This is a genomic window from Simplicispira metamorpha, assembly GCF_004341365.1.
Classification (GTDB): domain Bacteria; phylum Pseudomonadota; class Gammaproteobacteria; order Burkholderiales; family Burkholderiaceae_C; genus Simplicispira; species Simplicispira metamorpha.
Map to the genome: position 1 here is coordinate 1 of NZ_SLXH01000001.1, position 55,576 is coordinate 55,576.

The window sequence follows — 55,576 nt, forward strand, 5'->3', positions numbered from 1 at the left end:
TGTGGAAGAACTGCGAGCGTTGGCTCAATACCAGTTTGCAATTCATCCATCTAGCATTCTTGGCGCTAATGCTCAAAAGACTTTGAACACGTTCTCAGGTTGGTCGGAAGGGGGCTTTGTCACCATGGCGTTTCTGGAGAAGCTGGAAAAAGAAGGCATCCCAGTCAGTGCCGCAGCCACTGCCAGCGCGCCACTGGATGTGTTTGCCATGCTCAATGGCTTTTTGAACTACCCACGCGCCATTGATGCCAACTGGATCAATTCCACCATCATTCTCTCGGCATTTGCCTTTGAAAATTATTACAACGTGCCGGGAATGGCCAAATCCGTCATCAACGACGAATATTACGAAATATCCAAAAAAGCCTACCTGCGCGAAAAAATCAATCCCGAGAATATCCCCACCGATTTGCGCAAGCTGGTGCGGCCCGAGTATTTTGACCATCGATTCTTTGCCGCATCACCATATGGCCGCTTGCTGAAAGACACCACAGCCTACAGCTGGATATACCAAAGCCCGGTTCGCAATTACTATGGCGAATCGGACGAGGCCATTCCTGTGGGCATCGGCAAAATGGCCATGACCTACCAGCAATCGATTGGCAATGGCAACCCGAATGTCATTGCCATTTCCACGGGCAAAACCTCCCACCGGGGCACCTATGCGATGGCCGCGCCAGAGTGGAAAAAGTGGTTTGATTCGCTGGTAAAAAAATAACGCCGCTCGCGCAGGCCGTTGTGCGCTGCGGGCAGGCCGATTGCGCCTCGGTGGCCGCTGCGGTTTCGCGCTGTCGATCCGGCCACCGCCATACGATCAAAACCACCCCAAACCCTTGTGCGATGAGCGCTGGCAGCTCTCATTTTTGAAGCACCCTGGGGCCAGCCCTCTACCGACTCAGCGCGGCTGAAAGGCAATCAGCGCCATACCCAGCAGGGCGACGGCCACACCGGCCACGTCCCAGGCAGAAGGGCGCACGCCGTCCACCGCCCACAGCCAGACGATGGCGGCGCCGATGTACACACCGCCATAGGCGGCATAGACCCGGCCCGAGGCAGTGTCGTGCAGGCTCAAGAGCCAGGCAAACAGCGCCAGGCTGGCCGCTGCGGGCAGCAGCAGCCACACCGGGCCGTGCTGGCGCAGCCACAGATACGGCAGGTAGCAGCCGACGATTTCGGCCAGCGCGGTGGCCAGGTAGAGCAAAAAGGTTTTCACGCCGCCGTGCCGACGACCGTGCTGGTGCTGGTGCTGCCGTTGGGCTGTGCCGCCGCCGGGGCCACACGCAGCGGGATGGTGACGGGGCCATCGTTGACCAGATGCACCTGCATATCGGCGGCAAACTCGCCCGTGGCTACCACCGGGTGGGCGGCGCGGGCCTGGGCGACCAGGTAGTCGTACAGGCGGCGGCCCTCATCGGGGGCGGCGGCCTGGGTGAAGCTGGGGCGGTTGCCGCTGCGGGTGTCGGCGGCCAGCGTGAACTGGCTCACCAGCAGCAGGCCACCAGCGCCGCCCTGGCCGTCCAGGTCTTGCACGCTGCGGTTCATCTTGCCCGCGCCGTCGCTGAAGATGCGCAGCTTGAGCAGTTTGGCCAGCAGTTTGTCGGCCTCTTTGTCGGTATCGCCGCGCTCGGCGCAAACCAGCACCAACAGGCCCGCGCCAATCTGCCCCACCACCTGCCCGGCCACTTCGACGTGCGCCTGGCGCACACGCTGCAACACACTGATCATTCGTCACTCCTTCCAAGGCGGGCGATTACACCAGACCGCACGACGCGGCCCACCACCCTGCATGGGCACGGCAAGCGATGGCATCGGCTGCGCAGCGCTGGCACTGGTAAGCACCCGCATGGTCAGAGAGGGGCTTTCTCTCTACAGTGGGGGTGCAGCGCCGTCATCGTTGCGCTGCCTACCCGCCAACGGAGAACCTTCCATGCCACACCCCATCCTCCCGACCTCGGCCCTGGCCCTTGCACTGATGGCCACTGCTGCCAGCGCCCAGTCCGTGCGCACCGAGCAAAACATCTCGCTCGATTTGGCCAACCAGATTGCCGCCCACACGGTGGCCGCCTGCGCGGCCAACGGTTATGCCGTCACGGCCACCGTCGTGGACCGCGCGGGCACCGTGCGCGCCGTGCAGCGCGCCGACCATGCAGGCCCGCACACGCTCGATGCCAGCCGCCTGAAGGCTTACACCTCGGCCTCGGCCAAGAACACCACGCTGGCCATGATGGAGGGCGCACAAAAGAACCCTGCCGCCGCCAACCTGGTGCATATCCCGGGCTACCTGCTGCTGGGCGGTGGCGTGCCGGTGAAGGTGGGCAATGAAGTGATCGGCGCCGTCGGTGTAGGGGGCGCGCCAGGCGGGCATCTGGATGAGCAGTGCGCCATGGCAGCCCTGGCCAAGGTACAAGAACAGCTCAAGTAAACCGCTGCGGGGCGCCGACGTGTTCACGCGGCGGCAGCCTCTGCTATTGCTATTGCTATTGCTATTGCTATTGATTCAATAGCTGCTCGCGCTTGATCTGCGGGCGCTGAAGGCACTTTAGATGCCTATTCCAGCGCTGCCAAGCCGTCAATCCGTGACCAGCCGTGCCTTAACGCTCTTGCCTTTGACGCGCCCGCTGTTGAGCCGCTGCACCACCTGCGGCGCAATGCTGCGCTCTACGGCCACGTAGGTGGAGAACTCGTTGACGTTGATCTTGCCCACCTGTTCGCGCGTGTAGCCCATGTCGCCGGTGAGGGCGCCCAGCACGTCGCCGGCGCGGATTTTTTCCTTGCGCCCGCCAATGATTTGCACCGTGGCCATGGGCGGCACCAGTGGGCCGCTGCCGGTGGGGGTGAGTTCGCTCAGGGGGCTCCATGCCGATTCACGCCCTTGCAGCACCTCGATTTTGCCGACGCTGCCCATCTCGTCCATGCTGGCCAGATTCAGCGCCAGCCCCTCGGCATCACCCCGGCCCGTGCGGCCAATGCGGTGGATATGCACTTCGGGGTCGGGCGTGACATCGACGTTGATGACAGCGGCCAGGTTGGCGATGTCGAGGCCGCGCGCGGCCACGTCCGTGGCCACCAGCACCGAGCAGCTGCGGTTGGCAAACTGCACCAGCACCTGGTCGCGCTCGCGCTGCTCCAGTTCGCCGTACAGGGCCAGCGCGCTGACGCCCTGGGCTTGCAGCACGGCCACCAGATCGCGGCATTGCTGCTTGGTGTTGCAAAAGGCCAGCGCGCTTTCAGGGCGAAAGTGGTTCAGCAGCAGGCCCACGGCGTGCAGGCGCTCGCTGTTCTTGACCTCGTACCAGCGCTGCTCAATCTTGCCCGCGCTGTGCTGCGCCTGCACGGTGATTTGCTGCGGGTTGCGCATGAACTGCTGGCTGAGCTTGGCAATGCCTTCGGGGTAGGTGGCCGAGAACAGCAGCGTCTGGCGCTCTTTGGGGCACTGGCGCGCCACGGTGGCGATGTCGTCAAAAAAGCCCATGTCGAGCATGCGGTCGGCCTCGTCCAGCACCAGGGTGTTGAGCTGGTCGAGGGCAAAGTTTTGCCGCTCCAGGTGGTCCATGATGCGGCCCGGCGTGCCCACCACAATGTGCGCGCCGTGCGACAGGCTTTGCGCCTGGCCGCGCAGCGGCACGCCGCCGCACAGGGTGACGACCTTGATGTTCTCTTCGGCGCGCGCCAGGCGGCGGATCTCCGCGCTGACCTGGTCGGCCAGCTCGCGCGTGGGGCACAGCACCAGCGCCTGCACGCCAAAGCAGCGCGGGTTCAGCCGTGCCAGCAGCGCCAGGCCAAAGGCCGCCGTTTTGCCGCTGCCAGTGCTGGCCTGGGCAATCAGGTCTTTGCCCAGCAAAGCGGGGGGCAGGCTGGCCGCCTGGATGGGGGTCATGCTGGTGTAGCCCAGCTGTTGCAAGTTCGAGAGTTGGGCGGGGCTCAGGGCCAGCGCGCTGAAATCAGTGCTGGCTTGGGGGGTTTGGGATGTCATGGCCGCGATTATCCGGCGCGGCCACCCAGCGACCACCGCGCTGCGGCTATTGCAAGGCCAGCACGCCCACAAAGGCCAGTGTGTGCGCCACGATGCCTGGCGCTGCGGCCAACGCATAACGCCAGCCGCCGCTGAGCAGGGCCACGGCGCATTTGCTGCACGCATGCACCAGCATGGCCACCATCAGGGTGAACTTGACAGCAGGCGCCTCGGCGCTGCCGGGCAGGCCCTGCACCAGCACGGCGGCAGTGGCGGCGTGGGCATCGACCAGCGAGGCCAGCAAAGTGCCCACCAGCATGCCCGCATCGCCCTGCCACAGCGTGAGCGCATGCACGCCCACCTGGATGCCGGTGAGCAGGCCAGCAATCAGCACGGCATCGCGCAGCTTGAACATGGGGGCATTGGGCAGTACGGGGGCGGGGGCGGCATCGTCACTATCGGCCACGCCGGGGCCGGTCGCGGTGGCGCCTGTGCCCTGGGGCGAGCGCCCCTGTGCCCGCTTGCGCCCACTCCACCAGCCCCACGCTGCCGCCGCAGCAGCACCGGCCATGGCGGGCAGCCACAGGGGCCGCAGCCACTGCGGCTGCACGGCGGCGGCCACCACCAGAATCTGCACCATGGTGGCGGTGCATGACAGCACGGCGGCGGCGGCATGCAGGCGCACCACGCCCTGGCCAGCGCGCACCTCCATGCCCAGGCTGGCGATGGTGGCCGTGCTGGAAACAAACCCCGAGGCCAGCGCCGACAGCGCCATGGCATTGCGCGCCTGCATCAGCCGCTTGCCCACATGCGCCAGCGACTGGATCACCAGCAGCACAATCACCAGGCGCACCAGCACCTGCGGGTTCAGTACCCCTTCCCACAAGGGACGGTTGGGGGCCAGCGGGTACACCAGCAGGGCCAGCGCGGCCAGTACCAGGCCGCTGCGCACCTCGCCCGGCTGCAGCCACTGGTTGACAAACTGGTGCAGCCCCTCGCGCACCAGCAACAGCCCCGTGGCCATCACCGCCAGGGCCGCAGCCAGCATCTGGTCGTGGACGCTGGTGATGCCGATCAGGTAGGCCAGCAGCAGGGCAATTTCTGTGGTCACGCCAGGGTCGCTGGAACGCTCGCGGGCATAGGCCACCACGGTCAGCACCACCACCAGCAAGGCCCCCACCACCACCAGCGCCGGATCGCCCAGCAACCCGGCCGTGGCGCCGCTGATGGACACCAGCGTGAACGAGCGCACCCCGGCCAGCGAGCGATCAGGCCCATCGCCCTTGCGGCGTTCGCGCTCTATGCCCATGAGCAAGCCGCACCCGGCCGCACTGGCCAGCACCGCCATGGCGGTCGAAAAATCGGTTATCTGCTGCATGGCGCGCTTGCCTTTCTTTGAATGTGAATCTGCCACCGATGGCATCGCGCATGGTGGCAGGGCAAAGCGCTGCTGCACATCCTGTCATACACCAACACCAGCACGTGTGGACAATAGCCCGATGCCCCACACACCGCCCTTCACCGCCCCCACCCGCCACACCGACCCGCAGGCCGCACTGGCCCAGGTGCAGCACATCTACCAGCAACAGATAGAGCACCTGCGCGCCGCCATGCAGCGCTTTGTTGCGGGCCACGACACGCCCGAGCCAGCGCGCGCGTTCTACCCGTTCGTGCGCCTGCACACCACCACCGTGGCGCGCGCCGACAGCAAGCTGGCCTATGGCTTTGTTGAAGGGCCGGGCCGCTTCGAGACCACGCTCACCCGCCCCGACCTGTTTGGCGACTACTACCTGGAGCAGTTTCGGCTGCTCCTGAAAAACCACGGCGTGGCGCTGGAGGTGGGCACCAGCACGCACCCCATCCCCATCCACTTCTCGTTTGCCGAGAACGACCACATCGAAGGCACGCTCAGCCCCGAGCGGCGCCTGCTGATGCGCGATGTGTTCGACCTGCCCGACCTGGCCGCCATGGACGACGGCATCGCCAACGGCACGCACCAGCAGCGCCCGGGCGAGGCGCAGCCGCTGTCGCTGTTCACGGCGCCGCGCGTGGACTACTCGCTGCACCGCCTGCGCCACTACACCGGCACGCTGCCCGAGTGGGTGCAGAACTTTGTGCTGTTCACCAACTACCAGTTCTACATCGACGAGTTTGTGCGCCTGGGCCACGCTGAAATGGCCAAACCCGATAGCGAATACATCGCCTTCATCGAGCCGGGCAACGTGGTCACCCGCCGCGTGGGCCTGCCGCCGCAAGACGGTGACGAGCGCGGCGCGCCCCCGCCGCGCCTGCCGCAAATGCCCGCCTACCACCTGGTGCGCGCCGACAGGAGCGGCATCACCATGGTCAACATTGGCGTCGGCCCGGCCAATGCCAAAACCATCACCGACCACATCGCCGTGCTGCGCCCGCACGCCTGGCTGATGCTGGGCCACTGCGCCGGTCTGCGCAACAGCCAGCAGCTGGGCGACTACGTGCTGGCCCACGCCTATGTGCGCGAGGACCATGTGCTCGACGAAGACCTGCCGCTGTGGGTGCCGATTCCCGCGCTGGCCGAGATCCAGGTGGCGCTGGAGCAGGCTGTGGCCGACGTCACGCAGATGGGCCGCGACGAGCTCAAGCGCATCATGCGCACCGGCACCGTGGCCAGCACCGACAACCGCAACTGGGAACTGCTGCCCGACAACACCCCCCAGCGCCGCTTCAGCCAGAGCCGCGCCGTGGCGCTGGACATGGAGAGCGCCACCATCTCCGCCAACGGCTTCCGCTTCCGCGTGCCCTACGGCACACTCTTGTGCGTGAGCGACAAACCGCTGCATGGCGAGATCAAACTGCCCGGCATGGCCAACCACTTCTACCGCGAGCGGGTCGATCAGCACCTGCGCATCGGCATGCGCGCCATCGACATCCTGCGCCAGGGCGGCGTGCAGCGCCTGCACAGCCGCAAACTGCGCAGCTTTGCCGAGGTGGCGTTCCAGTAAACGCCCGCCAGCGCCCATGAAAAAAGCCCGGCATGCCGGGCTTTGCTATTTTTTTAATAGCTGCTTGCGCCCACTGCGCAAGCGCCAGAGGCCGATTTAATGCTTTTAATCGGCCATCTCCAAGACGGGCGCCGGGGCGATGGCGTCATCCCCCTGGTGCAGCAGGTGGGCCGCTTCGCGGGCGGCCACGCGGCCTTCGTCGGTGGGCACCACCCAGATTTCGACGCTGCTGCCGGGCGCATGGACGACCTGCACGCTGTCTTGCGTAGCCAGGGCGTTGCGCTCGGTGTCGATCTTCACGCCCAGCCAGCCCAGGCGATCGCAGACCTGCGCGCGCAGCACGGCATCGTGCTCGCCAATGCCGCCGCTGAAGGCCAGCACGTCCAGCCCGCCCATACAGGCCACCATCGCGCCGGACTCGCGCACCACGCGGTAGGTGAACTGGTCGATGGCGCGCTGTGCGGCCACGCTGCCATCCGCGCGCAGGCGGCGCATGTCGGCAGAAATGCCCGACACGCCCAGCAGGCCGCTTTGCTTGTAGAGCAGCTTCTGGATACGGTCGTGGTCCCAGCCTTGCTCCATCAGGTACAGCAGCACACCGGCGTCCAGCGTACCGCTGCGCGTGCCCATCATCAGGCCGTCCAGCGCAGAAAAACCCATGCTGGTGGCGCAGCTGCGCCCGTCCTGCGCGGCGCACAGGCTGGCGCCGTTGCCCAGGTGGGCCATCAGCACCCGGCCCCGCCCACGCGGCGACTGCGCCAGCAGCGTGTCCATGATGTACTGGTACGACAGACCATGGAACCCGTAGCGGCGCACGCCCTGCTCGGTCAGCGATGCTGGCAGGGCAAAGGCGCTGGCCACGTCGGGCAAGCTGGCGTGAAAAGCGGTGTCAAAACACGCCACCTGGGGCAGCGCCGGAAACGCTTGGCGGAACGAGCGCACCCCCGCCAGGTTGTGCGGCTGGTGCAGGGGCGCCAGCGAGTTCAGGCGCTCCAGGCGCTCGAGCACCGCATCGGTGACCAGCACGCTCTCGCGGAAAGCCTGGCCGCCGTGTACCACGCGGTGGGCCACAGCGCGGATGGGTGGAGCGCCCTCCAGGTCGGCCAGCAGGCTGCGCAAGCTGGCCAGTGCGCGCTGAAACGGGCTATCGCCCTGGCCGGTGATGGCCTGGCGCTGGCGCTGGCCCGCAAAAGACCACACCATTTCGGGCGCACCTGCGGGCTCCAGGCCCTCAATGCAGCCCGTGAGCACGCTGGGCTGCACCTGGCCACCTTGCAAAGGGTGCAGGGAGAACTTGAGCGAGGACGAGCCCGCATTGACAGCAAGAATAGCCATGGCGATCAACCCTTTCGGTCAGTCTTTGAGCAGGGCAGCGGCCTTGACCGTGCGCTCGCGGCGGGCGTCGTAAGCGGCCAGCACGGCCAGCAGCGCCGAGGCGACGCGGGCAGTGGGGCCATCGGCACGGCTGGTCAGGGCAATTGGCACGCGCGCGCCCAGCACCAAGCCCGAGCCCGTGGCGCCGGCCAGGTATTCGAGCTGCTTGGCCAGCATGTTGCCGCTTTCCAGATCGGGCACGGCCAGGATGTCGGCATCACCGGCCACCACCGACTCAATGTGCTTGATCTCTGCGGCGTGGGCCGAGATGGCATTGTCAAAGGCCAGCGGGCCATCGAGCACGCCGCCGGTGATCTGGCCACGGTCAGCCATCTTGCACAGGGCAGCGGCGTCCAGCGTGGAGGGGATGTTGGGGCTGACCGTCTCGACCGCCGACAGGATGGCCACTTTGGGGGTGGCCACGCCCATGATGCGGGCAAAGTCGATGGCGTTCTGGATGATGTCCTTCTTCTCTTGCAGATTCGGGCTGATGTTCAGCGCCGCGTCGGTGATGAGCAGCGGCTTGGGGTACAGCGGCACGTCAAAGCGGAACACGTGCGACATGCGGCGGCCCGTGCGCAGCGAGTGCTCGGCCAGCACGGCCTTGACCATCTCGTCGGTGTGCAGGCTGCCCTTCATGATCACTTCGACCTCGCCGCGCGCAGCCATGCCAGCGCCCATTTGGGCCGCAGCGTGGCTGTGCTCCACATCAATGATCTCGACACCATCGAGGTCGATGTTGGCTTCCGTGGCCACCAGGCGGATGCGCTTGGCGGGGCCAATCAGCACGGGCACGATCAGGCCGTGGCGGGCCGAATCCATGGCGCCGCTGAGCGAACCCACATCGCACGGATGCACCACTGCGCAGCGCACGGCGGGCATGCCGTCGGCCAGGGCCAGCAGTTCTTTGAAGCGGGCTTCGGGATCGAACAACTGGATTTGTGGCGCATTGATCTTGGGCAGGCGCACTTTTTCCGTCGGGGGCATGACGCGGGCCGTGCCGTGCAGCACGACTGCACCTTTTTGGTTGATGACCTGGCAGTCCAGCTCGGCGCGTTTTTTCTCGTCGTCCTTGCTGACCACGGTGGCCGTAACGGTCAGCGTATCGCCAATGCGCACGGGTTTGACGAACTTGAGGTTTTGCTCCAGGTAAATGGTGCCGGGGCCGGGAAACTGCGTGCCCAGCAGCGCCGAAATCAGTGCGCCGCCCCACATGCCGTGGGCGATAACGCCGTGGAACAGCGTGTCGTTGGCGTATTCGGGGTTCAGGTGGGCGGGGTTGGTGTCGCCCGAGACGGCAGCGAAAGCCTGGATGTCGGCCTGCGTGAGGGTGCGCAGCAGGCGCGCGCTCTGGCCCACGCTGAGTTCGTCGTAGGTGACGTTTTCAAGCCATTCGGTGTGCGGTGTCGTATTCATATCGGTGTGGTCCTTTGCGGCAGGCGCAAGTTCACGAAAAAAGGAGGGGGAAGCAGGCCGTGCCTCAGGCCATGGCGTGGCAGCCAGCGTCCACGTAGATGGTCTGGCCGGTCATGCCCGAGGAAGCATCCGTACACAGGAAGGCGCACAGGTTGGCGATCTCGGTCAGCGTCACCAGGCGCTTGAGGGGCGACTTGGCCACGGCATTGGCCATCAGGTCATCAAAACTGGCGATGCCCGAAGAAGCGCGCGTCAGGATGGGGCCTGGGGAGACGGCATGGACGCGGATGCCTTGTTCGCCCAGTTCCATGGCCATGTAGCGCGTCAGCGATTCCAGCGCGGCCTTGACCGGGCCCATCAGGCCGTAGTGGGGCACGGCCTCGTCGGCGCCCAGGTAGGTCATGCTGAGCATGCTGCCGCCGTTGGGCATGTGGGGTGCGCACAGCTTGGCCAGGCGGGCAAACGAGTGGCACGACACGGCCATGGCGCGCGAGAAGCCGTCGCTGGAGCTGTCGATCACGTTGCCGTGCAGGTCGGCCAGCGGCGCCCAGGCAATGGAGTGGATGACAAAGTCCAGCTGCCCCATGCGTGCGATGGCGTGCTGCACTGCCGCTTCGAGTTCGCCTTCTTCCTCGACGTTGCAAGTGACCAGCTCCACCCCGATAGGCTGGGTCAGTGGCTCCACAAAGCGGCGTGCCTTGTCGTTCAGGCAGGACACCACCAGTTCAGCGCCGAGTTGGTGCATCAATTGGGTGCAGCCCCAAGCAATGCTGCTTTCATTGGCCACGCCAAGAATCAGGCCTTTTTTACCTGCCAGGCTGAAGGTGGATGTATTGAGCGTCATGGAATGGATATCTCCAGAAAAAGCCAGGCGCGGCGGTACCGCGTCTGCTGGCGCAGGGCACGCAAGGTGCCGGGAAAAAGCGGTGTGGGCAAAAGCAGCTCAGAACCCATCGAACAGGCGCCGCAGATCGGCACCGGCAGCGCCGGGCTTGAAGCCTTCGCGCTCAAGCTGGTCTTGGGCGTTGACCAGGATGTGGCGCGTGGCATCGACGCCCACGCGGTCTACAAAACGGCGGGTCACGCCGTAGCGCAGCACCAGCAGGCCGCGCAGCTCTTCGCGCAAGTGGGATTTGCGGCGCTCGGGACTGCCTGCGGGCAAGGCGCTGTTGGCGGCAGCACGGCGCTCGTGCGCTGGGGCGCCGCCACCGTCCATGTTCAGCACGCGGTCCAGTTCGCTTTCGTTCTGCAAATCCACGTCCAGGGCGCTGGCCAGGCGGGCAATGCGGGCACTGAGTTGCTCGATGGAGCCGCTCATGCGTTGCAGGTGCGCGGCCAGGGCCTCTTCGGTGCGTTCACTCTCAGTCGGCATAGCGCACCATCACATATTCGCCGGGGGCATCGCACAGCACATGGGCCGGATCGATGGCGGGAGGCGCCACGGGCTTGCCCGAGCGCTCTTTGAGCCAGGCGTCCATGGCCTCCCACCAGGAGCCCTGGCGGGTGGGTGCGCTGGCCAGCCACTCATCGGGCTCGACCCAGCCCTGGTTGTCTTCAATGCTGTTGATCTGGTAGCTGCGGCGCGGCCGGCCAGGCTCAGAGACGATGCCTGCGTTGTGGCCACCGGCGGCCAGCACAAAGGTGACGTGGGTGTCGGTTTGCAGATGGATTTTGTACACCGAGCGCCAGGGCGACACGTGGTCGCGCGTGGTGCCCACCACCAGCATGGGGGCGTGGATGTCCATCAGCGCAATGCCCTGACCGGCCACGCGGTACTTGCCCGTGGCCAGCGCGTTGTTCAGGAACAGCGAAGACAGGTACTCCGAGTGCATGCGCGCGGGCAGGCGGGTGAGGTCGGAGTTCCAGCTCATCAGGTCGAAGTCGGCTTCTTCCTGGCCCAGCAGGTAGCGGCGCGTGTTGCGCGTGAACACCAGCTCGCGCATGTTCAGGAACTGGAACGAACCGGCCATGGCGCTGCCCGAGAGGTAGCCCTTGAGGTCCATCTGCTGGCGCAGGGTTTTGAGCTGTTCATCGTCAATGAACACGCCCATTTCGCCGGGTTCGCTGAAATCGGTTTGCGCCGCCAGCAGCGTGACCGAGGCCAGCTCGGGCAGACGCTCCATGGAGCGGTCTTCCGCGCGGCGGCCCGCCGTCTGGTTTTGCGCCATGCGGGTGTGGCGGCCCATGGCAGCGGCCACGATCGACAAGAAGGTGCCGCCCAGGCAGTAACCCAGGGCATGGACGCGCGGCGCACCGGCGCGCTCTTTGACGGCGGCGAGTGCATCCATGACGCCCATTTGGAGGTAGTCCTGCATGCCCAGATCGCGGTCGGAGGCATCGGGGTTGCGCCACGAAATGATGAACACCGTGTAACCCTGGCCCACCAGGTACTTGACCATGGAGTTGGACTGCGACAAGTCCAGGATGTAGTACTTCATGATGCACGAGGGCACGATGAGCAGCGGCTCGGGGTACACCTTGTCGGTAGTGGGCGTGTACTGGATCAGCTCGATCAGGTGGTTGCGGTACACCACCTTGCCGGGGGTAATCGCCACGTCCTTGCCGACTTCAAAGGTCAGCGGCTCCAGCACGTCGGGCGTGCTGCGGGCGGTTTCGGCCTTGCGCAGGTCTTCAGAAAAATGTTGATAGCCTTGCAGCAGGCTCTGGCCCTGGGTTTCCTGGGCCTTGTTCAAGGCTTCGGGGTTGGTCAGCAACCAGTTGGACGGGGTAAAGGTGTCCATGATCTGGCGGTTGAAAAACTCCACCATATGGCTGTGGTGGCGCGACATGCCATCGACCTGCACCGCCTCGCGCCACCAGGCGCTGTTGGCCTTGTAGCCTTCCTTGAGCGCACTGAAGGGCCACTGGCGCCAGCTGGCGTCGATAAAGCGGTTGTCGTTGTCTGCAATGGGCTGGCCGTTTTCATCCATAGGGGGATTGACGGCGGTGGCCATGGCTTGCTGGGCCAACGCCAGCGCCCGCTGCCCCAGCACCATCTGGCGCCCCGGCGAGGCGGCCAGGTGCATGGCCCAGTCGGCTGCGGCCAGCGCCAGTGCAATCGGAGACAAACCCATCGTGCTGCGTGTCAGGAAGCCGTGGAACGTTTCATCCAGCGCCTGGGTGGCCTCGCGCTGACGCTCAAACGGCACGCTGGATTTCGTCGGTTTTTCCATAGCAGATCCTCTGGGCTTCAAATGATTACAAAAAGGCAAGTATGCCAAAGTCCATATCGGACTGACCTTCCGGTCAGTACACCAAAAGCCCGGGTGTTTGAGCCATCTCAAGCCATGTGCCTCTGGGCGCTGGCGCGGCTGGCGCCGTGCCGGGAAGCGGCCAGATACCTGCCCCATGCTATGAGAGAACCTGCGACAAACACATGACAATGAACGCCATGAGCAGTGCACCACCCCCCTCCCCCCCTTTGCTGCAAGTGCAGGGCCTGCGCAAGCACTACGGTGCCACGACGGTGGTCGATGGCGTGTCGTTTGACATCGCCCCGGGCGAATGCCTGGGCGTGATCGGCCCCAATGGCGCGGGCAAGACCACCACCATCCGCATGTGCCTGGGCCTGACCGTGCCCGATGGCGGCAGCGTGCAGTTTCACCCCGGTGGCGGCGCGCCCGCGTTGGACATGCCGCGCGATGCGCTGGCCATCAAGGCCCAGCTGGGCGTGGTCACGCAGTTCGACACCCTCGACCCCGACTTCACCTGCCTGGAAAACCTGCGCGTGTTTGGCCGTTACTTCGGCCTCCAAGGCGCGGTGATGGACGAGCGCGCACCGCGCCTGCTGGAATTTGCTGCCCTCACCAGCAAGGCCGACGCCAAGCCCGGCGAACTCTCGGGCGGCATGAAGCGGCGCCTGTCGCTGGCGCGCGCGCTGGTCAACGCGCCGCGCCTGCTGCTGCTGGACGAACCCACCACCGGACTGGACCCGCAGGCGCGCCACCTGATGTGGGAGCGCCTGCAACGGCTGCTGCAACAGGGCACGGCCATCTTGCTCACCACCCACTTCATGGACGAGGCCGAGCGCCTGTGCTCGCGCCTGCTGGTGCTCGACCACGGCCAAAAAATTGCCGAAGGCCGCCCGCGCGATCTGATTGCCCAGCACCTGGAGCGCGACGTGGTCGAGGTGTACGGCCAAGGCGCGCTGGCGCTGGCCCACGATGGCGCCCTGCGCGCCCTGGCCGCGCGCGTGGAAGTCAGCGGCGAGACGGTGTTCTTCTACACCCAGGATGCGCGAGCGCTACTGGACGCGCTGCTGCTGCACCCGCACCTGCGCACGCTGCACCGGCCCGCCAACCTCGAAGACCTGTTCCTCAAACTCACGGGCCGCCAGATCCGCGCAGAGGGTTGACGCCTGCGACAGTGGTGCCGGGCGACTGGGCGCTGGTCGATAAACTGACCGGCGCCTGCCACACCCGGCAGGGCACGCAACACAACAAAGCACAGACATGACGGCACCCACCGCACCGGTCAGCCCCCATCTTGCCGACTACACCAGCGTCCACGGTGACATCGTGGCGCTGCTCGAAGCCGCCCGGCGCGCGGCTGCACGCAGCGTCAACGCCCTGATGACCGCCAGCTATTGGGAGATTGGCCGGCGCATCGTCGAATTGGAGCAAGGCGGCAAAGAACGGGCCGAATACGGCAAGGCCTTGCTGTTGCAACTGGCACAAGACCTGTCTGCCCGTTTTGGCCCGGGGTTCAGCAGGCGCAATTTGCAGCAAATGCGTCTGTTCTACCTGGCTTGGCCTGCGGAACAGATTTGGCAGACGGTGTCTGCCAAATCCACACAGACCGGATTTTCCGAATCACTGGCCCGGCAATCCTTGGATCTGTCCGATCTGGCCCAAGCCTTCCCCTTGCCCTGGTCAGCCTATGTGCGCTTGCTCTCGGTCAAAAACGAGCACGCGCGCAGCTTTTATGAAACCGAAGCACTGCGCTGCGGCTGGAGCGTGCGGCAACTGGAACGGCAGATCAACAGCCAGTTCTACGAACGCATCGCCCTGTCGCGCAACAAGGCTGCCATGCTGGAAAAGGCCGAGGTGGCCGAGCCCGGCGACGCCATGACGCCCGAGCAAGCCATCAAAGACCCGTTCGTGTTGGAGTTTCTCAACCTGAAGGACGAATACTCCGAGTCTGACCTGGAAGATGCGCTGATACAGCACCTGGCCGACTTCCTGCTGGAGCTGGGCGATGACTTTGCTTTTCTGGGCCGCCAGCGCCGCTTGCGGCTCGATGACAGCTGGTTTCGCATTGACCTCTTGTTCTTTCACCGCAGCTTGAAATGCCTGCTGGTCATCGACCTCAAGGTCGGCCCGTTCAGCTACGCCGACGCAGGACAAATGCACATGTACCTGAACTACGCCCGCCAGCACTGGATGAAGCCGGGCGAAAACCCACCCGTGGGACTGATCCTGTGTTCCGGCGCCCACAGCAACGAAGCCCGCTACACCCTGGAGGGCTTGTCGAACAAGGTTTTGACTGCCGAATTCCGCACCGCACTGCCTGATGAGCGCCTGCTGGCCGAGGAGCTGGAAAAAACGCGGCGCGCACTGGAGGCGCGGCGCATCGGGCGGGGCCGCAATACACCGGGCAACGGCCCACCACCGCAGGACAACGCATGACCCCCCACCACACCGAATCCACCCCCCACCGCCCCGCCGCCCTGCCCCACCCCTGGCGCCTGCCCGAAGTCTCAGGGCGCTGGTGGCCGGTGTTTTTGCGCAACCTGCTGGTCTGGCGCAAGCTGGCCATTCCCAGCCTGGTGGGCAACATCGCCGAGCCGTTGATGTGGCTGGTGGCCTTTGGCTACGGCATGGGCGCGCTGGTGGGGCAGTTGCAAGTGGGCGGCCAGCCGGTGCCCTACATCCTGTTTCTGGCCAGCGGCAGCATCTGCATGAGCGCCATGAACGCAGCCAGCTTTGAGGCGCTGTACTCGGCCTTCTCGCGCATGCATGTGCAAAAAACCTGGGACGGCATCATGAACGCGCCCGTCAGCCTGGACAACATCGTGCTGGCCGAGATGCTCTGGGCCGCCTTCAAGGCGCTGTTCACCGTCACTGCCATTCTGGGCGTGATGCTGGCGCTGGGCATCAGCCATTCGCCCAAGCTGTTGGTGGCCTGGCCGGTGCTGCTGGGCGTGGGCGTGATGTTTTCCAGCATTGCGCTGATCTTCAACGCGCTGGCCAAGGGCTACGATTTCTTCACCTACTACTTCACGCTGGTGCTGACGCCGATGATGTTTTTGTCGGGCGTGTTCTTTCCGCGCGAGCAGCTGCCGCCGCTGGTGCGGCACATCTCTGACTGGTTGCCGCTGACCAACGCCGTGGAGCTGGTGCGCCCGCTGTTCATGGACCAGTGGCCCGCCAACCCGCTGCGCCACGCGCTGGTGCTGGTGGTGACGACGCTGGTGGCCTTCCAGCTGGCGCTGGTGCTGACGCGCAAGCGCTTTGCGGGCTGAGCGGCTGGCGGCTGGCGGCTGGCGGCTGGCGGTTCACCAGCACAGCGCGCCCCACTATTGCGCTCGACCCACTACTTTTTTGATAGCTGCTTGCGCTTACTGCATGGGCGCTAGAGGCCTATTTACCCATAAATCAGTGCACTGGGGCTGCGCGCAGCAAATCCACCGCTTTTTCGGCCACCATGATGGTGGGCGCATTGGTGTTGCCGCTGACGATGCGCGGCATGATGGACGCATCCACCACCCGCAGGCCCTGCACACCGTACACGCGCAGCCGGGCATCCACCACATCCAGCGGCCCCGGCCCCATGCGGCAACTGCCCACGGGGTGGTAGATGGTGTCAGCGTACTGGCGGATGAACTGCGCAATCTGCGCATCGGTCTGGGCCACAGCGGATGCGGGCAACTCGCGCGCGCCCCACTGCGCCAGCGCGCTCTGGGACAGGATGCGCCGCATACAGCGCACGCCGCGCACCAAGCGGGGCAGGTCGTCCGGGTGGCCAAAGAAGTTGGGGTCGACCAGCGGCAGGGCCAGCGGGTCGGCGCTGGCCAGGCTCACCTGGCCCCGGCTTTGCGGCTGCAACAGGCAGACGTGGCACGAGTAGCCATGGCCCCACACCGTCTTGCGCCCGTGGTCGAGCAGCTTGCCCACCACAAAGTGCAGTTGCAAATCGGGGGCGGCCTCGGAGGGCTGGCTTTTGATGAAGCCGCCCGCCTCGGCAAAGTTGCTGGTCAGTGCGCCGCTGCGGCTGCGCCGCCACTGCCACATGCCGCGCAGGATGTTCGCCATGCCGGGCAGCGACAGGCCAAACAGGTCGCGCAGCTGCGGCGCATCCATGACCTGCACCACATCGGGGTGGTCGTGCAGGTGCTGGCCCACGCCGGGCAGGTCGTGCACCAGGGCAATGCCGTGGCGCTGCAACACGGCGCCCGGCCCCACGCCCGAGAGCATCAGCAACTGCGGCGACAGCAGCGCGCCCGCGCTCAGCAGCACCTCGCGCGTGCAGCGCACCTGCTGCACGCAGCCGCCCTGGCGGTACTCCACGCCCACGGCACGGCACCCCTCGAACAGGATGCGCGTGGCCCGCGCGCCAGTGCGCACTTGCAGGTTGGGCCGCGACAGGTGCGGTGTCAGATACGCCTTGGCCGCACTGCAGCGTTCGCCGTTTTTGTGCGTCACCTGGTACAGACCCACGCCCTCTTGCGCCGCGCCGTTGAAGTCGGGGTTGTGCGCCCAGCCTGCCTGCACACCGGCCTGGACAAACGCGGTGCTGAAGGGGTTGGGCGTGGGCAAATCCATCACGTTCAGCGGGCCACCCGTGGCGTGCCAGGCGCTGGCGCCGCGCTCGTTGTGCTGGGCGCGCAAAAAATACGGCAGCACATCGCTCCAGGCCCAGCCGGGGTTGCCTTGCGCCGCCCAGTGGTCGTAATCCTGGGGCTGGCCACGGGCATAAATCATGGCGTTGACCGAGCTGGAGCCGCCCAGCACCTTGCCGCGCGGCTGGTAGCCGCTGCGCCCCAGCAGCGCGGGCTGGGGCGTGGTGCTCTGGCCCCAGCTATACAGCCCCAAGCGGGCCATCACCGCCAGCCCCGCCGGACAATGGATGAGCACACTGCGGTCTGCCGGGCCCGCCTCCAGCAGGCACACGCGCACCGCCGGGTCTTCCGAGAGGCGCCCGGCCAGCACACAGCCAGCCGAGCCGCCCCCGATCACGATGTAGTCGAACATGGCGCTTCCTGTCGCCTGCGCGGCAAAGGCGCAGCATCGGCAGCCACAGTAACCCAATCGCCACACCGCACACTTACTATGATGGGCGTCTCATTTCACTTTGAAGAGGGCTCTCTACATGACCATTACTACTGTCGGCATCATCGGCGCCGGAACCATGGGCAACGGCATTGCGCAGGCTTGCGCAGTCGCGGGCATCAACGCCATCATGGTGGACATCTCGGACGCGGCGGTGCAAAAAGGCCTGGCCACCGTCTCGGGCAGCCTGGACCGCCTGGTCAAGAAAGAAAAAATCACCGCCGCCGACAAGGACGCCATCCTCGGGCGCATCAAGACCTCTACCAGCTACGACGACCTCAAGGCCGCGCAGCTCGTGATCGAGGCCGCCACCGAGAACCACGCCCTCAAGATCAAAATCCTGCAACAGGTGGACGCCATCGTGGCCCCCGAGGTCATCATTGCCTCCAACACGTCCTCGATCTCCATCACCGCGCTGGGCGCCGCCACCAGCCGCGCTGACAAGTTCATCGGCATGCACTTTTTCAACCCCGTGCCGATGATGGCGCTGGTGGAAATCATCCGTGGCCTGCAAACCTCGGACGCTACGCACGACGCCGTCAAAGCCTTGGCCGTGGCGCTGGGCAAGAGCCCCATCACCGTCAAGAACAACCCCGGCTTTGTCGTGAACCGCATCCTGGTGCCAATGATCAACGAAGCCTTCTTCGTGCTGGCCGAAGGCCTGGCCACCCCCGAAGACATCGACGCCGGCATGAAGCTGGGCTGCAACCAGCCCATTGGCCCGCTGGCCCTGGCCGACATGATTGGCCTGGACGTGTGCCTGGCCGTGATGGACGTGTACCTGGCCGAGTTTGGCGACAGCAAGTACCGCCCCGCCCCGCTGCTCAAAGAAATGGTGGCCGCAGGCCGCCTGGGTCGCAAGAGCGGCCACGGCGTGTACCAGTACTGATCCCAGCGGCGGCGGCGCGGGCCGCTGCCCTGCGCGCTGCGGCCACCCGGCCCGCAGCGCCCCACCGCCGGAGCAGGCCACTGCCCCGGCTTTTTTATTTCTCAAAAATGATAGCTACTAGCGCACGATACACGGGCGTTTGGGGCCATTTTGGTCTTACAAATTAGTCCACCCCGGCAGCCCCGCGCCAGCACCACACCCTGGGCGCACCAGGGCTACCGCCACGGCAGCACACCGGCGCCGCAGGAAGGCGACAATGCCGCCATGACCCCCACCCCCGACCCCACCGGCCTGCACCCGTTCTCTACCCTGACGCCCGATGTGGTGCTCGACGCGCTGGCCAGCGTCGGCCTGTATGGCGATGGCCGCCTGATGGCGCTGTCGTCCTATGAAAACCGCGTCTACCAGGTCACGCTGGAAGACGGCGTGCGGGTGGTGGCCAAGTTCTATCGTCCCGGGCGCTGGAGCACGGCGCAAATCCTGGAAGAACACACCTTTGCCGCCGAGCTGATGGCTGCCGAGGTGCCCGCTGTGGGGCCGCTGGTGCTGCACAGCGCCACGCTGCACCAGCACGCGGACTTTGCCTTCAGCGTCAGCCCCTGGCGCGGCGGGCGCCTGCCCGAGCTGGATGATTTCGAGGTGCTGGAATGGATTGGCCGCTTTCTGGCGCGCATCCACACCGTGGGCGCGGCCCGGCCTTTTACCGAGCGCCCGGCCCTCAACGCCCAGCACTTTGGCCACGAACCACGCGACTGGCTGCTGGCGCACGACCTGATCCCGCTGGACATGCGCTCGCGCTGGCAAGACGCCTGCGATAAAGCTCTCGAATTGATAGCTTCTAGCGCAGGCCCCGCAAGCCCCGGAGACCGATTTGGCTTGCAAAATGCCACCCTGCTGCGCCTGCACGGCGACTGCCACCCCGGCAACATTTTGTGGACGCCGCTGGACGAATGGGGGCGCGGCGGCCCGCACTTTGTGGACTTGGACGACGCGCGCACCGGCCCCGCTGTGCAAGACCTGTGGATGCTGCTGTCGGGCGACCGGCGCCAGCGCACCCACCAGCTGGGCGCGCTGCTCGATGGCTACGAGCAGTTTCGCCCCTTCGACCGGCGCGAGCTGGCGCTGATCGAGCCACTGCGCACGCTGCGCCTGATCCACTACAGCGCCTGGCTGGCGCGGCGCTGGCAAGACCCGATTTTTCCGGTCAACTTTCCGTGGTTCGGCACCAGCGACTACTGGCGCAGCCAGGTGGACATGCTGCACGAGCAAATCGAGGCCCTGGGCGAAGAGCCCCTGTACGCCTGAAGCGCCGGCCCATGCCGACGCCTCACGGCGCCGCCAGCAAATCGGCCACGCGCGCGTGCAGGCCCTCGGGCGTGACCTCGGCGCCCGACAGGGCCGGGCCTACGTGCAAGCCCACCCGGTTGAACATGCCGCGCCGAAAAGGCCGCACCATGGCCTGCCCGCACTCAATGCGGCTGAAGAACGAGCCCCACAAATCGGTCAGCGCCATTGGCACCACCGGGGCCTGCACGCCCTCCATCTGGGCGCGCTCCAGGATTTTGACGATGCCGCCTTTGAAGGGCTGCAACTGCCCGTCGCGGGTGATGCCGCCCTCGGGGAAGATGGCCAGCAAATCGCCCTCACGCAGCACCTGCGCAGCGGCATCGAAAGCGGCCTGGTACGCCTGCGGGTCTTCTTTTTGCGGTGCCACCGGAATGGCCTTGGCCAGCCGGAACAGCCAGCCCAGCACCGGCACCTGAAAAATGCGGTGGTCCATCAAAAAGCGGATGGGCCGGGGGCTGGCCGCCATCAACAGCACTGCATCGACAAAGCTCACATGGTTGCAGGCCAGAATGGCCGCGCCGGTGGCCGGAATGTGCGCGTCACCACGCACCTGGAACCGGTAAATGAAGCGCGAGGCCACCCAGGCCACAAAGCGCAGCAAATACTCGGGCACCAGCATGAAGATGTAGAACGCCACCACCGCGTTGGCCAGGCCCGTGAGCAAAAACACCTGCGGCACCGTCAGGCCCGCACCCAGCAAGGCCCCGGCGATGAGCGAGCTGGCGATCATGAACAGCGCGTTCAGGATGTTGTTGGCCGCAATGATGCGGGCGCGGTGGGTGGGCTGGCTGCGCAGCTGGATCAGCGCGTACATGGGCACGCTGTACAGCCCGGCAAACAACGAGAGCAGCGCCAAGTCCGCCATCACGCGCCAGTGCGCAGGCTGTGCCAGAAAACCGCCCAGGCTGTAGTAGCCCGCCGCAGCACCCGCCATCAGGCCCGTGGGCGGCGGCAGCCCCCGCGCGGCAAAGTACAGGTCGATGGAGAACACGCTCATGCCGATGGCGCCCAGCGGCACCAGGCCGATCTCGACATGGCGGCGCGAGAGCACCTCGCACAAGAGCGAGCCTGTGCCAATGCCCACCGAAAACACCACCAGCAACAGCGACGCCACCTGCTCGTTGCCGTGCAGCACCTCTTTGGCAAAGCTGGGGAACTGGCTCAAAAACACCGCGCCAAAAAACCACATCCAGCTGATGCCCAGCAGCGAGCGAAACACCACCGGGTTGCCGTGCGCCAGGCGCAGGTTGCGCCACGTCTCGGTAAACGGGTTCCAGTTGACGCGCAGGCCGGGGTCGGTGGCCGGTGCGCCGGGGATGTACTGCGCCAACACCCGCCCCACCAGCGCCAGCGCCAGGCAGGCCAGCGCCACCGCACCGTGGCCCACGCCGGGCAGCGCCACCAGCAGGCCACCGGCCACGTTGCCCAGCAAGATGGCCACAAACGTGCCCATCTCCACCATGCCGTTGCCGCCCGTCAGCTCGCGCTCGCTCAGCACCTGGGGCAGGTAGGCAAACTTGACCGGGCCAAACAGCGTGGAATGCACGCCCATCAAGAACGTACACAGCAGCAGCACCGGCACCTGGCCCAGCCAAAAACCCAGCGCCGCCACCAGCATGATGGCGATCTCCAGGTTTTTGACGAAGCGGATCATGCGCGTCTTGTCGAACTTGTCGGTCAGCTGCCCCGCCGTGGCCGACAACAGCAGAAACGGCAGGATGAACAGCGCCCCAATCACCAGCCCCGCCATGGCCGGGGGCAGCCACGACACGCTGAGCTGGTAGGTCACCATCACCGTGAAGGCGAACTTGAACAGGTTGTCGTTAGCCGCGCCAGAAAACTGCGTCCAGAAAAACGGCGCAAAGCGGCGCTGGCGCAGCAGGGCAAACTGGTTGGGGTGATCGTCGGATGCGGAAACGCAATGCGGCTCGCTCATGGGCAACCTTGGAGAGGGAAGGGGTGGCGCGCATTGTGCGCACAAACCAAGACGCTGGCGGTGGGCCGCGCCGGGAGCAGCGCAAAAATACGCTCCCGGTAGCGTGCGCTGGTACTTTGCGCGCCTGCCAGATACTTGCACCCCATGAGCACCACCGCCGACCTCGTCACCGCCCTGAAAAAAGAACTCAAAAGCGCGCAAATGACCTATGCCCAGCTGGCGCAGGCGCTGGGCATGGCCGAGTCCAGCGTCAAGCGCATGCTGGCCAAGGGCGATATGCCGCTGTCGCGCGTGGATGCCATCTGCCGCGTGCTCAAAATCGACTTTGCCGACCTGGCCCGGCAGGTGGCCGACCACCAGCCCCTGCTCAAGGAGCTGACGCAGGCGCAAGAGGCTGCCGTGGTGGCCGACAAAAAACTGCTGCTGATGGCCATTTGCGTGCTCAGCCAATGGACGCTGGAGCAAATCACCGCCAGCTACCGCCTCACCGAGGCCGAGGGCATCCAGTACCTGGCGCAGCTCGACCGCATCGGCATCATTGAGCTGCGCCCGCTCAACCGCTACCGCCTGAAGCTGGCCAAAACCTTCCGCTGGCGCGCGCACGGCCCGGTGATGCACTACTTTCGCGAACACGCGCTGCTGGACTACTTTGCCGGCAGCTTTGACGGCCCGGGCGAAGGCGTATTGCTGGTGCATGGCGCCATCAGCCGCAGCCTGGCCAGCAGCTTCATGGAGCGCATGCAGCGCGTGGCGCAAGACTTTGCCCAGCAGCACCTGGCCGACCAAAAGCTGCCCGACCGCGAGCGCGAGGGCTACACGCTGCTGCTGGCCGCGCGCCGCTGGGAGTTTGCCGCCTTTGCCCGCATGCGCCGCTGACCCGGCCCCGCTGGCGCCCCGGTGGCAGCGCCCGCTGGCGCCGTCCCCGACACCACGCCCGAGGCCGACACCTGCGCCCGAAAGCTGCGCGGCGACAGGCCCGCATCGCGCGTGAAAGCGCGCGTGAAATAGGCCGGATCGGCATAGCCCAGGGTGTAGGCGATGGTGGCCACGCCCAGGTGCGTGTAGGCCAGATTGCGCCGCGCCTCGCGCATCAGGCGCGCCTCGATCAGGCGCAGCGCCGATACCCCGGTGGCCGCCCGCGCCACGCGACTCAGGTGTGTGGGCGATACCGACAGCGCCCGTGCGTAATCGGCCACCTGCCAGTGCTCCAGAAAATGCGCCTCGATCAGCGCCTCCAGCCGCTGCACCAGGGTGGACTCGGGCACGGGCGCATCGCCCGGGTGCTGCGCCTCCAGGGCCCGCGCCACCCAGCCCAGCAGCGTGGCACTGAGGCCGCGCAGCACCAGCGCCCGCGCCTTGGAGCGGCCACAAAACTCCTGCCACACCTGGCCCATCACCTCGCGGGTCTGCGCCGGGGCCGGGGCCACGGCGGGGCGCGCCAGGTCGCGGCGCACATCGCCCACGCGCACAAAGATTTCGTCCATCAGCTCATCGGCCAGGGTGGTCACCCAGCCCTGCGTGTCCTGCGTGAAGCGAAAGGCGTGGACATGGCCCGGCGGCACGTTGATGAGCGCGCCCGGAAACAGCGCGTGCTGTTCGCCATCGAGGTGCGCCACACCGCCGCCCGAGACCAGTAACAGCACCTGGTGCAGCCGGGTGTGGCGGTGCGGCGCCAGCTCCCAGTCGTGCAGCACCGAGCGCTCGGCAATCGTCTCGCAGTGCAGCACATCGGGCAGGTGCTGCGACTCGCCAAACAGGCTGTACGACTGGATGGTTTCCATGTTCGAAAAGTGCATGTTCTGGAGGATTCCGGCCATTCAATGGCGCCACTTTGCCACGTATCGTTCAGCCCCACAGCTTGACCGCTGTCATGAACCACCAGAAACAGGAGACATTCCATGAAAACCCAAGTCTGCATCATCGGCGGCGGCCCCTCGGGCCTGATGCTGTCGCAACTGCTGCACCTCAAAGGCATTGATACCGTGGTGCTGGAGCGCCAAAGTCGCGAATATGTGCTGGGCCGCATCCGCGCTGGCGTGCTGGAGCACGGCTTTGCCGAGCTGATGCGCGAGGCCCAGTGCGGCGAGCGCATGGACAAGGAAGGCGAGATCCACGACGGCTTCCTGATCGCCCATGGCGGCCAGGTGAGCCGGGTCGATTTGCACAAGTACAGCGGTGGCAGCTCGGTGGTCGTCTATGGCCAGACCGAGTTGACGCGCGACCTGTACGCAGCGCGCGATCGCATGAATGGCGTGGTCATCCACAACGCCGAAGACGTGCAGCCGCACGACCTCAAAAGCGCCACACCCTACGTCACCTACCGCAGCGGCGATGAGGTGGTGCGCATCGACTGCGACTTCGTCATCGGTGCCGACGGCTTCCATGGTGTGAGCCGCAAGTCCATTCCGCGTGATGTGCTCAAAGAGTACGAGAAGGTGTACCCGTTTGGCTGGCTGGGCGTGCTCTCGCGCACCAAGCCGGTATCGCCCGAGCTGATTTACGCCAAGCACGAGCGTGGCTTTGCGCTGTGCTCGCTGCGCTCGCAGGTGCTGTCGCGCTATTACATCCAGGTGCCGCTGACCGACAGCGTGGAAGACTGGTCGGACGACGCCTTCTGGGCCGAACTCAAGCGCCGCCTGCCCGCCGACGTGGCCGCGCAGCTGGTGACAGGCGCGTCGATTGAAAAGTCCATCGCCCCGCTGCGCTCGTTTGTGGCCGAGCCCATGCGCTACGGCAACCTGTTCCTGGCCGGGGACGCCGCCCACATCGTGCCGCCCACCGGCGCGCGCGGCCTCAACAGCGCCGCCTCGGACATTTATTACCTGTACCACGCCATGCTGGCGCACTACCAAAACGGCGACAGCACGGGGCTGGACCAGTATTCCGAAAAAGCACTGGCGCGGGTGTGGAAGGCGCAGCGTTTTTCGTGGTGGATGACGACCATGCTGCACACCTTCCCCGACTCGATCGCCTACGACCAGAAGCTGCAAGAGACAGACCTGGCCTACCTGTTCTCGTCCGAGGCCGCGCAGCGCTCTCTGGCAGAGAACTACGTCGGGCTGCCGTTCTGAGGGACTTTCACCGCCGGGCTTGGCGGAGGCAGAAATGCTCCTGAATCAATAGCCTCTTGCGCCCACTGGATGGGCGCTAGAGGCCAATTGGGCTTGAATCTCTATTGGGGGTTGTCTGGCTTTTGCTGGGGGGCTCTTGGGGTTGGGATCTTGGCTCTTGGCGTTTTGGTCTTTGCTGAGGGCGGGGGCCGGGTCTCGCCCCGGCGGGCGCCTCACTTTCTTTTGCTTCGCCAAAAGAAAGTAAGCAAAGAAAAGGCGACCCTGCTGTGCGTGACCCCGCTGCTGCGCAGCGGGGCAACCTGCGATGCTCACGCCGTGCGGGGGCCGCGCAAACTCGCCTTCGGCTCAAACAGCGCGCGGCCCTGATCCGCCCGGCGCTGCGCTTCTCGGCACGCCCAGAAGGGGCGGTGGGGGCCAGAACAGCCGAACATCCACTCGGGCCATCGCTGCGCTCGGCCCAACATCCGCGCGGCAAACGGCAAATGCCACACAGCGCGTAGCGCCTGTGCCATCCAGGCCGAGCGAAGCAATGGCCCGTATGGATGTTTGGGGGCGCTTCACCCCCCTGTGACTGCGCCTGGGCCGGGGTGCTTGCGGGGTGGCGGGTGTGCCGCAGGACACACCCGCAGCGTGGACTGACTCGCCGTGGTTGTTTGAACGCAGCGCCGCAGGCGCGCAGTGAGTTCCACGGCGCACCCCGCAAGTGCACCGGCGCAGGTGTGCCCCAGCGCTGCGCGCTGGGGTCGCAGGCGTGGGGTCGCTTTTCTTTTGGGTACTTTTCTTTGGCGAAGCAAAGAAAAGTACCTCGCCCGCCGGGGCGAGTCCCGGCTCCCGCCTTCAGCAAAGAGCCAGCCTCAGCCAAGCTCCCGCCCTTGGCAAAAGCAATGCGTCAGAATCTGCCCCCAATATCAAAATTGATAGCGGCCAGCGAACACCAGACGGGCGCCAAAGCCTAATTGGGCTTGAACTCCAGCACCTGTCCAATGCGCTGGCGCAGGATGGCCACACGCATTTCGAACTCAGGCAGCACCCACTGGGCAAACGCCTGGGCGGGGGCACTCCAGCGCTCACCGTGGCTGTGCGCGCTGATCTGGCCCCAGGCCCATTCGAGCAGCAGCAGGGCCACGGCGCGCAGGTAGTCGTCGGCCACCCAGTAGGGCAGTTCGGGGTCGGACTGCGCGGCAATCGCCAGGGTGTGCGTGATCTCCACCAGCGCATGGCGGCGTGCGCTGGCCGCAGCGCTGGGGGCGGCACCGGGCAGCGTGCCCAGCAGCGTGCTCAGGCCCTGGCCGCCGTCGGCCAGCACCTTGCGCACCAGCAGGTCGATGGCCTGAATCTCGTTGGTGCCCTCGTAAATCATGGACACGCGGGCGTCACGCACGATTTGTTCTACGCCCCACTCGCGCACGTAGCCATGGCCGCCAAACACCTGCAAGCAGGCGCTGGCGCCCTGAAACCCCTGGTCGGTGAGCGCGGCCTTGAGCACGGGCGTGACCAGCGCACACCAGCGCTGGGCGCTGGCGCGCTCGCTGGCATCGGGGTGGTGCCGGGCCACGTCCAGTTGCAAGGCGGTGTGGTAGGCCAGCACGCGGCCACCGTCGATCCAGGCGCGCTGCGTGTGCAGGATGCGCCGGATGGCCGGGTGGTCGTGGATCAGGCTGACGGGCTCGGTGGCGCCGGGCGCGCGCATCTGGCGGCGCTCCTGGGCGTAGGCGCTGGCTTTTTGCCAGGCCGCTTCCAGCAGGCCAATGCCTTGCAGGCCCACGTGCAGGCGCGCGGCGTTCATCATCACGAACATGGCGGCCAGGCCCTTGTGCGGCTCGCCCACCAGCCAGCCGGTGGCGTCGTCAAAGCGCATCACGCACGTGGGGCTGCCGTGCAGGCCCATTTTTTCTTCGATGCGCTCGCAGACCACGGCATTGCGCTCGCCCAGGGCACCGGGCTGGTGGACGTGCGGCAGCATTTTGGGCACAAGAAACAGCGACAGCCCCTTGGGCCCGGCGGGCGCATCGGGCAGGCGCGCCAGTACCAGGTGGATGATGTTGTCGGTCAGGTCGTGCTCGCCGCCGGAGATGAATATCTTGCTGCCACTGACGCGCACGCTGCCGTCGGGCTGGGGCACGCCTTTGGTGCGCACCAGGCCCAGGTCGCTGCCCGCGTGGGCTTCGGTCAGGCACATGGTGGCCAGCCATTCGCCGGTGGCGATTTTTTCCAGGTACTGGGCCTGGAGCGCGTCACTGGCGTGGTGCTTGAGGCACTCGTAGGCGCCGTGCAGCAGGCCCGGCGCCATCGTCCAGCCCTGGTTGGCGCCGGGCAGCCATTCAAACAGCACGCATTCGAGCACGGCGGGCAGGCCCTGGCCACCATGCTCGGGCGCGCACGACAGCGAGGGCCAGCCCGCCTGCCAGAAGGCCCGGTAGGCATCGCGAAACCCGGTGGGCGAATGCACTTGCCCGGCATCAAAGCGGCAGCCTTCCTCGTCGCCACTGCGGTTGAGCGGGGCGATGGCGCTATCGACAAACCGGGCCGCCTCGTCCAGCACCTGCGCGGCCAGGGGGCCGTCGGTATCGGCAAACGGCGCCAGCGCCTGCCAGCGGCGGGGTGCCTGGAGCACGGTGGTCAAGAGGTGCTGGATGTCGTCCAGAGTGTGGCGTGCTTGCATGATTTGCTTCTTTTTTGATAGCTGCTTGCGCTTGCTGCATAAGCGCCAGAGGCACTTTTTACTTAAAAATGGAGGCCCCTGCGTGTGCCCCTGCCAGCCGCCGCAGGCGACCCAAGCGGGCTTTTTACGACTCCGCAGAGAACCCGATGCGCTTGATCAGCGGGCCCCAGGTGTCGTACTCGGCCTTTTGCCAGCGGGCCTGCTCTTCGGGGGTGGAGCCGTGCGGAATCAGGCCCACGATGGCCAGGCTGTCCGTGACCGATTTTTCTTTCAGCGCGGCGTTGATGGCGGCGTTGGCGGCGGCAATCACCGGCTTGGGCGTGGCCGCCGGGGCGTAAAAGCCGAACCATTCTTCGGTGGTCAGCTCGGCAAAACCCTGCTCGGCAAACGTGGGCACATCGGGCACATACGGCGATCGCTTGGGGCCCGAGGTGGCCAGAATGCGCAGCTTGCCCGCTTTGGCGTTGGCAATGAAGTCGCCGTGCGGCGTGACCATGGCGGCCACCTGCCCGCCCACCACGTCCGTCACGCCGGGGATGGAGCCACGGTAAGGCACATGGCGCAGCTCCACGCCGCTGTTCAGGCCCAGCAGCGCGCCCAGAAAGTGGGGCGTGGTGCCCGCACCGGGCGAGCCGTAACTGGCATCTTTGGGATTGGCCTTGGCCCAGGCCAGGAAGTCTTTCACGGTCTTGACGCTGGCGGGCACCATCGGCCCCACGGCCAGGCCGTGGTGCATGACGGCACCAATCGAGACGGGCGCAAAGTCCTTGTCGGTGTAGTTCATCTTGCTGAAGATGTGCGGGTAGTTGGCCAGGGCCGATACCTGCGCCAGCGCCAGCACCGAGCCGTCAGCGGGCGCGCTCTTGAGGGTTTCCAGCGCAATGCGCCCGCCCGCGCCGGGCTTGTTCTCGACCACGCCGGGGTATTTGCTGAAGGCGCTGCCGCCCCATTTTTCGGCCACGCGGCGGGCCACGGTGTCGCCCGAGCTGCCCGCAGGAAAGCCGAAATACACCTTCACCTGCTCCACCTGCGCGTGGGCAGCAAACGGGTAGAAGGCGCCCAGTGCGGCGCTGGCGCCCAGGGCTTGAACAAATTGGCGGCGGGTGGTCATGGTCATGTCTCCATTGGTGTTGTAGTGAATGTCAAAAGAAGGCGTGCAGCGACGCCGGGGGGCATCTCATCGCGGGGCCATGCGCAGCGCCCCATCGAGCCGGATCACCTCGCCATTGAGGTGGCCGTTGGTGACGATGTGGCAGGCCAGCTCGGCAAACTCTTCGGGCTTGCCCAGGCGCGGCGGAAACGGGATGCTGGCGGCCAGCGATTGCTGCACGGCCTCGGGCAGCTCTTGCATCAGCGGCGTGGCAAACAGGCCCGGCGCCACGGTGCAGACGCGGATGGCGTGCTGCGCCAGGTCGCGCGCCATGGGCAGCGTCATGCCTGCCAGCCCGGCTTTGGAGGCGCTGTAGGCCTGCTGGCCCACCTGGCCATCGAACGCGGCCACCGAGGCGGTGAACACCATCACGCCGCGCTCGCCGCACTCCAGCAGCGGCAGCCTGGCGCAGGCGGCGGCAAACAGGCGGCTGACGTTGTAGGCGCCGATCAGGTTGATCTGCACCACGCGCACAAAGTCTTCCAGCGGTGCGGCGCTGCCGTCGCGCTGTACCACGCGCTTGGCACTGCCCACGCCGGCCACGTTCATGAGGATGCGCGCGGGGCCGTGGGCGGCAGCCGCTTGCGCCAGCGCAGCGCTGACGCTGGCGGCATCGGTGATGTCGCAGGCGCAGGCCAGGGCGCTGCCCGCACCGCAGTCCGCGTTGATGGCGGCGGCCACCGCATCGGCCTGCGCGGCGTTGCGGTCGAGCACGGCCACGCGGGCGCCCAGCCGGGCCAGCGTGCGGGCGGTGGCTTCGCCCAAACCCGATGCGCCGCCGGTGACGAGCGCGGCTTGTCCTTGAATCTGCATGGTGTGTGTCCTTGGGGTGGTGCGCGGCGCGTCAGGCGCCGGGCTGGAGGATGTGCGGTGCGGTGCCGTCGTGCAGGGCCTGCACCAGCGCGTCGCGGTGCGTGAGCACGGCGCGCTGGTTAACGGAGCCTTTGTCGGTGATCTCGCCCTTGTCGATGGAGGGCGGCTCGGCCACCAGCAGCGCGCGGGCCACGCGGCTGGCGCTGCCGGTGGACTCGCGGGCCAGCTGGCCCAGCACGGCCTCGATGCGCTGGCGCACGGCGGGGTGGGCCACCACGTCGGCCCAGGGGGCGTCGGGGCCCAGGCCCGCCACATCGCGGCAGGCGGGGGCAGGAAACAGCAGCGCGCCCACTTCCTTGCAGTCCAGGCCGGTGAGCACCACGTCCTGGATGTAGGGCGCGCCCGCCACGATGATCTTGGCGCGCATGGGGCCCACGCTGACGAAGGTGCCCGTAGAGAGCTTGAAGTCTTCGGCAATGCGGCCATCAAACGCCAGGCCGCGGTGGATGTCGTGCTCGTCGATCCACTTCACCGCATCGCCCGTACACAGGTAGCCCTCGTCGTCGAAGGCGTCGCGCGTGGCGGCGTCCGAGCGCCAGTAGCCGGGCGTGACGTTGGGGCCGCGATAGCGCACTTCGGTCTTGCCGTCCACATCGACAAGTTTCAGCACCATGCCGGGCACGGGCGCGCCGATGTGGCCCGAGCGCACGTCGGGGCTGTTGACAAACATGGCAGACGGCGCCGATTCGGTCATGCCCAGGCCCGTGGCCATGACGATGCGCTCGCCGATGGCGGCCTCTTGCGTGGCGTGCAGGCTGTCCCACACGGGCTGGGCCAGGCCCGCCCCCGAGTAAAAGAACATGCGCACCCGCGACAGCAGCGTGCTGCGCAGCTGGGCATCGGTCTTCATGGCCTGGGCAATCATTTCAAAGCCGGTGGGCACGTTGAAGTACACCGTGGGCGCAATCTCGCGCAGGTTGCGCAGCGTCTCGCCAATGTGCGCTGCCGTGGGCTTGCCGTCGTCGATGTAGAGCGTGCCGCCGTGCATCAGCGTGAGGCCGAAGTTGTGGTTGCTGCCAAAGGTGTGGTTCCACGGCAGCCAGTCCACCAGCACGGGCGGGGCCTCGGCCAGCACGGGCAGCGACAGCGTGATCTGTTGCAGGTTGGCGCACCACATGCGCTGGGTGTTGATGACCGGCTTGGGCATCTTGGTGGAGCCGCTGGTGAACAGAAACTTCACGATGGTGCCGGGGCCGGTGGCATGCATGGCCGCATCCACGGCGGCTGTGGCCACGGTGCTGCGCAGGCACCCGAAGGTGGTGCTCTGGCGGCCTTCGATGGTGCCCTGGGCCAGCACCACCTCCACATCGGCGGCCACGGTGGCGGCAATGGCCGCGCCGTAGCGCGCGCCATCGGCGGCAAACACCAGGCCGGGGGTCAGGGTCTGGATGGCGTGGCGCAGTTTGTCGTAGTCCTGGCTGACGGTGGCGTAGGCGGGCGATACGGGGCAATAAGGCACCCCGGCGTAGATGCAGCCCAGCGCCAGCAGCGCGTGCTCCAGGGAGTTTTCACTGAGCACCACCACGGGGCGCTCGGCATTCAACCCGCGCTCCAGCAGCGCCTGGCCAATGCTGCGGGCAGCGTCCAGCGCCTGGGCGTAGCTGATGTGTTGCCAGTCGCCCGTGGCGCCGCCTGGCAAGGACACGCGGCGCGCCAGAAAGCTGTGCTCGGGCGTGACCTCGGCCCAATGCACCAGGTAATCGGTCACGCGCCGGGCGTAGGCGCCCAGGGGCAGATCGGCTTGCAGATAACGCACGCCGGGCGCACCGTCGCGCAGGTTGACGCGGGTGACGCCAAAGTTCATCGGGCGGTAACGGGGGGTGTTCATGGCTCAGTCCTCCTTGCGCACCTTGGCGGCGCGGCCTTCCAGGAAGTCGGCCAGGCGCGCCTTGGCTTCGGGCGCGCTTTGGGCAATGGCGGCCATCATGGCTTCGGTGAAGAAGCCCTGGTCGGCGGGCTGCTCGGCAATGCGCGGCAGCGCGTGCATGAGGGCGTAGTTGGTCAGCGGCGCGTTTTGTGCCACGCGCACGGCCAGCTCCAGCGCCTTGTCAAAGGCCTGGCCCTCGGGCACCAGGTACTGGGCCAGGCCCACACGCTCACCGTCTTGTGCGTTATAGACGCGGCCTGTGAGCATCATGTCGGCCATGCGCGCCGCACCGATCAATTTGGGGATGCGCACCGCCCCGCCACCGCCGACAAAGATGCCGCGCGAGCCCTCGGGCAGCGCATAAAAGGTGGAGGCATCGGCCACGCGGATGTGGCAGGCGCTGGCCAGTTCCAGCCCGCCGCCCACCACGGCGCCGTGCAGCGCGGCAACCACCGGCACGGGGCCGTACTGCACCCGCTCCAGTGCGGCATGCCACATGCGCGAGTGGTGCAGGCCCTGGCCAGCATCGCGCTCTTGCAGCTCCGACAAGTCCAGGCCAGCGCAGAAATGCGGCCCATCACCGTCGATCACGGCGGCGCGCACGCTGGCGGGCATGGTGTCAAACAGATTGCGCAGGGCCAGGATCAGGCCGTCGTTCAAGGCGTTGCGCTTGGCCGCGCGGGTCAGGCGGATCACGGCGACTTCCTGTTGCTCGCCGCGCAGTTCGAAATGGATGTCTGGATGGGTCATGGTGGCTTTCGTAATGGCGCAATTGTGGTTATAGTTAATAACCAATTCAAGCAAGCCAAGCCCATTTTTTGTTGGTGTTTACCCTTGATCTGCGCCACCCTCCGTGGTGCATGCCGGGGCGAGCGCGCAGCACACGGGCACAACCCGGGAGACACCCCATGGACTACGAAAATCTGATTGCCATCGACATCCACACCCACGCCGAAGTGAGCTGCCGAAACCCGTTTGACAACTACGGCGAGGAGTACGACCGCGCCGCCGACAAGTACTTCAAAAATGGCCGCCGCCCCACCATTGCCGAAACCGTGGCGTACTACCGCGAGCAAAAAATCGGCCTGGTGATGTTCACCGTGGACAGCGAGTCCCAACTGGGCCGCCGCCGCATTCCCAATGAAGAAATCGCCCAGGCAGCGCGGGAGAACAGCGACATGATGGTGGCCTTTGCCAGCATCGACCCGCACAAGGGCAAGATGGGCGCCCGCGAGGCCCGCCGCCTGGTCGAGGAGGAAGGCATCCGGGGCTTCAAGTTCCACCCCACGGTGCAGGGCTACCACCCCTACGACAAGATGGCCTGGCCCATCTACGAGGTGATTGCCGAACACCAGTTGCCCGCCATCTTCCACACCGGCCACAGTGGCATTGGCAGCGGCATGCGCTGCGGCGGCGGGCTACGGCTGGCCTACAGCAACCCCATGCACCTGGACGACGTAGCCATCGACTTCCCCGACATGCAGATCGTGATGGCGCACCCGAGTTTTCCGTGGCAGGACGAAGCGCTCAGTGTGGCCACGCACAAGCCCAACGTGTGGATAGACCTGTCGGGCTGGAGCCCCAAATACTTCCCCAAGCAGCTGGTGCAGTACGCCAACACGCTGCTCAAAGACCGCGTGCTGTTTGGCAGCGACTACCCGCTGATCACACCCGAGCGCTGGATGAAGGATTTTCAGGAGGCCGGCTTCAAGCCCGAGGTGATGCCCGGCATCCTCAAGGACAACGCCGTGCGGCTATTGGGCCTGGACAAAAAAGCGCCCGCTGCTGCGCCGCAGACCTGACCGGTCAGTCGTACACCTTTTGCAGCAGCCGGATCAGCGTCTTGCGCTCGGTGGCGGTCAGGCGGGCGGTGGCGTCTTGCTCCAGCTGCGCGGCGGTTTGCTCGGCCTGGGCAGTCAGCGCGGCCCCTTCGGGCGTCAGGTGTACGCCCATGGCGCGGCCATCGCTGGGGTGGGGGCGGCGCTCAATCAGGCCGCGCCGCTCCAGTGCGGCAATCAGGCCCACCATGTTGGGCGGCAGCACGTTGAGCGTGGCGCACAGCTGGCGCGAGGTAATACCGGGGTTGTGCGCCACCAGCGACAACACCGAAAACTCCACCACCTTGAGCCCATACACCGCCATGCGCTCCATGAACAGCCCAATCACCGACAACGAAGCCCGGCGCGCGTTGTAGCCCACCAGCGTGCGCAGCAGGCTGGTGTCCACGGCCTCGGTGGCGGGTGCGGGGGCATCGGTGCAGGCAGCGGGGGGCGGGGTCTTCTTGCGGGATCGGGTACTGGACATGGGGCGCCATTGTGCCGCGCCCGCCTGCCACCACCGCCTGCGCTGCGCCAGGCGGCGGCTACACCGCTTCCAGCGCCATCACCGCCGTGGCCGTGTTCGAAATGGGGATGTGGTAGTTGCTGTGGACGCGGCGCACCCCCGGCGCTGCCGCACTGAGCGCCCCGCGCATTGCCAGCCACATCAGCAGCTCCACGCCCTGGGTGCCGGTTTTTTCCACCAGCTCATGCACGCTGAACTGCGTGGCCCATTCGGGGTTGCTGGTCAGGCTCTCGATGAACTGCAAATCAAACGCCTTGTTGATGAAGCCCGCGCGCTCACCATCGAGCTGGTGCGACAGGCCGCCCGAGGCCATCACGGCCACCTTCTTCGTGCTGTCCCAGCTCTGGATGGCCTGGCCCACGGCCTTGCCCAGCGCGTAGCAGCGCTTGGCCGAAGGCAGCGGAAACTGCACGGTGTTGATGCACACCGGCACCACCGCCACGGGACAATCGCCCTCGGGCCAGAACAGCTTGAGCGGCAGCGTGCAGGCGTGGTCCACCAGCATCTCCTGGCAGGTGACCACATCAAACTCCTGCTCCACCAGCGTATGGATGAGGTGCCACGACAAATCCACCTCGCCCGCCAGCGGCGCCAGCGTGGGAATGCCCCAGCCCTCGTCGGCGTTGTGGTACTGCGCCGCCGCACCCACGGCAAAGGTGGGCATCTTGTCGAGGAAGAAGTTCAGCCCGTGGTCGTTGTAGAACATCACCACCACATCGGGCTTCTTCTCGCCCAGCCAGTGGCGGATGGGCGGAAAACCGTCGAAGAAGGGCTTCCAGTAGGGCTCGTTTTGCAGGCCTTTGTGGATGGCATTGCCAATGGCCGGGATGTGCGAGGTGCCAAGGCCCCCGATGAGTTGTGCCATGGGGTCTCCTTATTGGCCAGCGGCCACGAGTTTGGCTTTGAATGCTTCTTTGGTCATGCCGGTTTGCTGCGCACCGATGTCCTGCATGTCCAGCTGGAAGATGCCCGCAAACTTGGCCAGGTAGTAGGCATTGCCACCGGCAGCAATGAGTTGCAGCACGTTCTTGGCGCGGATGGCGGCGGCTTGCGCTTCGTTGAGGCCGTACTGGCGCATATAGGCCTCGGGGTCGGCCACAAAGGCGGCGCGGTTGGCGGCGTCGTTGAACGAAAAGCACATCTTGTTCAGCGCGTAGCCCTTGCGGGCCTGGGCGCCATCGAACAGCGTGGTGCCGGGGATGGGGGGCAAGGCAGTGGTCACGGGGGTTGTCTCCAGGGGGAAGGTGGACAGGGCGAGGCCGGGGGCCATGGCGTCAGGCGGCGAACACCTCGGTATCCACCTCGGAGGTGCCCTGGGCGTTGTAGCGCTGGCCCACCACGGTGTGCTGGTTGATGAGCGCACCCAGCCGCGCCAGCACCGGCGCGCTCAGCGCCACCTGCGCGGCGCCCAGGTCATCGTGCAGGTGCGCCACGCTGGTGGTGCCGGGGATGGGGATGATGTCTTCGCCCTGGTGCAACAGCCACGCAATGGCCAGCTGCGCCAGCGAGCAGCCCATTTCTTGCGCCAGGGCGCGGCAGCCCTCCAGCAGTTGCAGGTTGGCGGCATAGTTCTCGGGCGCAAAGCGGGGCATGGCGCGGCGGATGTCTGCGGGGTGCAGCGTGGCCACATCGGTCAGCTCGCCGCACAAAAAGCCTCGGCCCACGGGGCTGAAGGCGACAAAGGCCACGCCCAGTTCGCGGCAGGCATCCAGCACGGCAATTTCCGGGTTGCGCGTCCACAGCGAGTATTCGGTCTGCAAGGCGGCGATGGGGTGTACGGCGTGTGCCCGGCGCAGCGTGGCCGCCGACACTTCCGACAGCCCGATGCTGCGGATCTTGCCCGCGCGCACCAGATCGGCCAGGGCGCCCACGCTGTCTTCAATGGGCACCGTCTTGTCCCAGCGGTGCAGGTAGTACAGGTCGATCACGTCGGTCTGCAAGCGGCGCAGGCTGTCTTCGCAGGTCTGGCGCAGGGTGGCCGGGCGGCCATCGATCACGCGCACCAGCTTGCCATCGCCGTTCACGTCCACGCCCTGCATGCCGCATTTGCTGGCCAGGGTGAAGCGGCTGCGGTGGTTTTTGAGCACCCGGCCCACCAGCGTCTCGTTGGCACCAAAACCGTACAGGGCGGCGGTGTCGAACAGCGTCACGCCCGCATCCAGCGCGGCCAGCAGCACGCGCTCGCCCTGTTCGGGCGATACCGGCGCGCCGTAGGCATGGCTGAGGTTCATGCAGCCCAGCCCAATGGCGCTGACCTGGAAAGGGCCCAAAGCACGTTGTTGCATTCAATTCTCCATCAAAATGACGACCAGCCCTTATACGATAAGCGCAAGCAGCTATCAAATAATGAGCAAAAATCAGGCGTTGAGCTGCTGCTCCAGCTGGTGCAGCACCTGGTAGCAGGCCAGCACGCGGCCCACGCTGGCGTTGGGCTCGCGGCCTTCGCGGATGGCGGCAAAGAACTCGCGGTCTTGCAGCTCGATGCCGTTCATGGACACATCCACCTGGCTCACGTCGATCTGCTCGTCCTTGCCCGTGTACAGGTCGTCGTAGCGCGCCAGGTAGGTGGCGGTGTCGCCGATGTAGCGGAAGTACGTGCCCAGCGGGCCGTCGTTGTTGAAGCTCAAACTCAGCGTGCAGATGGCGCCATTGGCCGCCTTGAGCTGGATGCTCATGTCCATGGCAATGCCCAGCACGGGGTGGATGGGGCCCTGGATGGCGTTGGCCTGCACGATGGGGCTGTTGGCCTGGTAGGCAAACAAGTCCACGGTGTGGGCGGCGTGGTGCCACAGCAGGTGGTCTGTCCAGCTGCGCGCCTGGCCCAGCGCGTTGGTGTTGGTGCGGCGAAAGAAATAGGTCTGCACATCCATTTGCTGGATGTGGAACTCGCCCTTCTGAATCTTGTGGTGCACGTACTGGTGGCTGGGGTTGAAGCGGCGGGTGTGGCCGCACATGGCCACCAGACCGGTCTGCTGTTGCAGGGCCACGACGGCTTCGGCGCCCTGGAGGCTGTCGGCCAGCGGAATCTCCACCTGCACGTGCTTGCCCGCCTTCAGGCAGGCCATGGTCTGCTCGGCGTGCATTTGCGTGGGCGTGCAGAGGATGACGGCGTCCACCTCGGGCAGCGCCAGCGCATCGGCCAGGTCGGTGGTGACGTGGCCAATGCCGTACTTGGCCGCCACTTCGCGGGTCTTTTCCAGGTCGCGGCTGGTGAGCGAGACGACTTCCACGCCGTCGATATTTTTAATGCCGTCCAGGTGCTTGATGCCGAAGGCGCCAGCGCCCGCCAGGGCGACTTTGATGGTTTTTGCGGTCATGTCAGGGGTTCTCCAGAATCAGGTGGCCTACGGCCGTGTTGGATGCGGGCACATGGTAAAAGCGCTGCGCCACATGGGGCGCCGGGCCACCGGCCACGTCGGCCATGGCACCGCGCGCAATGAGCCACATCACCAGCTCGATGCCCTCGCTGCCCGCTTCGCGCACGTAGTCGATGTGCGGCAGGGTGGCCAGCGCGGCGGGTTCAGCAATCAGGCGATCGAGGAAGCGGTTGTCCCACTCCTGGTTGATGAGCCCGGCGCGCGGGCCTTGCAGCTGGTGGCTCATGCCGCCCGTACCCCAGATTTGCACTTTGAGCGGCTGGTCAAACGACTCGATGGCGCGGCGGATGGCCTGGCCCAGTGCAAAGCAGCGCTGGCCCGAGGGCACGGGGTACTGCACTACGTTGACGTGGAACGGAATCACCTTCACCGGCCAGGTCTGGGGCGAGCCGAACAGCAGGTTCATGGGCACGGTCAGGCCGTGGTCTACCTTCAGGTTGTTGACGATGGTGAGGTCAAAGTCCTGTTGGATGACCGACTGGGCAATGTGCGCGGCCAGCTCGGGGTGGCCCATGACCTTGGGCACGGGGCGCGGGCCGTAGCCCTCGTCGGCAGGCTCGAATTCGGCGGCAGTGCCGATGGCAAACGTCGGGATGGTGCCCAGGTCAAAGCTGGTGGCGTGGTCGTTGTACACCAGGAACACCACGTCAGGCTGGTTCTCGCGCATCCACTGCTTGGAGGGTTCGTAACCGGCAAACAGCGGCTGCCAGTAGGGCTCGCCGGTCTTGCCCAGGTCAATGGCGGCGCCGATGGCGGGCACGTGCGAGCTGTACACCGATGCCGTGATGCGCGCATGGCTGGCCGCGTTGGTGCCGGCTTCAGCCTGGCGCGCAGCGTGCTCGCCGATGATCTGGGCGGCCAGCGTTGCTTGCTGCGCCAGCTCCCAGGCTTTCCAGGCGTCGGAGCGGGCCATGGGGCCTTGGGCATCGCCCGCCTCGCCCAGGTAGCGGTTGCCCTCGGGGCTGCGGCCACCGGCGATCATCATGTCGCGGTACTGCAATTCGCTCATGCCGGTCATGCTGCCGGCCATTTGCTGGAAGGAGAGCCCGTCGGTGGCGCCCAGCTTGGCCAGAAAGTAGATGTTGCCGCCGGTGCGCATGGCCCAGTTCAGGTCGCGGGCGCGCACGGCGGCGCGCTGCTCGTCGGTCATGGGCCACTCGGCCAGGTAGGCGTCTTCGTCTTGCTTGAAGCGGGCACGGTTCTCGGCCTGCATCAGGCTCATGCAGAACTGGTTGAGCCAGTAGCCTTTGCGGCTTTGGTCAGCGTCAAAAATGGTCGTGCCGGGCACGTCCAGGTAGGGTTTGTCGAGTGGCACGGTGGCTCCTCTATCTAGGTTTCAGGTGGAATCGCCGCCGGGCCGCCCCAAGGCGATTCACGCCCCCTCGGGGGGCAGCGACCCGCGCAGCGGCTGAGCGTGGGGGCTAACACGCTTCGGGCCAGTACAGGCGCATGGGGTTGTCCACCAACAGCTTTTGTTGCAGCGCTGGCGTGGTGGCGATGTGCGGAATGAAGTCCACCAGCAGGCCGTCGTCGGGCATGTGGTCTTTGAGGTTGGGGTGCGGCCAGTCGGTGCCCCAGAGCACGCGGTCAGGAAACTCCTCGACCACCTTGCGGGCAAACGGCACCACGTCGCGGTAGGCGGCCTGCTCGCCGTTCAGAGCGTGGGGGCCAGTGGCAGACAGGCGCTCGGGGCAGCTCACCTTGCTCCACACATTGGGGTGCTGGCGCATGAATTGCAGGAACAGCGCGAACTCTGCGCTGTCCACGCCTTTGGCCACGTCGGGGCGGCCCATGTGATCGACCACCACGGTGGTGGGGAGCTGGGTAAAAAAGTCCCACAGCTCGGGCAAGTCCACAGCCTCAAAGTAGATCACCACATGCCAGCCCAAGCGGTGGATACGCGCGGCAATCTCCATCAGCTCGTCCTTGGGCGTGAAGTCCACCAGGCGCTTGACGAAGTTGAAGCGCACGCCGCGCACGCCCGCGTCGTGCATGGCCTGCAACTCGGCATCGCTCACGCTGCGCTTGACGGTGGCCACGCCCCGCGCCTTGCCACCGGAATGCACCAGGGCATCGACCATGGCGCGGTTGTCGGCGCCGTGGCAGGTGGCCTGCACGACCACGTTGCGGGCAAAGCCCAGGTGGTCGCGCAGCGCATAGAGCTGGTGCTTGCTGGCGTCGCAGGGCGTGTATTTGCGCTCGGGGGCGTACGGAAACTCGGCGCCAGGGCCAAACACGTGGCAGTGCGCATCGACCGCGCCTGCGGGCAACTGAAAGCGCGGCTGGCTGGGGCCGCTGTACCAGTCGAGCCAGCCAGCGGTTTTGGTGAAGTCACCGGAAGTCGGTTGGGGCATGGCAGCTCTCAATCCAGCGATACGTTGGCTTTGCGGATCACGTCGCCAAAGCGTTGGCTCTCGTCCTTGACGAACTGGGTGAACTGCGCGCGGGTGGTCGGAAACTGCTCGTAGCCAAAGGTCTTGAATTTGTCGGCCACTTCGGGGCCCGACAGGGCCTGCTCAATGTCCTTGCGGATTTTTTCGGTCACGGCGGCGGGCAGGCCGGGGGGCACGGCAATGGCGTTCCAGCCCGTCACGACAAAGTCTTTGGGGCCACCGGCTTCGGCCACCGTGGGCACGTCAGGGAACTCGGCGGAGCGCTGCGGCCCGGCAAACGCCAGCAGGCGCAGCTTGCCCGCGCGGTACAGCGGCCCGGCGGTGGCGGCACTGCCCAGCGCAAAGGCCAGGTCGCCGGTCGAGACGGAGGTGTAGAGCTGCGTGGTTTCCTTGAAGATCACGTGCTCCATCTGCGTGCCCGTGGCGCTCTCGAACATCTCCGAGCCCAAATGCACCGGGTTGCCCACCGACCAGGAGCCATAGTTGAGCTGGCCGGGGCGGGCCTTGGCGTCGGCCACGATGTCGGCCACGTTTTTGTACTTGCTCTGGGTGCCCACGGTGAAGAAAAAGTGGGTTTTGAACAGGGGCAGCAGCGTGTCGAAGTCTTTGGCCACGTCGTAGGGCAGCTTCTTGAACAGGCTGGGGTAGGCAGCCAGGTGGACGTTGTCGAGCACGATCAGGTCGTGGCCATCTTTGGCGCCGCGCTTGAAGGCGTCGATGGCGATGAAGCCGTTGCCACCGGGGCGGTTTTCCACCACCACCGACTGGCCCCAGGCCTTGGAGAGCTTGTCGGCCACCAGGCGGGCCACGCCGTCAGGCCCGCCGCCCACCGGGAACGGGGTGATGATGCGCACCGGCTTGCTCGGGAACGATTGCGCCGCAGCCCAGGGCGAGGCCAGCGCGCCCAGAGCGCACACGGCAGACAAGGCCAGCGCCGTGCCGATGCGGCGGCGGGCGGGGGAAGAAGGGGTGGTGTTCATGGATGTCTCCTGTTGTTTTGATTGCTATTGAAAAAATAGCTGCTAGCGCTTATCTGAAAAGGCTTGGAAGCCGATTTGGCTTCATATGGCTATGGCAGACCGCTGGGGAAATGCGCACTGGCGCCGCCGCAGGCGGGGGCGTGCGCCGTGTCGCAGTCGATGGCGGTCAGTCGATGTACTTCAGGCCGGCGGCGGCCAGGGGCTCGCGCATCTGGTACATGTCCAGGCCCAGCACGCCGCTGGCCAGCTTGGCGCGCTTTTCGCCCTCAAAGCTCTCGCGCTTTTGCGCTGCCGCCAGCGTGGCCACCGCGCGGGCAGCGGGCACGCAGACCACGCCATCGTCGTCGGCCACGATCACGTCGCCCGGCGTGACCAGCATGCCAGCGCACACCACCGGGATGTTGACCGAGCCCAGCGTGGCCTTGATGGTGCCTTTGCTGGAGATGGCGCGGCTCCACACCGGGAAGTTCATCTCCTGCAAGGTTTTCACATCGCGCACCCCGGCGTCGATGATGAGGGCGCGGGCGCCCCGGGCCTGGAAGGACGTGGCCAGCAGGTCGCCAAAGTAGCCGTCGGTGCATTCGGCGGTGACTGCCGCCACCACGATGTCGCCGGGCTGTATCTGCTCGGCGGCCACGTGCATCATCCAGTTGTCGCCGGGTTGCAGCAGCACGGTGATGGCCGTGCCGCTGACCTGCTGGCCGCTGTAGATGGGGCGCATGTAGGGCTTGAGCAGGCCCACGCGGCCCATGGCTTCGTGGACGGTGGCCGAGCCGAGTGCGGCCAGCCCGTCGGCGGCGGCGCGGTCGGCGCGCTGGATGTTGCGGTACACAACGCCTAGTTCAAACATGGTGTGGTTCTCCTTGGGGGGGTGCGGGGCGTGGGGCTTACAGGCCCTTGGCCTTCAGGCGCGCATCCAGGCGCGAGAACACGCGGCGCACGTTGCCTTCGTAGATCTGGTGCTTGTCGTCGCTGCTCAAAATGCGGCTGGCTTCGATGTAGCGCTTGGTGTCGTCGTAGTAGTGGCCGGTGGTGGGATCGATGCCGCGCACGGCGCCAATCATTTCGCTGGCAAACAGCACGTTCTTCACCGGGATCACGGTATTGAGCAGGTCGATACCGGGTTGGTGGTAGACGCAGGTGTCGAAGTACACGTTGTTCATCACATGCTCGTCGAGCAGGGGCCTTTTCATCTCCTGCGCCAGACCCCGAAAGCGCCCCCAGTGGTAGGGCACCGCGCCACCGCCGTGCGGAATCAAAAACTTGAGCGAGGGGAAATCCTTGAACAAATCGCCCTGGATCAGCTGCATGAAGGCCGTGGTGTCGGCGTTCAGGTAGTGCGCGCCCGTGGTGTGAAAGCACGCATTGCAGGAGGTAGAGACGTGGATCATGGCGGGCAGGTCGTACTCCACCATCTTTTCGTAGATGGGGTACCAGTGCTTGTCGGTCAGCGGGGGGCTGGTCCAGTGGCCGCCGGAGGGATCAGGGTTCAGGTTGATGCCGACGGCGCCGTATTCCTTGACGCACTTTTCCAGCTCGGGGATGCAGGTGGCCGGATCGACACCGGGCGACTGCGGCAGCATGGCCACGGGCACAAAATGGTCGGGGAACAGCGTGGAGACGCGGTAGCACAGCTCGTTGCAGATGGCCGCCCAGGTGCTGGACACATTGAAGTCACCGATGTGGTGGGCCATGAAGCTGGCACGCGGGCTGAACAGCGTGATGTCGCTGCCGCGCTCTTGCATCAGCTTGAGCTGGTTGGTTTCGATGGACTCGCGCAGTTCGTCATCGCTGATGCTCAGGTCGGCCACTTGGGGCATGGCCGCCGGGTCTTTGATGCCAGCGATCTGCGCATTGCGCCAGTTCTCCAGCGCCTTGGGGGCCGTGGTGTAGTGGCCGTGGCAGTCGATGATGAGGCTCATGTCCGGGGTGCTCCTTGTCTATGGGGTGTCATGTGGCGTGGTGCCAGGGGTTGCGGTGCGGGCGCTGTCTCCAGGCGATGGCGGCAGGGTCACACCGGCGCCATGCCCTGGCGGCGCTTGGCATCGGCGGCTTGCGGCGATGCCAGGTAGGCCAGCAGCGCCCGGGCTGCCTCGGCCTGTGGCGACTGCGCACCCACGCCCGCTGAAAACGTGGTGGTGATCTGGATGGCCGCAGGCAGCGGCCCAGCGATGGTGATGCCGGGCACATGCAGCAGCTCACTCAGTTGCTGAAAGCCCAGCGCCACCTCGCCCCGCGCCACCAGCGCGCCCACGGGCACGCCCGGTGGCGCTTGCACCATGCGGGGGGCGATCTGGTCGGCAATGCCCCAGCGCGCAAACAGCTGGGACAGCGCCACGCCACTGGGGCCGGTGGACAAGCTGATGCTGGGCGCGGCCAGCACGGCTTGGCGCACGGCGTCTTCGGTGCGCAGGTCAGGCAGCGGCGCCCCAGCGGGCACGGCCACGGCCACGCCCGACTGCACCCAGTCCACCTGGCTGCCCGGCAGCAGTTGCCCTGCCGCCAGCAATCGGGCGATGGCGTCCGACGCCAGAATCACCACGTCAAAAGCCTCGCCCGCCTGCACGCGCTTGGCAGCGTCCACACCGCCCACCGATTCGATGGCCACGTGGGTGCCCGACTGCTGCGCAAACCCATCCACCAGCTCGGCCAGCACCTGGCGCGTGGCCATGGAAGAAATGCCGCGGACCACGGGGGCGCTCATGCGGTGTCTCCGGCGGGGCGCTGCGCAGCGCGGGGGTGTGCGGTGGTGTCCATGGCCTGGATTGTGGACAGCAGCGGGCACGATCAGAAGCCCTCCCCGGCACTACCAGATATACCATTGCGCGATAGTTCACTTCAAGCTATTGCAAATAGCGCAGATCGTTTTCCATGGACCTCAAGCAGATCGAATACTTTGTCCGCGTGGCCGAGCTGGGCAGTTTTACCCGCGCGTCCGTGGTGCTGGACATTGCCCAGCCCGCCCTGAGCCGCCAGGTGCGCCTGCTGGAAGTGGAGCTGCGCCAGAACCTGCTGGTGCGCAATGGCCGGGGCGCCACCCCCACTGAGGCGGGCAAGCTGCTGCTAGAGCATGGGCGCGGCATCCTGCACCAGGTGGAGCGCGCACGCGAAGAACTGGGCCGCGTGCGCGGCGCGCTGGCCGGGCGCGTGGCCATCGGTCTGCCGCCCAGCATCGCCAAAGTGCTGACCGTGCCGCTGACCCGCGCCTTCCGCGTGAAGCTGCCCGACGCAGCGCTGGCCATCAGCGAAGGGCTGTCGGTGGCCATGCGCGAGTCGCTCACCACCGGCCTGCTCGATATTGCGCTGCTCTACAACACGCCTCCGGCGCCAGGCATCGAGACCACGGCGCTGTTGGAGGAAGACCTGTTTCTGGTACAGCGCCGCAGCGCCGGGCAGGCCCAGGCGGGCACCAATGCACTGGCCGGTGTGCCCCTGTCGCTGGACGAACTGCCGCGCTTTGCACTGGTCATTCCCACACGCCCCAACTCCATCCGCATGCTGGTGGAATCGGCCCTGGCCGCGCGGGGCCAGCGCCCGCAGATCAGCCTCGAAATCGACGGTGTGGCCGCCATCCTGGACTTGGTGGCCGATGGCGCCGGTTGCGCTGTGCTGCCCATGAATGCCGTCACCACCTCGGGCAAACCGGAGGTGTTCAGCACCCGGCCCATCCACAGCACCAGCAACGATGACGCTGGCGCAGCGCGTCTGCGCAGCAAGCTGTTCATGGCGGTCAGCTCACAGCGCCCAGCCACCCTGACACAACAGGCCATGGCCGAATTGATTCGCAGCACCTTGCAGGCGCTGTACCGCGCGCCCTGATCCACCAACGAGCGGGTAGCAAGACATAACGGACTGCCATTGCAGCGCAGTGGATACAGGCTTACACAAAACTTCGCACGCCGCCTACAGACGATTGACGCCACGATGGCACCATGAAGACTCCCGTTTCCGCAAGGAACGCACCCCGGAGAGTCCCTCATGGCCCACACCCGTTATGCCTTGTCTGCCGCATCCCTTGCTTTGTGGGTGTTGTGCGCGGCAATCCCCGCACAGGCCGCGCCGCAAGCCACCGTCATCATCCAGTCCGATGCACCCGATCGGACGTACCGCCCCGGCCCACCGGCTTACCAGGTGATTCCGGCACCCCCACCGCCCCGGCGCGAAGCCATGCCCCGCCCACGCCGGGGTCAGGTGTGGCAAACAGGCCATTGGGAGTGGCGTGGCAACCGCCACCGCTGGGTGCCAGGCCACTGGGTACAGGCCCGGCCCGGCTACCAGTACCGCCAGCCGCAATGGGTGCAAAACAATGGCCGCTGGGAAATGCAGCGCGGCGGCTGGGATCGCGACCGCGATGGCATCCCCAACCGCCGCGACCGTGACCGCGATGGCGACGGCGTACCCAATCGCTATGACGAACGGCCCGATAACCCCTATCGCCGCTGATCCATGCCAGGCCGCACCCGTGCTGCTGGGGCTTTCGCGGCCTGGGTGCATGGGGCGCGGGCACCCCTGGGCACCTTGATTTACTATTGATTCGATAGCTGCCAGCGCCCACGGCACAAGGCTTTGAGCCCGAAAATGCTTTAGATAGTGGGATCGTCGCTGGTAAACACTGTGAGTACGCCCGTGTAGCCGTACACATGGTGGCCAGCTATTTCACCTGCGGCAAAAAAACCCACCAGAGGCACATCGCCCAACGCATGGCGCACCGCCCGCAGTTCGGCGCCGGGCCCGCCCCAATGGGAGCCCCCCCGGGTAGAGCAGCTCACATAAATGGCGCCGGTGATGTGGCGCTGGGGTGGTACCGCCAACGCCTGCTCGGGCGCAGTGCTGCCCAGCAAAAAGGGCTCCAGCACATCGGGAGAAAGCTCTTCACGGACTTCTGCACAGATGCGGGTCAGGTCAGCATGTGCAGCTGCCGCACGGCACTGGCAAAACGCCAGCCACATGCCGGGCTCGATGGATTCGGCCAGTGCCACGCCGTGGCGGGCACCATCCAACCCCAGGATTTGGCGCACGCGCGTGTCGGGGCCGAAGTGGCCTGTGCGCGCACAGGTGCCAGGCTCTTCGCCCGCGTCCATGAGCCCTGCCAGGGTGGCGCGCACACGCTCGACAGCGATCTGCGGGTCGCCTTCAAGCGAAACGTCCAGCGTGCGCAGCAACACATCCAGGGCGGGCTCACCGTCCAGTGCCAGCACCACATTGTCTTGCGCAGCGGTGATGCGCTGCACCGGCCCCACTGGCTGGCAGCCTTGGGTGATGCGCGATAGCCAGTGCACGCCAGGCCCCCAGGCCACGCCCGACAGGCCGCCGAGGAACACCCCACCGGCTGCGCCATGACCCGCCAGGTTGCCGCTGCCCCCCACAGCAAACTGCACGCTGGCGCCACGGCTGGCGGCCAGGCCACCAAATACGTAGCCGCTGGTGGTGCGCTCGGCCATTTCGGCGACCAGGCCGGTAACGTCGGGGGTGTTGCCATCCGCATGCACCAGGGCGGTGTGCGCCACAAAACGCCCTTCGCCCACACGCGGCAGTGGCGCCACGCCCGAGAAGACGCGGTACTGATCGCAGGGAATATCCAGCAGCATCACCGCCAGGGCGGGCTCATCAAAGTATTGGGCATTGCTGGCACACACCCCTATGCCAACGGTGCCGCTCCAGTCAGTCACCTCCGGCAACTCGGCGCTGAGAAAATCCAGCAGCGTCTGTGCCTCGCTGGCGTAGTGGTCGGTGATGTAGAGCAGGCCCAGCGTGGGCGCATGGGCGTAGCCGGGCAGCGCCATCTGCGCGCGCAACTGTGCCAGCACCAAGGCGGCAGCCATGCGCCACTGCGGATGTGTGGCATGGCCGGTGGGGCACCGTTTCATGGGATGCCTGGCCGTGTTGTCAAGCACTGCGCTGGCAACAAATGCCTTTAACGCGCAGATTTGGTGGCAGGGCGGCGCACTGCTTTCTTGGCCGCAGGAGCCGCCGCCGGGGTTGCGGCTGATTTGCGCGCTACGGGCTTGGGGGCTGAAGTAGTGTCTTTGGCTGCCGTGGTGGCCTTGGCTGCTGTGGTTTTGCGTACAGGTGCAGGGGCCGTCGTGGCTGCACTGGCCGCACGGCGCGTAGCTTCTTGCACACTTTGTACGCCCTTGGTGGCGATGTCGGTGGCCGTCTTGAAAGCCTCTTTCGCCAGATCGGTGGCCATGTGGCGGGTGGTATCCAGCGCGCCTTGCTTAGCCGCTTCGGTCAGGGCAGTGGAGGCGATTTGCTGAAACTGCTGGGTGAGTGCACCCCACCACTGCATGGGATCAACCACACTGGCCGGGGCTTCGGCGGTGTCCTTGGCGGCGGCTTGCGGGGCTGCAGGTGCAGCACTTTCAGGAGCCATTTTTTCGGCCGCACGGGCCGCAGCGTCACCCATGGCATGGGCAGCACCAGCAAGGGTTTCACCCGCTTTGTGTACGCTGTCCATGACAGCATCTGTGGTCTTGAGTTTGAAAGCGTTGGCCACATCACCCATGCTGAAGTTCATACCCTTGAGGGTTGCCAATGTCATTTTTTGCACTTCCAGCGCCTGGATAGTCGCAGCCAGCGCGCGCGAGTTTTGCTCCAGCCAAAACTGCACGGCTTTCAACTCGGTGACACGCTTGTCCAACTCTTCGACACTGAGGGTCGGCGCCACCCAACTCGACAGGCTGGGCATGTGCGGCAGCCCCCCCGAAGTGCCTTTGGTGAGATTTTGCAGGAAGTCAAAGCCCGGCACGAATTTGCCGAAACCGAAAGGGGATGTGTCGCTCATGGCCGCTCCGCTGGTGTAGTTATCAAAGGTGCTAACAGCTTACTCCAATGCCGGAGGGCAGTGGTTACTGCTCAGTGCTGATGGGCAGGTGCGTGGGCTGCAGGCACGGCGCGGGTAGCCACCGGCACCTGCACTTGCTGCCGGAACTCAAAGCCCTGGGCATCCTGGAACACCAGGGTCAGTGGCACACTGCTACCCGGGGTCAGCGGTGCTTTCAAGTCCATCAACATGACGTGATAGCCCCCAGGCTTGAGCTCTACGGTCTGACCAGCGGGCAACGCCAATGCGGGAACGGCGCGCATTTTCATCACATCGCCCTCCATCTTCATTTCGTGCAGCTCAGTGACACCCGCAGCGGGCGAGTCGGTACCCACCAAACGCAGGCTCTGGCGGGCGGTAATACGCATAAAGGCGCCGGTAGCTTTTTGACCTGCCACACTGGCACGCGCCCAAGCGCCATCGATCGCCACGGCAATGGAAGTGGTGTTCTGGGCAATAGTGGCAGCCGTGGTAAGAGGCACCTGTGCGGCAACACCACCTGCCCACCCGGCAACCGCAAAAAATACTGCGGCGATCAAACATTGCAATGTCATAGAACTCTCTCTGATTCTTGAGGCAGAAAAAATGTGGCGAAACGCACAGGCGAAAAAAAACCCGCATTACTGCGGGTTTTTTATTTGTTTGGTTGCGCGAGAAGGATTTGAACCTCCGACCTTTGGGTTATGAGCCCAACGAGCTACCAGACTGCTCCATCGCGCGCTTTAATTATAACCTGATTTTATGCTGCTGCACCAGAATTATTTTCTTCGGTAACAACAGCACCGCGATCCACCAGTTCGACCAATGCCATGGGCGCGTTGTCGCCAACACGGAAACCCATCTTCAGAATACGGGTATAACCACCAGGACGCGCATTAAAACGGGGACCCAGATCATTGAACAACTTGGTCACGCTGTCCCGGTCACGCAGGCGGTCAAAGGCCAGGCGGCGATTTGCCACAGTGTCCACCTTGGCCAAGGTGATCATGGGCTCAATCACGCGACGCAATTCTTTGGATTTTGGCAAAGTAGTCTTGATGACTTCGTGCTCAATCAACGAGTTCATCATGTTGCGCAGCATCGCGAGGCGGTGCGATGTAGTGCGATTGAGTTTGCGAAGGCCGTGTCCGTGACGCATGGTGCTTTTCCTTTTATGTTGTTTAATCAGGCAGCCGTACAAGGTACTGCCCTGGCACTGCCCCTGCGAGGGGGCGAAAAATTATAACTTACCGCTTGTCCAAACCTGCTGGCGGCCAGTTTTCAAGCTTCATTCCCAACGTCAAACCACGTGACGCCAAGACTTCCTTGATTTCATTGAGCGACTTGCGACCCAAATTCGGCGTCTTGAGCAACTCATTCTCTGTGCGCTGAATCAGGTCGCCAATATAGTAAATATTTTCTGCCTTGAGGCAATTTGCAGAACGCACAGTGAGTTCAAGCTCGTCCACAGGGCGCAGCAAAATCGGATCAAAATTCGTATTGCCACGAACGTTACCCGCAGGCTCACCCATGCCAGGCAAGTCACCGCCTTCAAGCTGTGCAAAAACAGCCAACTGCTCTACCAAAATACGTGCAGATTTACGCACAGCATCTTCTGCAGCAATAGCACCGTTGGTTTCAATTTCCACCACCAACTTGTCGAGGTCAGTGCGTTGCTCGACACGTGCGCTCTCTACGGTGTAGCTAACGCGCTTGACCGGAGAAAAAGAGGCATCGAGAACGATGCGGCCAATCGACTTGGTGGACTCATCTGCGTAACGACGCATGTTGCCCGGAACATAGCCACGGCCTTTTTCAACCTTGATCTGCATGTCTAGCTTGCCACCCTGAGACAGATGGGCGATGACATGGTCAGGATTGATGATTTCAACGTCATGCGGCGTCTGGATATCACGCGCAGTCACCACACCCTCGCCATCTTTTCTCAAACTCAGTGTGACTTCATCGCGGTTGTGCAGCATGAAAACGACACCCTTGAGGTTCAGAAGAATGTTCACCACATCTTCCTGAACACCATCAATGGAGGAGTACTCGTGCAATACACCAGCAATCGTCACTTCCGTCGCTGCGTAACCCACCATGGACGAGAGCAAGACACGCCGGATAGCGTTGCCCAGCGTGTGACCGTAACCACGTTCGAATGGCTCCAGCACGACTTTGGCACGGTTGTGACCAAGCTGCTCGACATTGATCGTCTTGGGTTTCAGCAAATTTGTTTGCATGCAGACTTCCTCTCAATACCCCCAGCTCGTTACACCGGTAAGGCTGGTGAAGCACCTGTACCGCGATGCCTCGCGGTACAGGAACAGTTTTATCAAAGATGCAGCGGATAACTTAGCGCGAGTACAACTCAACGATCAGCGATTCGTTGATATCAGCACCAAACTCATCACGATCAGGCACCTTCTTGAAGACACCCTCAGCCTTCTCGGCATTCACATCCACCCACGCGGGCATACCAACTTGTTGCGCCAATTGCAAGGCTTCGACAATACGGTTTTGCTTCTTGGATTTTTCACGCACAGCCACCACATCACCCACCTTAACCAAGTAGGAAGGAATGTTGACCGAAACACCGTTGACCACAATGGCCTTGTGCGAAACAATCTGGCGTGCTTCAGCACGCGTGGAAGCAAAGCCCATACGGTAAACCACGTTGTCCAGACGGCACTCCAGCAGGGACATCAGGTTGGCACCGGTATTGCCTTTACGGCGATCAGCGGCTTCAAAATAGCGGCGGAATTGCTTTTCCAGCACACCGTACATACGCTTGACTTTTTGCTTTTCACGCAGTTGCAGACCGTAGTCCGAGGTGCGGGCACCCGAAGTGCGACCATGCTGGCCGGGCTTGGAGTCAAATTTGGCCTTGTCCGCAATAGAACGACGGGCGCTCTTGAGGAACAGGTCGGTGCCTTCACGGCGGGAGAGTTTGGCCTTGGGGCCGAGGTAACGTGCCACGTGAACTTCCTTTTATGTCATCTACCGCAAATACATTGCGGGAGCCGCCTGGAGCGCTGGTGCGTTCGCAGGCGGCGGTGGGCTTCAAAATTACTTAGATACGGCGGCGCTTTTGTGGGCGGCAGCCGTTGTGTGGAACCGGCGTCACGTCAGCGATGGACGTGATGCGGATGCCCAGAGCGCCTAGTGCGCGCACCGAAGACTCACGACCAGGGCCGGGACCCTTGATCTCGACGTCCAGGTTTTTGATGCCTTGTTCGATGGCAGCGCGGCCAGCCATTTCAGAAGCGACTTGGGCTGCAAAAGGCGTCGATTTGCGCGATCCCTTGAAGCCCTGGCCACCCGAAGAGGCCCAAGACAGAGCGTTGCCTTGGCGATCAGTGATCGTGATGATGGTGTTGTTGAACGAGGCATGCACGTGAGCGATGCCATCCGAAACGTTCTTGCGAACTTTTTTACGAACGCGCTGGGCTGCGTTGTTGGAAGGAGATTTAGCCATGTTGATCTTTCAATCTCTTTATTTCTTCAGTGCTGCTGCACCCTTGCGCGGACCCTTGCGAGTGCGGGCATTGGTGCGCGTGCGCTGACCACGCATAGGCAGACCACGGCGGTGGCGGAAACCACGGTAGCAGCCAATGTCCATCAAGCGCTTGATGTTCATCGTGGTTTCACGACGCAGATCACCTTCAATAGTGAACTGTGCGATTTGATCGCGAATCTTCTCAAGATCGCCATCCGTCAGATCCTTGATCTTTTTGGAATAAGCGATTTCGCAGGCTTCGCAAATCTTGCGTGCGCGCGTGCGACCGATGCCATAAATGGCTGTCAAGCCAATTTCAGCATGCTGATGTGGCGGAATATTGATACCAGCGATACGTGCCATATGCGTCCTCTATACTTTCCTAATCAACCCTGACGCTGCTTGTGACGCATGTCAGTGCAGATCACACGCACCACACCCTTGCGGCGGATGATCTTGCAATTACGGCAGATTTTCTTGACCGAAGCAGAAACTCTCATTTCACTCTCCTAAAACTTTTTTGCGCTTAACCCAAGGCACTCGAGACCAAAGGCTCCCACAGCACACTGTGGGACGTTGATTGATATTGACCTAGGCTTAGTACGACAGCTTACGCCGACACGTTTGCAGATCTTCGGCACCCTTAACTGGCAGCACCGGATTTAAAGTTGGCTTTTTTCAGCAGCGACTCATACTGCTGCGACATCAGGTAATTTTGCACTTGGGCCATAAAGTCCATGGTTACTACCACAATGATCAGCAACGACGTCCCACCAAAATAGAAAGGAACGTTGTATTTCAGAATCAAGAACTCCGGCAGCAAACACACAAAAGTGATGTAAACAGCACCTGCAAGCGTCAATCGAACCAGAATTTTATCGATATACCGTGCCGTTTGTTCACCTGGCCTGATGCCAGGGATGAAAGCTCCACTCTTTTTCAGATTATCTGCAGTCTCTCGACTATTAAAAACCAGTGCAGTGTAGAAGAAGCAAAAGAACACGATAGCAGTGGCGTAGAACATCACATAGATAGGCTGACCAGGAGTCAGAGCACCAGAGATGTCTTTCAACCAACGCATCGACTCACCCGCGCTGAACCAATTCACAATAGTTGCAGGCAGCAAAATGATCGAAGAAGCAAAAATGGGAGGAATAACACCTGCCATGTTCAACTTCAAAGGCAGATGCGAGGACTGACCTCCATACACCTTGTTTCCTACCTGCCGACGAGCGTAATTCACCAAAATCTTGCGCTGACCACGCTCGACGAACACCACAAAATAAGTGACAAATGCCACCAAAATCACGATGAAGATGGCTGCAATGATGCTCATCGCACCAGTGCGAACCAATTCCAGCAAACCGCCAATGGAGCTGGGCAAACCAGCAGCGATACCAGCGAAAATCAGAATGGAAATACCGTTGCCCAGCCCACGCTCGGTGATTTGCTCGCCCAACCACATCAGGAACATGGTGCCCGCAGTCAGGCTTACCACTGCCGTCAGACGAAATCCAAACCCAGGCTCAAGTACCAGACCTACAGAACTTTCCAGTGCCACCGCGATACCCAGAGACTGGAAAATTGCCAGACCCAAAGTGCCGTAGCGGGTGTACTGGGTGATTTTGCGCCGACCTGCTTCGCCTTCTTTTTTCATCTGCTCGAAGGCGGGCACTGCGTACGTCATCAGCTGCATGATGATCGATGCCGAGATGTACGGCATGATCCCCAGTGCAAAGACAGTAAAACGCGACAGTGCACCACCCGAGAACATGTTGAACAGGTTCAGAATGCCGCCTTGCTGGCCACTGAACAGCTGCTTCAGCTGGGCTGGATCGATACCAGGAACGGGAATATGTGCCCCAATCCGATAAACGACCAGCGCCAACAAGAGAAAAACCAGCCGACGACGCAAATCGCCAAACTTTCCGGTTTTTACCATTGGAGCTGTGCTAGTGGCCACGGCTTTTTTCCTTCAAGAGTAGACTCAGGCCACGCTGCCGCCAGCGGCTTCGATAGCAGCCTTGGCACCAGCAGTGACGCTGACACCGCTGAGCTTGACGGCAGTAGCCAGCGCACCGGTGTTGATCACCTTGACAGCACGTGTCAAGTCGTTGATCAGACCAGCTTGCTTGAGCACCAGAACGTCCACTTCAGCCAGACCCAGACGAGCGATATCTGTCAGGGTCACTTCTGCGTTGAAGCGCAAAGTCATGGACTTGAAACCACGTTTGGGCAAACGGCGTTGCAAAGGCATTTGACCGCCTTCGAAACCGACCTTGTGGTAACCGCCCGAACGCGACTTTTGACCCTTGTGACCACGGCCAGCTGTCTTGCCGAGACCGGAGCCGATACCACGGCCCACGCGGCGCTTGGCGTGCTTGGCACCGTCTGCGGGCTTGATGTTATTGAGTTCCATCATCAACCTTTCAGACGATTTTGACCAGATAACTGATCTTGTTGATCATGCCGCGCACTTCAGGTGTGTCTTGCAGTTCGCTGACACTGTTGAGTTTGCGCAGACCCAGACCACGCACAGTAGCGCGGTGCGATTCTTTCGTGCCAATCGGGCTGCGAACCAGCTGGATTTTCACGGTTTGTTGTGTAGACATTGTCAAAGCTCCTGTCAGACGAAGAGGTCTTCGACCGACTTGCCGCGCTTGGCTGCCACTGCACCAGGGGTGGTGGAGTTGGTCAGCGCGTCAAAGGTGGCACGAACCATGTTGTAAGGGTTGGACGAACCATGGCTCTTGGCCACGATATCGGTGATGCCCAACACTTCAAACACAGCGCGCATAGGACCGCCAGCAATCACGCCGGTACCCTTGGGAGCCGGAGCCATCATGACGGAAGCGGCACCGTGGTGACCCATCACCTGATGGTGGATGGTGCCGTTTTTCAGCGAGACCTTGACCATGTTGCGACGGGCTTCTTCCATGGCTTTTTGCACCGCTGCCGGTACTTCCTTGGATTTGCCCTTGCCCATGCCCACACGGCCATCGCCGTCACCGACCACGGTCAGCGCAGCAAAGCCGAGGATGCGACCACCCTTAACAACTTTGGTGACGCGGTTGACCGCAATCATCTTCTCGCGCATTCCGTCGTCGCGGCCTTCGTCTTGCACTCGGGGTTGAAATTTAGCCATTTTGTATTCCGTTCCGCTTAGAACTGCAAACCTGCTTCACGGGCTGCGTCGGCCAGGGCCTTGACGCGACCGTGGTAGGCAAAGCCTGCGCGATCAAATGCAACTTTTTCGACGCCCGCTGCTTTGGCTTTTTCAGCAATGCGCTTGCCAATGACTTGCGCTGCTGCAGTGTTGCCACCCTTGCCAGAGCCACCCAGTGCAGTGCGCACTTCGGCTTCGGCAGTGGAGGCGCTGGCCAGCACCTTGGTGCCGTCGCCGGAAACCACGGTAGCGTAAATATGGAGGTTCGTACGATTCACCGACAGACGGGCAATACCTTGCTGGGCAATGCGGATGCGGGTCTGACGGGCACGACGAAGACGCTGCTCTTTCTTGGTCAACATGTTGCAGCTCCTTATTTCTTCTTGGTCTCTTTGATCGTGACTTTTTCGTCCGCATAGCGGATGCCCTTGCCTTTATAAGGCTCGGGAGGACGAACAGCACGGATCTCAGCGGCAATCTGACCTACACGCTGGCGGTCGGCACCCTTGACCACGATTTCAGTCGGGGTAGGGGTAGCCACCGTGATACCTGCGGGCATGTCAAAGTTGACGGGATGGGAATAACCCACAGCCAGGTTCAACTTGTTGCCAGTAGCTTGGGCTTTGTAGCCCACGCCAATCAGCGTCAGTTTTTTCTCGAAACCTTTGCTGACACCGACCACCATGTTGTTGACCAACTGGCGAATGGTGCCGCTCATGGCATTGGCTTCGCGGGAATCGTTGGCAGGCTCAAAAGAGAGCTTGCCGTCGTTGCTGGTCACAGTAACCAGCAGGTTTTGCGCCACAGACAAGGCTCCACCAGCGCCCTTGACGCTGATTTGCTCGCCCTGGATCGACACATCCACACCAGCGGGGATGGTGACCGGCATTTTTGCTACACGGGACATTTCAGTTTCTCCTCAATGTCACGGCTTAAGCCACGTAGCAAAGCACTTCGCCACCGACACCGGTAGCACGCGCTTTGCGGTCGGTCATCACGCCCTTGGGGGTGGTGACAATGGCCACGCCGAGACCATTCATGACCTGTGGGATGGCATCACGGCCTTTGTACACGCGCAAGCCGGGACGGCTGACACGTTCGATACGCTCAATGACCGGACGGCCAGCGTAGTACTTCAGGGTGATTTGGAGTTCGGATTTGCCGGCTTCGCTCTTGACCTCGAAACCGTCAATGTAGCCCTCGTCCTTCAGCACTTGGGTGATGGCGA

At 64.4% G+C, this 55,576-nt stretch carries 56 protein-coding genes, 1 tRNA gene and 2 pseudogenes (1 of these 59 cut by a window edge); 13 read left to right on the forward strand and 46 right to left on the reverse strand.

What is annotated here, in order from left to right; genetic code table 11:
- Positions 1-86, forward strand: a pseudogene (locus tag EV674_RS00005) (IS5/IS1182 family transposase); the annotation flags it as partial.
- Between the two features lie 809 nt (positions 87-895).
- On the opposite strand, the gene EV674_RS00010 reads toward EV674_RS00005, so the two are convergent.
- Both EV674_RS00010 and dtd read right to left on the reverse strand, forming a co-directional pair.
- Positions 896-1,213, reverse strand: coding sequence for a YnfA family protein (locus tag EV674_RS00010; RefSeq protein WP_119014763.1), 318 nt, complete (start codon positions 1,211-1,213; stop codon positions 896-898).
- Positions 1,210-1,725: a D-aminoacyl-tRNA deacylase gene (gene dtd / locus EV674_RS00015; RefSeq protein WP_119014764.1), complete on the reverse strand. Its 516-nt coding sequence runs from the start codon at positions 1,723-1,725 to the stop codon at positions 1,210-1,212. The genes EV674_RS00010 and dtd overlap by 4 nt, the downstream gene beginning before the upstream one ends.
- Positions 1,726-1,927: 202 nt before the next feature.
- Here dtd and EV674_RS00020 point away from each other — a divergent pair, with 202 nt between their 5' ends.
- Complete coding sequence (locus EV674_RS00020; RefSeq protein WP_193552727.1) at positions 1,928-2,422, forward strand: GlcG/HbpS family heme-binding protein; 495 nt, start codon at positions 1,928-1,930, stop codon at positions 2,420-2,422.
- Positions 2,423-2,569: 147 nt separating this feature from the next.
- Here the strand turns inward: EV674_RS00020 and dbpA are convergent, their stop codons facing one another.
- A complete protein-coding gene (gene dbpA / locus EV674_RS00025) occupies positions 2,570-3,973 on the reverse strand; it encodes an ATP-dependent RNA helicase DbpA (protein ID WP_119014765.1) in 1,404 nt (467 codons plus the stop codon).
- A 46-nt stretch (positions 3,974-4,019) separates the two neighbouring features.
- The gene (locus EV674_RS00030) at positions 4,020-5,330 is read right to left on the reverse strand and encodes an MgtC/SapB family protein (protein ID WP_119014776.1); all 1,311 of its coding nucleotides are present in this window, start codon (positions 5,328-5,330) and stop codon (positions 4,020-4,022) included.
- A gap of 121 nt (positions 5,331-5,451) precedes the next feature.
- Between EV674_RS00030 and EV674_RS00035 the strand changes: the two genes are divergently transcribed.
- A complete protein-coding gene (locus EV674_RS00035; protein WP_119014766.1) occupies positions 5,452-6,933 on the forward strand; it encodes an AMP nucleosidase in 1,482 nt (493 codons plus the stop codon).
- Positions 6,934-7,038: 105 nt separating this feature from the next.
- Here the strand turns inward: EV674_RS00035 and EV674_RS00040 are convergent, their stop codons facing one another.
- From EV674_RS00040 to EV674_RS00060, 5 genes are all read right to left on the reverse strand, one after another.
- Entirely contained in the window at positions 7,039-8,268 is a 1,230-nt protein-coding gene (locus tag EV674_RS00040; protein ID WP_119014777.1) for an acetate/propionate family kinase, read from the reverse strand.
- Positions 8,269-8,286: 18 nt separating this feature from the next.
- Positions 8,287-9,723 carry a bifunctional enoyl-CoA hydratase/phosphate acetyltransferase gene (locus EV674_RS00045; RefSeq protein WP_119014767.1) on the reverse strand — a complete coding sequence of 479 codons (1,437 nt, stop codon included), beginning with the start codon at positions 9,721-9,723 and terminating at the stop codon, positions 8,287-8,289.
- Positions 9,724-9,787: 64 nt separating this feature from the next.
- Positions 9,788-10,567, reverse strand: coding sequence for an enoyl-ACP reductase FabI (gene fabI, locus EV674_RS00050; protein ID WP_119014768.1), 780 nt, complete (start codon positions 10,565-10,567; stop codon positions 9,788-9,790).
- A 99-nt stretch (positions 10,568-10,666) separates the two neighbouring features.
- Complete coding sequence (locus EV674_RS00055; protein WP_119014769.1) at positions 10,667-11,095, reverse strand: hypothetical protein; 429 nt, start codon at positions 11,093-11,095, stop codon at positions 10,667-10,669.
- Positions 11,085-12,896 carry a PHA/PHB synthase family protein gene (locus EV674_RS00060; RefSeq protein ID WP_119014770.1) on the reverse strand — a complete coding sequence of 604 codons (1,812 nt, stop codon included), beginning with the start codon at positions 12,894-12,896 and terminating at the stop codon, positions 11,085-11,087. The genes EV674_RS00055 and EV674_RS00060 overlap by 11 nt, the downstream gene beginning before the upstream one ends.
- Positions 12,897-13,114: 218 nt before the next feature.
- Between EV674_RS00060 and EV674_RS00065 the strand changes: the two genes are divergently transcribed.
- The 3 genes from EV674_RS00065 to EV674_RS00075 all read left to right on the forward strand — a co-directional run bounded on the left by EV674_RS00065 (position 13,115) and on the right by EV674_RS00075 (position 16,186).
- Positions 13,115-14,077 (forward strand): ATP-binding cassette domain-containing protein, encoded by a 963-nt coding sequence (locus EV674_RS00065; RefSeq protein WP_119014778.1) that lies wholly within the window; start codon positions 13,115-13,117, stop codon positions 14,075-14,077.
- A gap of 97 nt (positions 14,078-14,174) precedes the next feature.
- Positions 14,175-15,350 carry a PDDEXK nuclease domain-containing protein gene (locus EV674_RS00070; RefSeq protein WP_119014771.1) on the forward strand — a complete coding sequence of 392 codons (1,176 nt, stop codon included), beginning with the start codon at positions 14,175-14,177 and terminating at the stop codon, positions 15,348-15,350.
- Complete coding sequence (locus EV674_RS00075) at positions 15,347-16,186, forward strand: ABC transporter permease (RefSeq protein ID WP_119014772.1); 840 nt, start codon at positions 15,347-15,349, stop codon at positions 16,184-16,186. The genes EV674_RS00070 and EV674_RS00075 overlap by 4 nt, the downstream gene beginning before the upstream one ends.
- 133 nt (positions 16,187-16,319) lie before the next feature.
- Here EV674_RS00075 and EV674_RS00080 read toward each other — a convergent pair whose 3' ends face one another.
- A complete protein-coding gene (locus tag EV674_RS00080) occupies positions 16,320-17,915 on the reverse strand; it encodes a GMC family oxidoreductase (protein WP_119014773.1) in 1,596 nt (531 codons plus the stop codon).
- A 118-nt stretch (positions 17,916-18,033) separates the two neighbouring features.
- On the opposite strand from EV674_RS00080, the gene EV674_RS00085 reads away from it, so the two are divergent.
- Both EV674_RS00085 and EV674_RS00090 read left to right on the forward strand, forming a co-directional pair.
- On the forward strand, positions 18,034-18,882 hold the full coding sequence (locus EV674_RS00085; protein WP_119014774.1) for a 3-hydroxybutyryl-CoA dehydrogenase: 849 nt from the start codon (positions 18,034-18,036) through the stop codon (positions 18,880-18,882).
- A 264-nt stretch (positions 18,883-19,146) separates the two neighbouring features.
- Positions 19,147-20,187, forward strand: coding sequence for a serine/threonine protein kinase (locus EV674_RS00090; RefSeq protein WP_132750330.1), 1,041 nt, complete (start codon positions 19,147-19,149; stop codon positions 20,185-20,187).
- 22 nt (positions 20,188-20,209) lie between these two features.
- On the opposite strand, the gene EV674_RS00095 is transcribed toward EV674_RS00090, so the two are convergent.
- Complete coding sequence (locus tag EV674_RS00095) at positions 20,210-22,165, reverse strand: MFS transporter (RefSeq protein ID WP_119014895.1); 1,956 nt, start codon at positions 22,163-22,165, stop codon at positions 20,210-20,212.
- A gap of 144 nt (positions 22,166-22,309) precedes the next feature.
- Between EV674_RS00095 and EV674_RS00100 the strand changes: the two genes are divergently transcribed.
- Positions 22,310-23,041 (forward strand): helix-turn-helix domain-containing protein, encoded by a 732-nt coding sequence (locus EV674_RS00100; RefSeq protein ID WP_119014894.1) that lies wholly within the window; start codon positions 22,310-22,312, stop codon positions 23,039-23,041.
- Here EV674_RS00100 and EV674_RS00105 read toward each other — a convergent pair.
- Positions 22,978-23,982, reverse strand: coding sequence for a helix-turn-helix domain-containing protein (locus EV674_RS00105; RefSeq protein ID WP_241525050.1), 1,005 nt, complete (start codon positions 23,980-23,982; stop codon positions 22,978-22,980). The two genes, EV674_RS00100 and EV674_RS00105, sit on opposite strands and share 64 nt — an antisense overlap.
- An 81-nt stretch (positions 23,983-24,063) precedes the next feature.
- On the opposite strand from EV674_RS00105, the gene pobA reads away from it, so the two are divergent.
- On the forward strand, positions 24,064-25,236 hold the full coding sequence (pobA, locus tag EV674_RS00110) for a 4-hydroxybenzoate 3-monooxygenase (RefSeq protein ID WP_119014892.1): 1,173 nt from the start codon (positions 24,064-24,066) through the stop codon (positions 25,234-25,236).
- 952 nt (positions 25,237-26,188) lie between these two features.
- Here the strand turns inward: pobA and EV674_RS00115 are convergent.
- From EV674_RS00115 to EV674_RS00135, 5 genes are all read right to left on the reverse strand, one after another.
- Positions 26,189-27,898: an acyl-CoA dehydrogenase family protein gene (locus EV674_RS00115; protein ID WP_119012337.1), complete on the reverse strand. Its 1,710-nt coding sequence runs from the start codon at positions 27,896-27,898 to the stop codon at positions 26,189-26,191.
- 124 nt (positions 27,899-28,022) lie between these two features.
- Positions 28,023-29,009: a Bug family tripartite tricarboxylate transporter substrate binding protein gene (locus tag EV674_RS00120; protein WP_119012445.1), complete on the reverse strand. Its 987-nt coding sequence runs from the start codon at positions 29,007-29,009 to the stop codon at positions 28,023-28,025.
- Between the two features lie 66 nt (positions 29,010-29,075).
- Positions 29,076-29,861 carry an SDR family NAD(P)-dependent oxidoreductase gene (locus tag EV674_RS00125; protein WP_119012338.1) on the reverse strand — a complete coding sequence of 262 codons (786 nt, stop codon included), beginning with the start codon at positions 29,859-29,861 and terminating at the stop codon, positions 29,076-29,078.
- A 31-nt stretch (positions 29,862-29,892) separates the two neighbouring features.
- Positions 29,893-31,749 (reverse strand): feruloyl-CoA synthase, encoded by a 1,857-nt coding sequence (locus EV674_RS00130; protein ID WP_119012339.1) that lies wholly within the window; start codon positions 31,747-31,749, stop codon positions 29,893-29,895.
- Positions 31,750-31,752: 3 nt separating this feature from the next.
- On the reverse strand, positions 31,753-32,538 hold the full coding sequence (locus EV674_RS00135; RefSeq protein ID WP_119012340.1) for a crotonase/enoyl-CoA hydratase family protein: 786 nt from the start codon (positions 32,536-32,538) through the stop codon (positions 31,753-31,755).
- A 158-nt stretch (positions 32,539-32,696) separates the two neighbouring features.
- Between EV674_RS00135 and EV674_RS00140 the strand changes: the two genes are divergently transcribed.
- Entirely contained in the window at positions 32,697-33,590 is an 894-nt protein-coding gene (locus tag EV674_RS00140; protein ID WP_119012341.1) for an amidohydrolase family protein, read from the forward strand.
- Positions 33,591-33,594: 4 nt separating this feature from the next.
- On the opposite strand, the gene EV674_RS00145 is transcribed toward EV674_RS00140, so the two are convergent.
- The 12 genes and pseudogenes from EV674_RS00145 to EV674_RS00195 form a co-directional block, all read right to left on the reverse strand.
- Positions 33,595-34,092: a MarR family winged helix-turn-helix transcriptional regulator gene (locus EV674_RS00145; protein WP_119012342.1), complete on the reverse strand. Its 498-nt coding sequence runs from the start codon at positions 34,090-34,092 to the stop codon at positions 33,595-33,597.
- A 58-nt stretch (positions 34,093-34,150) separates the two neighbouring features.
- Positions 34,151-34,996, reverse strand: a complete 846-nt coding sequence (locus tag EV674_RS00150) for a class III extradiol dioxygenase family protein (protein WP_119012343.1) — start codon at positions 34,994-34,996, stop codon at positions 34,151-34,153.
- A 9-nt stretch (positions 34,997-35,005) separates the two neighbouring features.
- On the reverse strand, positions 35,006-35,401 hold the full coding sequence (locus EV674_RS00155) for a protocatechuate 4,5-dioxygenase subunit alpha (RefSeq protein ID WP_119012344.1): 396 nt from the start codon (positions 35,399-35,401) through the stop codon (positions 35,006-35,008).
- Between the two features lie 4 nt (positions 35,402-35,405).
- The gene (locus EV674_RS00160) at positions 35,406-36,416 is read right to left on the reverse strand and encodes an aldo/keto reductase (RefSeq protein ID WP_119012345.1); all 1,011 of its coding nucleotides are present in this window, start codon (positions 36,414-36,416) and stop codon (positions 35,406-35,408) included.
- A 72-nt stretch (positions 36,417-36,488) separates the two neighbouring features.
- Entirely contained in the window at positions 36,489-37,448 is a 960-nt protein-coding gene (locus EV674_RS00165) for a Gfo/Idh/MocA family oxidoreductase (RefSeq protein ID WP_119012346.1), read from the reverse strand.
- Between the two features lies 1 nt (position 37,449).
- Positions 37,450-38,355, reverse strand: coding sequence for a class III extradiol dioxygenase subunit beta (locus EV674_RS00170; RefSeq protein WP_241524880.1), 906 nt, complete (start codon positions 38,353-38,355; stop codon positions 37,450-37,452).
- A 147-nt stretch (positions 38,356-38,502) separates the two neighbouring features.
- A pseudogene (gene ligA, locus EV674_RS17625) lies at positions 38,503-38,823 on the reverse strand (protocatechuate 4,5-dioxygenase subunit alpha); the annotation flags it as partial.
- 106 nt (positions 38,824-38,929) lie between these two features.
- Entirely contained in the window at positions 38,930-39,862 is a 933-nt protein-coding gene (locus tag EV674_RS00175) for an amidohydrolase family protein (RefSeq protein ID WP_119012348.1), read from the reverse strand.
- 8 nt (positions 39,863-39,870) lie between these two features.
- A complete protein-coding gene (locus tag EV674_RS00180; protein WP_119012349.1) occupies positions 39,871-40,881 on the reverse strand; it encodes a Bug family tripartite tricarboxylate transporter substrate binding protein in 1,011 nt (336 codons plus the stop codon).
- 166 nt (positions 40,882-41,047) lie between these two features.
- Positions 41,048-41,731, reverse strand: coding sequence for a 4-carboxy-4-hydroxy-2-oxoadipate aldolase/oxaloacetate decarboxylase (gene ligK, locus EV674_RS00185; RefSeq protein ID WP_119012350.1), 684 nt, complete (start codon positions 41,729-41,731; stop codon positions 41,048-41,050).
- A gap of 37 nt (positions 41,732-41,768) precedes the next feature.
- On the reverse strand, positions 41,769-42,803 hold the full coding sequence (locus tag EV674_RS00190; protein WP_119012351.1) for an amidohydrolase family protein: 1,035 nt from the start codon (positions 42,801-42,803) through the stop codon (positions 41,769-41,771).
- A gap of 89 nt (positions 42,804-42,892) precedes the next feature.
- A complete protein-coding gene (locus EV674_RS00195; RefSeq protein WP_119012352.1) occupies positions 42,893-43,585 on the reverse strand; it encodes a substrate-binding domain-containing protein in 693 nt (230 codons plus the stop codon).
- Between the two features lie 167 nt (positions 43,586-43,752).
- Here EV674_RS00195 and EV674_RS00200 point away from each other — a divergent pair, with 167 nt between their 5' ends.
- Together EV674_RS00200 and EV674_RS00205 are read left to right on the forward strand one after the other, a co-directional pair.
- Positions 43,753-44,700, forward strand: a complete 948-nt coding sequence (locus EV674_RS00200; protein ID WP_119012353.1) for a LysR substrate-binding domain-containing protein — start codon at positions 43,753-43,755, stop codon at positions 44,698-44,700.
- A gap of 159 nt (positions 44,701-44,859) precedes the next feature.
- Positions 44,860-45,324, forward strand: a complete 465-nt coding sequence (locus tag EV674_RS00205; protein WP_119012354.1) for a YXWGXW repeat-containing protein — start codon at positions 44,860-44,862, stop codon at positions 45,322-45,324.
- Between the two features lie 140 nt (positions 45,325-45,464).
- Here EV674_RS00205 and EV674_RS00210 read toward each other — a convergent pair whose 3' ends face one another.
- The 17 genes from EV674_RS00210 to rpsH all read right to left on the reverse strand — a co-directional run.
- Complete coding sequence (locus EV674_RS00210; protein WP_119012355.1) at positions 45,465-46,748, reverse strand: FIST signal transduction protein; 1,284 nt, start codon at positions 46,746-46,748, stop codon at positions 45,465-45,467.
- Positions 46,749-46,795: 47 nt separating this feature from the next.
- The gene (locus EV674_RS00215; protein WP_119012356.1) at positions 46,796-47,665 is read right to left on the reverse strand and encodes a PhaM family polyhydroxyalkanoate granule multifunctional regulatory protein; all 870 of its coding nucleotides are present in this window, start codon (positions 47,663-47,665) and stop codon (positions 46,796-46,798) included.
- Between the two features lie 71 nt (positions 47,666-47,736).
- Complete coding sequence (locus tag EV674_RS00220; RefSeq protein WP_119012357.1) at positions 47,737-48,258, reverse strand: copper chaperone PCu(A)C; 522 nt, start codon at positions 48,256-48,258, stop codon at positions 47,737-47,739.
- Between the two features lie 89 nt (positions 48,259-48,347).
- Positions 48,348-48,424, reverse strand: a tRNA-Met gene (locus EV674_RS00225).
- 19 nt (positions 48,425-48,443) lie between these two features.
- A complete protein-coding gene (rplQ, locus tag EV674_RS00230; protein WP_119012358.1) occupies positions 48,444-48,842 on the reverse strand; it encodes a 50S ribosomal protein L17 in 399 nt (132 codons plus the stop codon).
- An 88-nt stretch (positions 48,843-48,930) separates the two neighbouring features.
- Positions 48,931-49,926 carry a DNA-directed RNA polymerase subunit alpha gene (locus EV674_RS00235; RefSeq protein WP_119012359.1) on the reverse strand — a complete coding sequence of 332 codons (996 nt, stop codon included), beginning with the start codon at positions 49,924-49,926 and terminating at the stop codon, positions 48,931-48,933.
- A gap of 112 nt (positions 49,927-50,038) precedes the next feature.
- A complete protein-coding gene (gene rpsD, locus EV674_RS00240; protein ID WP_119012360.1) occupies positions 50,039-50,662 on the reverse strand; it encodes a 30S ribosomal protein S4 in 624 nt (207 codons plus the stop codon).
- A gap of 94 nt (positions 50,663-50,756) precedes the next feature.
- The gene (rpsK, locus tag EV674_RS00245; protein WP_119012361.1) at positions 50,757-51,161 is read right to left on the reverse strand and encodes a 30S ribosomal protein S11; all 405 of its coding nucleotides are present in this window, start codon (positions 51,159-51,161) and stop codon (positions 50,757-50,759) included.
- A gap of 18 nt (positions 51,162-51,179) precedes the next feature.
- Positions 51,180-51,545, reverse strand: coding sequence for a 30S ribosomal protein S13 (gene rpsM, locus EV674_RS00250; RefSeq protein WP_119012362.1), 366 nt, complete (start codon positions 51,543-51,545; stop codon positions 51,180-51,182).
- Between the two features lie 23 nt (positions 51,546-51,568).
- Positions 51,569-51,682, reverse strand: a complete 114-nt coding sequence (gene rpmJ, locus EV674_RS00255) for a 50S ribosomal protein L36 (protein ID WP_011793797.1) — start codon at positions 51,680-51,682, stop codon at positions 51,569-51,571.
- A 143-nt stretch (positions 51,683-51,825) separates the two neighbouring features.
- Positions 51,826-53,145: a preprotein translocase subunit SecY gene (gene secY / locus EV674_RS00260; protein WP_119012363.1), complete on the reverse strand. Its 1,320-nt coding sequence runs from the start codon at positions 53,143-53,145 to the stop codon at positions 51,826-51,828.
- 24 nt (positions 53,146-53,169) lie between these two features.
- Complete coding sequence (gene rplO / locus EV674_RS00265) at positions 53,170-53,601, reverse strand: 50S ribosomal protein L15 (RefSeq protein WP_119012446.1); 432 nt, start codon at positions 53,599-53,601, stop codon at positions 53,170-53,172.
- 10 nt (positions 53,602-53,611) lie between these two features.
- Complete coding sequence (gene rpmD, locus EV674_RS00270) at positions 53,612-53,794, reverse strand: 50S ribosomal protein L30 (RefSeq protein ID WP_091457148.1); 183 nt, start codon at positions 53,792-53,794, stop codon at positions 53,612-53,614.
- 14 nt (positions 53,795-53,808) lie between these two features.
- The gene (rpsE, locus tag EV674_RS00275) at positions 53,809-54,327 is read right to left on the reverse strand and encodes a 30S ribosomal protein S5 (RefSeq protein WP_119012364.1); all 519 of its coding nucleotides are present in this window, start codon (positions 54,325-54,327) and stop codon (positions 53,809-53,811) included.
- Positions 54,328-54,344: 17 nt separating this feature from the next.
- Positions 54,345-54,710, reverse strand: coding sequence for a 50S ribosomal protein L18 (gene rplR, locus EV674_RS00280; protein ID WP_119012365.1), 366 nt, complete (start codon positions 54,708-54,710; stop codon positions 54,345-54,347).
- An 11-nt stretch (positions 54,711-54,721) separates the two neighbouring features.
- A complete protein-coding gene (gene rplF / locus EV674_RS00285) occupies positions 54,722-55,255 on the reverse strand; it encodes a 50S ribosomal protein L6 (protein ID WP_119012366.1) in 534 nt (177 codons plus the stop codon).
- A gap of 25 nt (positions 55,256-55,280) precedes the next feature.
- Positions 55,281-55,576, reverse strand: partial view of a 30S ribosomal protein S8 gene (rpsH, locus tag EV674_RS00290; protein WP_119012367.1) — the 3' portion only. 100 nt of this gene lie beyond the right edge of the window; 296 of the gene's 396 nt are visible here — the last part of the coding sequence; the start codon falls outside the window, past its right edge; the stop codon is at positions 55,281-55,283.

Bases quoted from the DNA above. Each gene is read 5' to 3' on its own strand.
- dtd (WP_119014764.1), bottom strand. From the start codon at position 1,725: ATGATCAGTGTGTTGCAGCGTGTGCGCCAGGCGCACGTCGAAGTGGCC.
- EV674_RS00020 (WP_193552727.1), top strand. From the start codon at position 1,928: ATGCCACACCCCATCCTCCCGACCTCGGCCCTGGCCCTTGCACTGATG.
- dbpA (WP_119014765.1), bottom strand. From the start codon at position 3,973: ATGACATCCCAAACCCCCCAAGCCAGCACTGATTTCAGCGCGCTGGCC.
- EV674_RS00030 (WP_119014776.1), bottom strand. From the start codon at position 5,330: ATGCAGCAGATAACCGATTTTTCGACCGCCATGGCGGTGCTGGCCAGT.
- EV674_RS00035 (WP_119014766.1), top strand. From the start codon at position 5,452: ATGCCCCACACACCGCCCTTCACCGCCCCCACCCGCCACACCGACCCG.
- EV674_RS00040 (WP_119014777.1), bottom strand. From the start codon at position 8,268: ATGGCTATTCTTGCTGTCAATGCGGGCTCGTCCTCGCTCAAGTTCTCC.
- EV674_RS00045 (WP_119014767.1), bottom strand. From the start codon at position 9,723: ATGAATACGACACCGCACACCGAATGGCTTGAAAACGTCACCTACGAC.
- fabI (WP_119014768.1), bottom strand. From the start codon at position 10,567: ATGACGCTCAATACATCCACCTTCAGCCTGGCAGGTAAAAAAGGCCTG.
- EV674_RS00055 (WP_119014769.1), bottom strand. From the start codon at position 11,095: ATGCCGACTGAGAGTGAACGCACCGAAGAGGCCCTGGCCGCGCACCTG.
- EV674_RS00060 (WP_119014770.1), bottom strand. From the start codon at position 12,896: ATGGAAAAACCGACGAAATCCAGCGTGCCGTTTGAGCGTCAGCGCGAG.
- EV674_RS00065 (WP_119014778.1), top strand. From the start codon at position 13,115: ATGAGCAGTGCACCACCCCCCTCCCCCCCTTTGCTGCAAGTGCAGGGC.
- EV674_RS00070 (WP_119014771.1), top strand. From the start codon at position 14,175: ATGACGGCACCCACCGCACCGGTCAGCCCCCATCTTGCCGACTACACC.
- EV674_RS00075 (WP_119014772.1), top strand. From the start codon at position 15,347: ATGACCCCCCACCACACCGAATCCACCCCCCACCGCCCCGCCGCCCTG.
- EV674_RS00080 (WP_119014773.1), bottom strand. From the start codon at position 17,915: ATGTTCGACTACATCGTGATCGGGGGCGGCTCGGCTGGCTGTGTGCTG.
- EV674_RS00085 (WP_119014774.1), top strand. From the start codon at position 18,034: ATGACCATTACTACTGTCGGCATCATCGGCGCCGGAACCATGGGCAAC.
- EV674_RS00090 (WP_132750330.1), top strand. From the start codon at position 19,147: ATGACCCCCACCCCCGACCCCACCGGCCTGCACCCGTTCTCTACCCTG.
- EV674_RS00095 (WP_119014895.1), bottom strand. From the start codon at position 22,165: ATGAGCGAGCCGCATTGCGTTTCCGCATCCGACGATCACCCCAACCAG.
- EV674_RS00100 (WP_119014894.1), top strand. From the start codon at position 22,310: ATGAGCACCACCGCCGACCTCGTCACCGCCCTGAAAAAAGAACTCAAA.
- EV674_RS00105 (WP_241525050.1), bottom strand. From the start codon at position 23,982: ATGGCCGGAATCCTCCAGAACATGCACTTTTCGAACATGGAAACCATC.
- pobA (WP_119014892.1), top strand. From the start codon at position 24,064: ATGAAAACCCAAGTCTGCATCATCGGCGGCGGCCCCTCGGGCCTGATG.
- EV674_RS00115 (WP_119012337.1), bottom strand. From the start codon at position 27,898: ATGCAAGCACGCCACACTCTGGACGACATCCAGCACCTCTTGACCACC.
- EV674_RS00120 (WP_119012445.1), bottom strand. From the start codon at position 29,009: ATGACCACCCGCCGCCAATTTGTTCAAGCCCTGGGCGCCAGCGCCGCA.
- EV674_RS00125 (WP_119012338.1), bottom strand. From the start codon at position 29,861: ATGCAGATTCAAGGACAAGCCGCGCTCGTCACCGGCGGCGCATCGGGT.
- EV674_RS00130 (WP_119012339.1), bottom strand. From the start codon at position 31,749: ATGAACACCCCCCGTTACCGCCCGATGAACTTTGGCGTCACCCGCGTC.
- EV674_RS00135 (WP_119012340.1), bottom strand. From the start codon at position 32,538: ATGACCCATCCAGACATCCATTTCGAACTGCGCGGCGAGCAACAGGAA.
- EV674_RS00140 (WP_119012341.1), top strand. From the start codon at position 32,697: ATGGACTACGAAAATCTGATTGCCATCGACATCCACACCCACGCCGAA.
- EV674_RS00145 (WP_119012342.1), bottom strand. From the start codon at position 34,092: ATGTCCAGTACCCGATCCCGCAAGAAGACCCCGCCCCCCGCTGCCTGC.
- EV674_RS00150 (WP_119012343.1), bottom strand. From the start codon at position 34,996: ATGGCACAACTCATCGGGGGCCTTGGCACCTCGCACATCCCGGCCATT.
- EV674_RS00155 (WP_119012344.1), bottom strand. From the start codon at position 35,401: ATGGCCCCCGGCCTCGCCCTGTCCACCTTCCCCCTGGAGACAACCCCC.
- EV674_RS00160 (WP_119012345.1), bottom strand. From the start codon at position 36,416: ATGCAACAACGTGCTTTGGGCCCTTTCCAGGTCAGCGCCATTGGGCTG.
- EV674_RS00165 (WP_119012346.1), bottom strand. From the start codon at position 37,448: ATGACCGCAAAAACCATCAAAGTCGCCCTGGCGGGCGCTGGCGCCTTC.
- EV674_RS00175 (WP_119012348.1), bottom strand. From the start codon at position 39,862: ATGCCCCAACCGACTTCCGGTGACTTCACCAAAACCGCTGGCTGGCTC.
- EV674_RS00180 (WP_119012349.1), bottom strand. From the start codon at position 40,881: ATGAACACCACCCCTTCTTCCCCCGCCCGCCGCCGCATCGGCACGGCG.
- ligK (WP_119012350.1), bottom strand. From the start codon at position 41,731: ATGTTTGAACTAGGCGTTGTGTACCGCAACATCCAGCGCGCCGACCGC.
- EV674_RS00190 (WP_119012351.1), bottom strand. From the start codon at position 42,803: ATGAGCCTCATCATCGACTGCCACGGCCACTACACCACGGCCCCCAAG.
- EV674_RS00195 (WP_119012352.1), bottom strand. From the start codon at position 43,585: ATGAGCGCCCCCGTGGTCCGCGGCATTTCTTCCATGGCCACGCGCCAG.
- EV674_RS00200 (WP_119012353.1), top strand. From the start codon at position 43,753: ATGGACCTCAAGCAGATCGAATACTTTGTCCGCGTGGCCGAGCTGGGC.
- EV674_RS00205 (WP_119012354.1), top strand. From the start codon at position 44,860: ATGGCCCACACCCGTTATGCCTTGTCTGCCGCATCCCTTGCTTTGTGG.
- EV674_RS00210 (WP_119012355.1), bottom strand. From the start codon at position 46,748: ATGAAACGGTGCCCCACCGGCCATGCCACACATCCGCAGTGGCGCATG.
- EV674_RS00215 (WP_119012356.1), bottom strand. From the start codon at position 47,665: ATGAGCGACACATCCCCTTTCGGTTTCGGCAAATTCGTGCCGGGCTTT.
- EV674_RS00220 (WP_119012357.1), bottom strand. From the start codon at position 48,258: ATGACATTGCAATGTTTGATCGCCGCAGTATTTTTTGCGGTTGCCGGG.
- rplQ (WP_119012358.1), bottom strand. From the start codon at position 48,842: ATGCGTCACGGACACGGCCTTCGCAAACTCAATCGCACTACATCGCAC.
- EV674_RS00235 (WP_119012359.1), bottom strand. From the start codon at position 49,926: ATGCAAACAAATTTGCTGAAACCCAAGACGATCAATGTCGAGCAGCTT.
- rpsK (WP_119012361.1), bottom strand. From the start codon at position 51,161: ATGGCTAAATCTCCTTCCAACAACGCAGCCCAGCGCGTTCGTAAAAAA.
- rpsM (WP_119012362.1), bottom strand. From the start codon at position 51,545: ATGGCACGTATCGCTGGTATCAATATTCCGCCACATCAGCATGCTGAA.
- rpmJ (WP_011793797.1), bottom strand. From the start codon at position 51,682: ATGAGAGTTTCTGCTTCGGTCAAGAAAATCTGCCGTAATTGCAAGATC.
- rplO (WP_119012446.1), bottom strand. From the start codon at position 53,601: ATGGAACTCAATAACATCAAGCCCGCAGACGGTGCCAAGCACGCCAAG.
- rpmD (WP_091457148.1), bottom strand. From the start codon at position 53,794: ATGTCTACACAACAAACCGTGAAAATCCAGCTGGTTCGCAGCCCGATT.
- rpsE (WP_119012364.1), bottom strand. From the start codon at position 54,327: ATGGCTAAATTTCAACCCCGAGTGCAAGACGAAGGCCGCGACGACGGA.
- rplR (WP_119012365.1), bottom strand. From the start codon at position 54,710: ATGTTGACCAAGAAAGAGCAGCGTCTTCGTCGTGCCCGTCAGACCCGC.
- rplF (WP_119012366.1), bottom strand. From the start codon at position 55,255: ATGTCCCGTGTAGCAAAAATGCCGGTCACCATCCCCGCTGGTGTGGAT.